At 71.9% G+C, this 57,320-nt stretch carries 48 protein-coding genes, 1 pseudogene and 1 riboswitch (2 of these 50 running past the window's edge); of the genes and pseudogenes, 12 read left to right on the forward strand and 37 right to left on the reverse strand.

Features of this window, described 5'->3' with window-relative positions; all coding sequences use genetic code 11:
* Together AC0682_RS04150 and AC0682_RS04155 are read right to left on the reverse strand one after the other, a co-directional pair.
* Positions 1-2,174, reverse strand: the 5' portion of a protein-coding gene (locus AC0682_RS04150) for a putative bifunctional diguanylate cyclase/phosphodiesterase (protein WP_478530831.1). Its footprint begins 643 nt before the window's first position; 2,174 of the gene's 2,817 nt are visible here — the first part of the coding sequence; its start codon is at positions 2,172-2,174; its stop codon lies beyond the left edge, outside the window.
* Between the two features lie 520 nt (positions 2,175-2,694).
* Complete coding sequence (locus AC0682_RS04155; RefSeq protein WP_478530832.1) at positions 2,695-3,657, reverse strand: 2-hydroxyacid dehydrogenase; 963 nt, start codon at positions 3,655-3,657, stop codon at positions 2,695-2,697.
* 163 nt (positions 3,658-3,820) lie between these two features.
* Here AC0682_RS04155 and AC0682_RS04160 point away from each other — a divergent pair, with 163 nt between their 5' ends.
* The 3 genes from AC0682_RS04160 (at position 3,821) to AC0682_RS04170 (ending at position 6,601) form a co-directional block, all read left to right on the forward strand.
* Positions 3,821-4,777: an aldo/keto reductase gene (locus tag AC0682_RS04160; RefSeq protein ID WP_478531095.1), complete on the forward strand. Its 957-nt coding sequence runs from the start codon at positions 3,821-3,823 to the stop codon at positions 4,775-4,777.
* Positions 4,778-4,979: 202 nt separating this feature from the next.
* A complete protein-coding gene (locus AC0682_RS04165) occupies positions 4,980-6,227 on the forward strand; it encodes a PQQ-dependent sugar dehydrogenase (protein WP_478530833.1) in 1,248 nt (415 codons plus the stop codon).
* A gap of 62 nt (positions 6,228-6,289) precedes the next feature.
* Positions 6,290-6,601 (forward strand): DUF6191 domain-containing protein, encoded by a 312-nt coding sequence (locus AC0682_RS04170; RefSeq protein ID WP_478530834.1) that lies wholly within the window; start codon positions 6,290-6,292, stop codon positions 6,599-6,601.
* Between the two features lie 50 nt (positions 6,602-6,651).
* On the opposite strand, the gene AC0682_RS04175 is transcribed toward AC0682_RS04170, so the two are convergent.
* The 14 genes and pseudogenes from AC0682_RS04175 to AC0682_RS04240 all read right to left on the reverse strand — a co-directional run bounded on the left by AC0682_RS04175 (position 6,652) and on the right by AC0682_RS04240 (position 25,481).
* Positions 6,652-7,215 (reverse strand): GNAT family N-acetyltransferase, encoded by a 564-nt coding sequence (locus tag AC0682_RS04175; RefSeq protein WP_478530835.1) that lies wholly within the window; start codon positions 7,213-7,215, stop codon positions 6,652-6,654.
* Positions 7,193-9,445 carry an MMPL family transporter gene (locus tag AC0682_RS04180; RefSeq protein WP_478530836.1) on the reverse strand — a complete coding sequence of 751 codons (2,253 nt, stop codon included), beginning with the start codon at positions 9,443-9,445 and terminating at the stop codon, positions 7,193-7,195. Before AC0682_RS04180 ends, AC0682_RS04175 begins: the two co-directional genes overlap by 23 nt.
* Before the next feature lie 184 nt (positions 9,446-9,629).
* Complete coding sequence (locus AC0682_RS04185) at positions 9,630-11,741, reverse strand: phosphocholine-specific phospholipase C (RefSeq protein WP_478530837.1); 2,112 nt, start codon at positions 11,739-11,741, stop codon at positions 9,630-9,632.
* Positions 11,742-11,884: 143 nt separating this feature from the next.
* Entirely contained in the window at positions 11,885-13,123 is a 1,239-nt protein-coding gene (locus AC0682_RS04190) for an SLC13 family permease (protein ID WP_478531096.1), read from the reverse strand.
* 167 nt (positions 13,124-13,290) lie between these two features.
* Entirely contained in the window at positions 13,291-14,799 is a 1,509-nt protein-coding gene (gene gatB, locus AC0682_RS04195; RefSeq protein WP_254811625.1) for an Asp-tRNA(Asn)/Glu-tRNA(Gln) amidotransferase subunit GatB, read from the reverse strand.
* A 16-nt stretch (positions 14,800-14,815) separates the two neighbouring features.
* On the reverse strand, positions 14,816-15,049 hold the full coding sequence (locus AC0682_RS04200) for a hypothetical protein (RefSeq protein ID WP_019762981.1): 234 nt from the start codon (positions 15,047-15,049) through the stop codon (positions 14,816-14,818).
* A gap of 5 nt (positions 15,050-15,054) precedes the next feature.
* Entirely contained in the window at positions 15,055-16,557 is a 1,503-nt protein-coding gene (gene gatA / locus AC0682_RS04205) for an Asp-tRNA(Asn)/Glu-tRNA(Gln) amidotransferase subunit GatA (protein ID WP_254811626.1), read from the reverse strand.
* Between the two features lie 6 nt (positions 16,558-16,563).
* Positions 16,564-16,860, reverse strand: coding sequence for an Asp-tRNA(Asn)/Glu-tRNA(Gln) amidotransferase subunit GatC (gatC, locus tag AC0682_RS04210; protein ID WP_003966094.1), 297 nt, complete (start codon positions 16,858-16,860; stop codon positions 16,564-16,566).
* Between the two features lie 180 nt (positions 16,861-17,040).
* The gene (locus AC0682_RS04215; RefSeq protein ID WP_254811627.1) at positions 17,041-19,212 is read right to left on the reverse strand and encodes a putative bifunctional diguanylate cyclase/phosphodiesterase; all 2,172 of its coding nucleotides are present in this window, start codon (positions 19,210-19,212) and stop codon (positions 17,041-17,043) included.
* 391 nt (positions 19,213-19,603) lie between these two features.
* Entirely contained in the window at positions 19,604-21,871 is a 2,268-nt protein-coding gene (gene ligA / locus AC0682_RS04220) for an NAD-dependent DNA ligase LigA (RefSeq protein ID WP_478530838.1), read from the reverse strand.
* Between the two features lie 32 nt (positions 21,872-21,903).
* A complete protein-coding gene (locus AC0682_RS04225; RefSeq protein WP_478530839.1) occupies positions 21,904-22,932 on the reverse strand; it encodes a methionine synthase in 1,029 nt (342 codons plus the stop codon).
* A 124-nt stretch (positions 22,933-23,056) separates the two neighbouring features.
* Positions 23,057-23,746 (reverse strand): SDR family oxidoreductase, encoded by a 690-nt coding sequence (locus AC0682_RS04230; RefSeq protein ID WP_478530840.1) that lies wholly within the window; start codon positions 23,744-23,746, stop codon positions 23,057-23,059.
* Positions 23,747-23,786: 40 nt separating this feature from the next.
* Positions 23,787-24,079, reverse strand: a pseudogene (locus AC0682_RS04235) (LOG family protein); the annotation flags it as partial.
* A gap of 31 nt (positions 24,080-24,110) precedes the next feature.
* Positions 24,111-25,481 (reverse strand): RNA-guided endonuclease InsQ/TnpB family protein, encoded by a 1,371-nt coding sequence (locus AC0682_RS04240; RefSeq protein ID WP_478531097.1) that lies wholly within the window; start codon positions 25,479-25,481, stop codon positions 24,111-24,113.
* Positions 25,482-25,585: 104 nt separating this feature from the next.
* Here AC0682_RS04240 and AC0682_RS04245 point away from each other — a divergent pair, with 104 nt between their 5' ends.
* A complete protein-coding gene (locus AC0682_RS04245) occupies positions 25,586-25,921 on the forward strand; it encodes a DUF427 domain-containing protein (RefSeq protein ID WP_478530841.1) in 336 nt (111 codons plus the stop codon).
* Between the two features lie 123 nt (positions 25,922-26,044).
* On the opposite strand, the gene AC0682_RS04250 is transcribed toward AC0682_RS04245, so the two are convergent.
* Positions 26,045-26,359: a hypothetical protein gene (locus AC0682_RS04250; RefSeq protein ID WP_478530842.1), complete on the reverse strand. Its 315-nt coding sequence runs from the start codon at positions 26,357-26,359 to the stop codon at positions 26,045-26,047.
* Positions 26,360-26,544: 185 nt separating this feature from the next.
* On the opposite strand from AC0682_RS04250, the gene AC0682_RS04255 reads away from it, so the two are divergent.
* Both AC0682_RS04255 and AC0682_RS04260 read left to right on the forward strand, forming a co-directional pair.
* Positions 26,545-27,414, forward strand: a complete 870-nt coding sequence (locus AC0682_RS04255) for a helix-turn-helix domain-containing protein (RefSeq protein WP_478530843.1) — start codon at positions 26,545-26,547, stop codon at positions 27,412-27,414.
* Complete coding sequence (locus AC0682_RS04260) at positions 27,411-27,653, forward strand: DUF397 domain-containing protein (protein WP_478530844.1); 243 nt, start codon at positions 27,411-27,413, stop codon at positions 27,651-27,653. Before AC0682_RS04255 ends, AC0682_RS04260 begins: the two co-directional genes overlap by 4 nt.
* A 114-nt stretch (positions 27,654-27,767) precedes the next feature.
* Here AC0682_RS04260 and mnmA read toward each other — a convergent pair whose 3' ends face one another.
* The gene (gene mnmA / locus AC0682_RS04265; RefSeq protein ID WP_478530845.1) at positions 27,768-28,904 is read right to left on the reverse strand and encodes a tRNA 2-thiouridine(34) synthase MnmA; all 1,137 of its coding nucleotides are present in this window, start codon (positions 28,902-28,904) and stop codon (positions 27,768-27,770) included.
* A gap of 61 nt (positions 28,905-28,965) precedes the next feature.
* Here mnmA and AC0682_RS04270 point away from each other — a divergent pair, with 61 nt between their 5' ends.
* The gene (locus tag AC0682_RS04270; RefSeq protein ID WP_478530846.1) at positions 28,966-29,712 is read left to right on the forward strand and encodes an N-acetylmuramoyl-L-alanine amidase; all 747 of its coding nucleotides are present in this window, start codon (positions 28,966-28,968) and stop codon (positions 29,710-29,712) included.
* Between the two features lie 6 nt (positions 29,713-29,718).
* Here the strand turns inward: AC0682_RS04270 and AC0682_RS04275 are convergent, their stop codons facing one another.
* The 3 genes from AC0682_RS04275 to AC0682_RS04285 all read right to left on the reverse strand — a co-directional run bounded on the left by AC0682_RS04275 (position 29,719) and on the right by AC0682_RS04285 (position 31,649).
* Positions 29,719-30,888 (reverse strand): cysteine desulfurase family protein, encoded by a 1,170-nt coding sequence (locus AC0682_RS04275; RefSeq protein WP_478530847.1) that lies wholly within the window; start codon positions 30,886-30,888, stop codon positions 29,719-29,721.
* Between the two features lie 152 nt (positions 30,889-31,040).
* On the reverse strand, positions 31,041-31,394 hold the full coding sequence (locus AC0682_RS04280) for a hypothetical protein (protein ID WP_478530848.1): 354 nt from the start codon (positions 31,392-31,394) through the stop codon (positions 31,041-31,043).
* A 108-nt stretch (positions 31,395-31,502) separates the two neighbouring features.
* Positions 31,503-31,649: a hypothetical protein gene (locus AC0682_RS04285; protein WP_478530849.1), complete on the reverse strand. Its 147-nt coding sequence runs from the start codon at positions 31,647-31,649 to the stop codon at positions 31,503-31,505.
* A 116-nt stretch (positions 31,650-31,765) separates the two neighbouring features.
* Between AC0682_RS04285 and AC0682_RS04290 the strand changes: the two genes are divergently transcribed.
* Entirely contained in the window at positions 31,766-32,401 is a 636-nt protein-coding gene (locus tag AC0682_RS04290; RefSeq protein ID WP_478530850.1) for a TetR family transcriptional regulator, read from the forward strand.
* 170 nt (positions 32,402-32,571) lie between these two features.
* Here the strand turns inward: AC0682_RS04290 and AC0682_RS04295 are convergent, their stop codons facing one another.
* From AC0682_RS04295 to AC0682_RS04340, 10 genes are all read right to left on the reverse strand, one after another.
* Positions 32,572-33,441 carry a thioesterase family protein gene (locus AC0682_RS04295; RefSeq protein ID WP_478530851.1) on the reverse strand — a complete coding sequence of 290 codons (870 nt, stop codon included), beginning with the start codon at positions 33,439-33,441 and terminating at the stop codon, positions 32,572-32,574.
* Positions 33,442-33,541: 100 nt separating this feature from the next.
* Positions 33,542-34,201: a trimeric intracellular cation channel family protein gene (locus AC0682_RS04300; RefSeq protein WP_478530852.1), complete on the reverse strand. Its 660-nt coding sequence runs from the start codon at positions 34,199-34,201 to the stop codon at positions 33,542-33,544.
* A gap of 18 nt (positions 34,202-34,219) precedes the next feature.
* A complete protein-coding gene (locus AC0682_RS04305) occupies positions 34,220-35,434 on the reverse strand; it encodes an ABC transporter ATP-binding protein (protein WP_478530853.1) in 1,215 nt (404 codons plus the stop codon).
* Positions 35,431-36,423, reverse strand: coding sequence for an ABC transporter ATP-binding protein (locus AC0682_RS04310; protein ID WP_478530854.1), 993 nt, complete (start codon positions 36,421-36,423; stop codon positions 35,431-35,433). Before AC0682_RS04310 ends, AC0682_RS04305 begins: the two co-directional genes overlap by 4 nt.
* A gap of 6 nt (positions 36,424-36,429) precedes the next feature.
* Positions 36,430-37,392: an ABC transporter permease gene (locus tag AC0682_RS04315; RefSeq protein WP_478530855.1), complete on the reverse strand. Its 963-nt coding sequence runs from the start codon at positions 37,390-37,392 to the stop codon at positions 36,430-36,432.
* Between the two features lies 1 nt (position 37,393).
* Positions 37,394-38,398, reverse strand: a complete 1,005-nt coding sequence (locus AC0682_RS04320) for an ABC transporter permease (RefSeq protein ID WP_478530856.1) — start codon at positions 38,396-38,398, stop codon at positions 37,394-37,396.
* Between the two features lie 85 nt (positions 38,399-38,483).
* A complete protein-coding gene (locus tag AC0682_RS04325; protein WP_478530857.1) occupies positions 38,484-40,154 on the reverse strand; it encodes an ABC transporter substrate-binding protein in 1,671 nt (556 codons plus the stop codon).
* 265 nt (positions 40,155-40,419) lie between these two features.
* A complete protein-coding gene (locus tag AC0682_RS04330; protein WP_478530858.1) occupies positions 40,420-41,211 on the reverse strand; it encodes an enhanced serine sensitivity protein SseB C-terminal domain-containing protein in 792 nt (263 codons plus the stop codon).
* 182 nt (positions 41,212-41,393) lie between these two features.
* Positions 41,394-42,161 carry an enhanced serine sensitivity protein SseB gene (locus tag AC0682_RS04335; protein ID WP_478530859.1) on the reverse strand — a complete coding sequence of 256 codons (768 nt, stop codon included), beginning with the start codon at positions 42,159-42,161 and terminating at the stop codon, positions 41,394-41,396.
* Between the two features lie 58 nt (positions 42,162-42,219).
* On the reverse strand, positions 42,220-43,020 hold the full coding sequence (locus tag AC0682_RS04340) for an AAA family ATPase (RefSeq protein ID WP_478530860.1): 801 nt from the start codon (positions 43,018-43,020) through the stop codon (positions 42,220-42,222).
* A 164-nt stretch (positions 43,021-43,184) separates the two neighbouring features.
* Positions 43,185-43,282, forward strand: a riboswitch (glycine riboswitch).
* Between the two features lie 166 nt (positions 43,283-43,448).
* Here AC0682_RS04340 and gcvT point away from each other — a divergent pair.
* The 4 genes from gcvT to AC0682_RS04360 all read left to right on the forward strand — a co-directional run bounded on the left by gcvT (position 43,449) and on the right by AC0682_RS04360 (position 47,913).
* Positions 43,449-44,564, forward strand: a complete 1,116-nt coding sequence (gene gcvT, locus AC0682_RS04345; RefSeq protein ID WP_478530861.1) for a glycine cleavage system aminomethyltransferase GcvT — start codon at positions 43,449-43,451, stop codon at positions 44,562-44,564.
* A 132-nt stretch (positions 44,565-44,696) separates the two neighbouring features.
* Positions 44,697-45,074: a glycine cleavage system protein GcvH gene (gcvH, locus tag AC0682_RS04350; RefSeq protein ID WP_018492303.1), complete on the forward strand. Its 378-nt coding sequence runs from the start codon at positions 44,697-44,699 to the stop codon at positions 45,072-45,074.
* 19 nt (positions 45,075-45,093) lie between these two features.
* Positions 45,094-46,353, forward strand: coding sequence for a serine hydroxymethyltransferase (gene glyA / locus AC0682_RS04355; RefSeq protein ID WP_478530862.1), 1,260 nt, complete (start codon positions 45,094-45,096; stop codon positions 46,351-46,353).
* 174 nt (positions 46,354-46,527) lie between these two features.
* Positions 46,528-47,913 (forward strand): L-serine ammonia-lyase, encoded by a 1,386-nt coding sequence (locus AC0682_RS04360; protein ID WP_478530863.1) that lies wholly within the window; start codon positions 46,528-46,530, stop codon positions 47,911-47,913.
* 186 nt (positions 47,914-48,099) lie between these two features.
* Here the strand turns inward: AC0682_RS04360 and AC0682_RS04365 are convergent, their stop codons facing one another.
* From AC0682_RS04365 to AC0682_RS04390, 6 genes are all read right to left on the reverse strand, one after another.
* Positions 48,100-49,593 (reverse strand): vanadium-dependent haloperoxidase, encoded by a 1,494-nt coding sequence (locus tag AC0682_RS04365; protein WP_478530864.1) that lies wholly within the window; start codon positions 49,591-49,593, stop codon positions 48,100-48,102.
* 93 nt (positions 49,594-49,686) lie between these two features.
* The gene (locus AC0682_RS04370) at positions 49,687-50,325 is read right to left on the reverse strand and encodes an HD domain-containing protein (RefSeq protein ID WP_478530865.1); all 639 of its coding nucleotides are present in this window, start codon (positions 50,323-50,325) and stop codon (positions 49,687-49,689) included.
* 400 nt (positions 50,326-50,725) lie between these two features.
* Positions 50,726-52,627, reverse strand: a complete 1,902-nt coding sequence (locus AC0682_RS04375; protein WP_478530866.1) for a helix-turn-helix domain-containing protein — start codon at positions 52,625-52,627, stop codon at positions 50,726-50,728.
* 80 nt (positions 52,628-52,707) lie between these two features.
* Positions 52,708-54,111 (reverse strand): MFS transporter, encoded by a 1,404-nt coding sequence (locus AC0682_RS04380; RefSeq protein WP_478530867.1) that lies wholly within the window; start codon positions 54,109-54,111, stop codon positions 52,708-52,710.
* 129 nt (positions 54,112-54,240) lie between these two features.
* Positions 54,241-55,038: a 3-hydroxybutyrate dehydrogenase gene (locus AC0682_RS04385; protein WP_478530868.1), complete on the reverse strand. Its 798-nt coding sequence runs from the start codon at positions 55,036-55,038 to the stop codon at positions 54,241-54,243.
* Positions 55,039-55,297: 259 nt separating this feature from the next.
* Positions 55,298-57,320, reverse strand: the 3' portion of a protein-coding gene (locus AC0682_RS04390; RefSeq protein WP_478530869.1) for an ATP-binding protein. It continues 125 nt past the right edge of the window; the window shows 2,023 of its 2,148 coding nt (coding positions 126-2,148); its start codon lies off the right edge, out of view — the gene reads right to left on this strand; its stop codon occupies positions 55,298-55,300.

Consider the following 57,320-nt stretch of genomic DNA (forward strand, 5'->3'; position numbering starts at 1 on the left):
GCCTCCTCCAGGAGCCAGCGGCCCAGCTCGGCGGTGCGGTCGTCGTCGCCGGTGACCCGGAGGAACTCGGCGGGGGTGAACAGGATGCCCTGGGTGGAGCGCCAGCGGGCCTGGGCGGCGACGGCGGCGACGGAACCGCTGGCGAGGTGGACGACCGGCTGGTGCAGCAGGGCGAACTCGCCCTCGCGCAGGGCGGTGCGCAGCCGGGTGGCCAGCTCGGAGCGGCGTACGACGTCGGCCTGCATCTGGGGGGCGTACAGCTCGACCCGGTCCTTGCCGCCGGCCTTGGCGCGGTACATCGCGAGGTCCGCGTTGCGCATGAGGTCGGTGGGGGTGATCGCGGGCTCGGCGAAGGCGACACCGATGGAGGCGGCCACCCGGACCTCGCTGGAGCCGATCCGGTAGGGCTGGGAGAGGGTGAGGCGGAGCCGGTCGGCGATCTCGTGGACCTGGTACTCCCGGGCGCCCTGGTCGCGGGTGCCGTCGCCCATGATGAGGGCGGCGAACTCGTCGCCGCCGAGCCTCGCCGCGGTGTCCCCGGCCCGGACGGACTCCTGGAGGCGGCCGGCGGCCTGGATGAGCAGTTCGTCGCCGGCCTGGTGGCCGATGGTGTCGTTGACCGCCTTGAAGCCGTCGAGGTCGATGAAGAGCACGGCGGTGCCGGAGTCGCCCGCGCGGCGGCCGGCGAGGGCCTTGCGGACCCGGGCGGTGAACAGGGCCCGGTTGGGCAGGCCGGTGAGCGGGTCGTGCTCGGCGTTGTGCTGCAACTGGGCCTGGAGCCTGACCCGTTCGGTGACGTCGCGGCTGTTGAGGAGCAGGCCGCCCTGGTGGCGGTTGACGGTGGACTCGACGTGGAGCCAGTCGCCGGTGCCGGAGCGGAAGCGGCACTCGATGCGGGTGGTGGGCTCCTCGTGGGGTGGGGCGGCGAGGAAGCGGCGCACTTCGTGCACGACCCGGCCGAGGTCGTCGGGGTGGATGATCGAGGACAGCTCGGCGCCGACGAGGTCCTCGGCGTCGCGCCCGTAGACCCCCGCGGCGGCGGGGCTGACGTAGCGGAGGGTGCCGCTGGGGGCGGCGATCATGATGACGTCGCTGGAGCCCTGGACCAGGGAGCGGAAGTGGTTCTCCTTCTGGGCCAGTTCCTGGGTGAGGGAGATGTTGTCCAGCAGCATGATGCCCTGGCGGACGACGAGGGCGAGGACGACCGTGCAGCCGGTGAAGATGACGACGCGGTCGACCCGGCGGCCGTCGACCACGTTGTACAGGATGCCCAGCGTGCAGACGGCGGCGGCGAGATACGGGGTCAGCGCGGCCAGCGACCCGGCGATGGGGCGGCTGGCGGTGCGCGGGGGTCCCGGGTGGTCGCTGCCGGGCCGGCGGCGCACGCCCCAGGGCGCGTAGGCCAGGAGCAGCGAGCCGGCGAACCACCCGGCGTCCAGCAGTTGGCCCGAGTGGTAGGTGGAGCGCAGCAGCGGCGAGGTGAAGACGGCGTCGCACAGGACGGTCAGCGCCAGGGCGGCGATCGCGGTGTTGACGGCGGAGCGGTTGGCGCCGGAGCGGCGGAAGTGCAGCGCGAGCACCATGGAGACGAGGACGATGTCCAGCAGCGGATAGGCCAGCGAGAGGGCCGCCGGGCCCACGCTGGCCTCCGTGACGCCCGCCATGTGCGCGGCGTGGGCGAGGGCGAGGCTCCAGGCGAGGGTGAGCAGCGAGCCGCCGATCAGCCAGGCGTCCAGGGCGAGGCAGACCCAGCCGGCCCGGGTGACCGGGCGCTTGGCGAGGACGAGCAGGCCGACGATGGCGGGCGGCGCGAAGCAGAGGAAGAAGGCGTCGGCGGCCGACGGGGTGGGGACGGGGACGCCGAGCACCACCTCGTACCATCCCCAGACCGCGTTCCCGCACGCCGCCATGAGGGAGGAGAGCGAGAAGAGCAGCCAGGCGGGGCGGTAGCGGCCGGCGCTCACCCGGGCGTAGAGGAAGCAGGAGACGGCGGCGACCAGTGCGGCGGCGGCGAGGCCGAAGTCGCCCATGAAGCGGGCCAGCTGCGGCGATCCCCAGCCGACGGCGGCGCCGACGGAGTATCCGGCGCAGACGAGGCCGAGCAGGATCCGGGCCCGGAGTCCGGTGGATCGGGCGGCGGTCCGCGGCGAGAGCCAGGTCTCCAGGGCGCTCACCGGATCGCCCCCCGTCCCGGACCGGGCAGCCCGGGGCGCGCCGGGGTCCGCCGGGCGGGGACGCCCGGACGCGCCGGGACCCCCCGCACGGGCGGCCCCGGACGCACGGCCGTCGGCTTCGGTGCCCGCACCACCTTCGGGGCCCGTACAACCGGCCTCCGCGGCGCTGCGGTTCGCACCGTCGGCGGCGCGGCCGACGGTGCGGGCTCGCCCCCCGGCCGCCTCCTCCTCAGGTGCGATTCCGGCCACCCGCGGGCGCCGCCGTCGGGCAGCGTCGATGCCCGTCGCACTGCGTTCGGCAGCCTCGGATCGTCTCTCCATGGCCCGCACATCGCCCGTCGCCCCCTCGCGTTCCGCTGCTCCCCCCGCGCCGCCCCTGCCTCGGCGCAGCCCTCCGGTGCGGACGATACACCAGGTTCGTCACTCAGGGCCATAGCTTCTCTACTCTCTGTGACGAAATGCGAGGTGGGCGGCCCCCTCCGCCTGCGAATCCCCCCTCGGCACGATCACCCGGGGCGTCTCAGCCGGTGGTGCTGACGACGTTCACCACCGGCTCGCCGGCCGCGAAGCGGGTGAGCTGGGCGGCCAGCAGTCGCTTGGCGCGCGGTTCGAACGCCGAGGTGCTGCCGCCCACATGAGGCGTGATCAAGACATTCGGAGCATGCCAGAGAGGATGGCCGGAGGGCAGCGGTTCCGGGTCGGTGACATCGAGCGCGGCCCGGAGCCGTCCGGACTCCAGTTCGGCCAACAGGGCTTCGGTGTCCACGACTCCACCCCGGGCGACGTTGACGAGGAGGGCACCGTCCCGCATCGAGGCGAGGAACTCCGCGTCCACCAGCCCCTGTGTGGAGGGGTTCAGCGGGGTGGAGAGGACGACGACGTCGGCCTCGGGCAGCAGGGCCGGGAGGTCGTCGAGCGTGCGTACGGGACCGCGCTCGGTGGTCCGGGCGGAGCGTGCGACGCGTGCGACCCGCGCGCACTCGAAGGGCGCGAGCCGGTCTTCGATGGCCGAGCCGATGGAGCCGTACCCCACGATGAGGACGGACTTGTCGGCGAGCGCCGGATAGAAGCCGGACCGCCACTCCTCGTGGTCCTGGCCGTGGACGAAGCCGGGGATGCCGCGTAGGGATGCCAGGATCAGGGCGAGCGTCAGCTCGGCGGTGGAGGCCTCGTGGACGCCCTTGGCGTTGCAGAGGCGTACGCCGGGGCGCAGCAGCCCGAGGCCGGGCTCCACGTGGTCGATGCCCGCCGAGAGCGTCTGCACGACCTGGACGGCGCTCATCGCGCCCATGGGCCGTACGGCGATCTCGGAACCCTTCATGTACGGGACGACGTAGTACACGCAGTGCGCGGGATCGCCCGGGTACTGCGGACCGCCGTCCCAGAAGAGGTAGTCGAACCCGTCGGGCAGTCCGTCGATCTCGTCGGCCGGAAAGGGCAGCCACACAGCGGCGCGCGTCGCGCCGGAAGTCGTCGCAGTCATGGTCAGGAGGCTATGCGACGGGTGTGCGAGTGCTCCAGGACGGCGGATGGCGGACGCGGTCCGGCCAGAGGTTAGTTTGGGTGCGGTACGGCCCCGTGACTGCGGGAACGAGGAAAGGCCAGGGGAGTTGGAGCGCAGGACTATCGGGGCGGCGGGGCTCGCCGTGGGCGCGGTCGGTCTGGGCTGTATGCCGATGAGCTGGGGGTACAGCGCCTCTCAGCGGGACGGCGACCGTTCGGTGCGCACGGTGCACGCGGCGCTCGACGCGGGTGTCCGGCTGCTCGACACCGCCGACATGTACGGGCCGTTCACCAATGAGCTGCTGGTGGGCCGCGCCCTCAAGGGGCGGCGGTCCGAGGCGTTCCTCTCCACCAAGTGCGGGCTCCTGGTGGGTGACCAGCACATCGTCGCCAACGGCCGCCCCGGTTACGTGCGACGGGCCTGCGACGCCTCGCTGCGGCGGCTCCAGACCGATGTGATCGACCTCTACCAGCTCCACCGGGCCGACCCCGAGGTGCCCGTGGAGGAGACCTGGGGGGCGATGGCGGAGCTGGTGACGGCGGGCAAGGTCCGTTCGCTGGGGCTCTGCGCCGTGGGGGCGCACGCCCCGCGCGGGTCGGGGGCCGGGCCGTTTGCGGGAACGATCCGGCAGTTGGAGCGGATCCAGCAGGTCTTCCCGGTCAGCGCCGTGCAGGCGGAGCTGTCGGTGTGGTCGCCCCAGGCGCTGGAGGAACTGCTGCCGTGGTGTGCGGCGCGTGGGGTCGGGGTACTCGCCGCGATGCCGCTGGGCAGCGGTTATCTGACCGGGACGCTGAAGCCGGGGCAGGGGTTCGAGCGCGAGGACCCGCGGGCCCGGCACCCCCGGTTCACGGCCGAGATGATGGCGGCGAACCAGCCGGTGGTGGCCGGTCTGCGGCGGATCGCGGAGCGGCGCGGGGCGAGTGTGGCCCAGGTGGCGCTGGCGTGGGTGCTGCGGCAGGGTCCGCACGTGGTGCCGGTGCCGGGGGCGAAGCGGGAGCGGTGGGCGGTGGAGAACGCGGGGGCGGCCGATGTGGTCCTGGACGACCGGGACCTGGCGGAGATCGGCGGGCTGCCTCCGGCGCGGGGATCCTGGGACTGAGGCGGGCTGCCTCCGGCGCGGGGATCCTGGGACTGAGGCGGGCTGCCTCCGGCACGGGGATCCTGGGACTGAGGGCGCGCGCCCGGCGGGAGCCGACGGGAAGACGGGAGCCGGACCGGGAACTCCGGGCCCCGCCGCGAGGTAGGAACGGGTAGCAGGTAGTACGGGCAGAGTTCAGGCAGCCGTCGAAAGGATCGGTCCAGTGCGCGGTGCTGTGTTCGGAGCTGTTCAGTCCCCCGGGGTGCGCGGGGGGCGCGGAGCCGTTCGGTCCCACGCGGTGCGCAAGGGGGTGGTGGCCGCGCTGGCGACGGCCTCGCTGCTCCTGTCCGCCGCGTGCTCCTCGGACGGGACGGAGGGCGCCTCCTCCGGTACGGGCACCGCCTCACCGACCGCCCCACTGGGCTCCGGCTCCCCCTCACCTGGCGCGTCGGCCGAGCTGCCGCCCGCCCGGGGCTCGGCGAAGGTGGTCTCGACGGTGGCCGAGGGGCTGAAGTCGCCCTGGGGGCTGGCCGCGCTGCCCGGCGGTGACCTGCTGGTGGCCTCCCGCGACGAGGGGACGATCCACCGCATCGGCGGCGAGAGCGGGAAGCAGACGCTGCTGGGTTCGGTGCCCGGGGTCTCCCCCGCGGGCGAGGGCGGTCTGCTGGGGCTCGCGGTCCCCTCGACGTTCGCGGCGGACGGGCGGGTGTACGCCTACCTCACCACCACATCCGACAACCGGATCGTCCGGATGAACTACGACGAGAAGCGCCCGGAGGGCCAGCAGCTGGGCGCCCCGGACACCATCCTGCGCGGCATCCCCAAGGGGAACGTCCACAACGGCGGCCGGATCGCGTTCGGCCCGGACAAGATGCTGTACGCGGGCACCGGCGAGGCCGGGCAGACCGAGCTGTCCCAGGACAAGGAGTCGCTGGCGGGCAAGATCCTGCGGATGACCCCGGACGGGGAGCCGGTGCACGGCAACCCGGAGGCGGACTCGGTGGTGTATTCGTACGGGCACCGCAATGTGCAGGGCCTCGCCTGGGACGCGCGAAAGCGGCTGTGGGCGGCCGAGTTCGGCCAGAACACCTGGGACGAGCTGAACCTGATCGAGCCCGGCGGCAACTACGGCTGGCCCGAGGCCGAGGGCAAGGAGGGCAAGGAGGGGTACATCGACCCGGTGGCCCAGTGGAAGACCTCCGAGGCCTCGCCCAGCGGCATCGCGTACGCCGAGGGCTCGATCTGGATGGCGGGGCTGCGCGGCGAGCGGCTCTGGCGGATCCCGCTCTCCGGTGACCGGGCGAAGGAACCTTTGGCGGACCCCCAGGCGTTCCTGGAGGAGAAGCACGGCCGACTGCGCACCGTGGTGAGCGCGGGCGGCGACCGGCTCTGGCTGGTCACCAGCAACACGGACGGCCGGGGAGAGCCGAAGCCGGGAGACGACCGGATCCTGCTGGTCGAAGTGGGGTAGGCGGAACCCCTGGCCCCGTCCGCCGGGCACCACTCGCGCACCATGCCGGAGGGAGCACGACCGTGTTCAACTTCTTCGAGGAACTCTTCGCCCCTGGACGCAAGCATGTGGCCGAGGAGCAGAAGCGGCTGGAGCTGAGCCGGGTGGACGTGGCGGCCGGGGACCCGGCCCGCGGCCCGATAGACCTCACCTCCGGCAAGGTGACGGTCCGCGCACCGGAGTGCGGGGACGGCCCGGCGCCGGGGCAGATGCGCCAGGCGCCCCTGGAGCAGGACGCCGTGCTCACCCCGCGCCCCCGCCTCACCACGGAGTCGGCGGACGGCCGTGTGGCGGGAGGCGAGGGCGGGGACGGGGACGGGCCGCCCGGCTCCTGACCGCGCCCGGCCGACGGGTCGGGTCCGCACCCGTACGTTCCGCCCCGGGCTCAGCGGCCCCGCCGCGCCCGCCACTCCGGGGCCAGGACCGACCAGATCTCCGAGTCGTGGCGCACGCCCCGGTAGAGGTAGTTCTGCCGGATCACACCGTCCCGGGTCATCCCGAGCCGCTTGGCCACCGCGATCGAGCGGGTGTTGGCGGCGGAGGCGTCCCACTCCACGCGGTGCATCCCGCGTTCGTACACCGCCCAGTCGATCAGGCGCTCGGCGGCCCGGGTGATCAGGCCCCGGCCCTGCGCGGCGGGCTCCAGCCAGACGCCTATCTCGCAGTTGCCGGACGCCGTGTCGAAGATCCGGAAGAGGACCCCGCCGACGAGGGTGTCCTCCAGCCAGATCCCGTACAGCCTGCCGGTGTCCGCCGCCTGCTTCTCCGCGTACTTCCGGAGCAGGTCGCGCGCCGAGTCCAGGTCGGTGGCGAAGGAGGCGAAGGGGATCCAGGGGTCGACCAGCTCCCGGGCCCGGTCCATGTGGGCGAGGAACTCCTCCGCCTGCCAGATCTCCAGCGGGCGCAGCTCGGCCCGGCCCAGCTCGTCACCCAGGGATACCGCGAACATCGTGCTCCTTCTCCGTCGGCTTCTCCGTGGACGCGACGCCGTCCTCCGTGGTGCGCGCCCCCGGGATCCTCGCATGCTCCACCGCGCAGTCCGGCGGCTCGATGCTGATCCGGGGCAGCCGACGGTCCAGCCAGCCGGGCAGCCACCAGTTGGCGCCGCCGAGCATGTGCATCAGGGCGGGCACCAGAAGGGTGCGCAGGACGAAGGCGTCCAGGGCGACGGCGGTGGCGAGCGCGATGCCGAACATGGCGATCACCCGGTCCCCGCTGAGCACGAAGGCGAGGAAGACGGAGATCATGATCACGGCGGCGGAGTTGATCACCCGGCTGGTCTCGGCGAGGCCGACCCGGACCGCCCGCCGGTTGTCACCCGTCTCCAGCCACTCCTCGTACATCCGGCCGACCAGGAAGACCTGGTAGTCCATGGAGAGGCCGAAGAGGACCGAGACCATGATCACGGGTAGGAAGGGCTCGATGGGCCCGGCGCTGCCGAGGCCGAGCAGCTCGCTCCCCCAGCCCCACTGGAAGACGGCGACGACGACGCCGAAGGAGGAGGCGACGGCGGCCACGTTCATCAGCGCGGCCTTGACCGGGATGCCGATGGAGCGGAAGGCGAGGAGCAGCAGCAGGCAGCCCAGGCCGATGACGACCCCGACGAAGAGGGGCAGCTTGCCGACGATGATCTCCGCGAAGTCGTCGTAGCCGGCCGTCACCCCGCCGACGTACGCCTCCAGCGAGGTCGTCTCCCGCACCTGCGGCAGGACCTCCGCCCGGATGCGGTCGACCAGCTCGCTGGTCTCCTGCGACTGGGGCGCAGAGTCGGGGACGACGGTGAGGAAGGCGGTGTCGCCGCCGCCGTTGTACGTGACGGGGCTGACCGAGGCGACGCCCTCGGTGGTACGGAGCTTCTCGGGCAGCGAGTCCAGGGCGAGCCGGTCGTCGGCGCCGTCGAGCTGGGCGGCGATGGTCAGGGGGCCGTTCACGCCGGGGCCGAAGCCGTCCGCGATCAGGTCGTACGCCTGCCGGGTGGTGGCGGTGGCCGGGTTGTTGCCCTGGTCGGAGGTGCCGAGGTGGAGGCCGAGGGCGGGCAGGGCGAGGACGACCATGACGGCGGTGGCGATCCCGCCCAGCAGCTTGGGGTGGCGCTCGACGAAGGCGGACCAGCGGGCGGCGAAGCCGGTGGGCAGGTCGGGGCGGGGCCCGTGTTCCACGAGTCGGCGGCGTTCGCGGCGGCTGAGGGCCCGCATCCCGATGAGGGAGAGCAGGGCGGGCAGCAGGGTGACGGAGGCGGCCACGGTCAGCACGACGGTGAGCGAGGCGGCGATGGCGACGCCGTTGAGGAAGCTGAGCCGCAGGATCAGCATGCCGAGCAGGGCGATGCAGACGGTGGCCCCGGCGAAGACCACCGCGCGCCCGGTGGTGGTGACGGCGTTGCGGGCCGCGTCGGCGACCGACATGCCCTGCCGGAGCCCTCTGCGGTGCCGGGTGACGATGAACAGGGCGTAGTCGATGCCGACGCCGAGCCCGATGAGCATGCCGAGCATGGGGGCGAAGTCGGCCACCGTCATCACATGGCCGAGCAGCACGATGCCCGCGTAGGCGGTGCCGACGGAGACCAGGGCGGTGGCGATGGGGAGCAGGCTGGCGGCGAGCGAGCCGAAGGCGAGGAAGAGGACCACGGCCGCGACGGTGACGCCGACGGCTTCGGCGATATGGGCGGAGGGGGCTTCGGTGAGGGCGATGGCGGTGCCGCCCAGCTCGACCTGGAGCCCGTCGCTCTGGGCCGCCTTCGCGGTGTCCACGAGGGCCTGGGCCTGGGGGACGGGGATCTCGTCGGCCGGGCGGTCGAAGGTGACCGTGGCGTAGGCGGTGCGTCCGTCCTCGCTGATCTGCGCGGCCCCTTCGGCGCCGTACGGGCCGGTGACCGCGCCGACCCCGGGGAGGTCACCGATCGCGTGGAGGGTGCGGGTCATCGTCTGTTCGACGTCGGCGGCCCGGACCGTGGAGCCGGTGGTGTGCCAGACCACGGTGTCGGTGTCGCCGCCGAGGTCGGAGAAGCCGCGCGAGAGCAGTTCGGTGGCCCGGCCGGACTCGGTGCCGGGCACCTCGTAGTCGTTGGAGTACGCGGAGCCCGCGAACCCCGCCGCGGCGGCTGTGCCGCCGAGGGCGGCGAGCCAGATGAGGATGGCGAGAAGGCGGTGCTTGATGCACCAGCGGGCGATGGCAGCCAACGGGTGAGCTCCCTGCGGGTTCGTGGACCTTTACCCGCAGATAGCCTGATCTGCTCGCAAACGTCGCATGACCTGAGACCGCCACTCTCTCAGCAGAAAGTGATCCTTTGTCCGTTTCGTGGCCATGCTCACAGGGCCTGATCTACTCCCTACATCGTGCAGATCAGGCCATCCTCGACAGGGGTCAGCCCGAGACGCTCGGCCGGCCGTTCTCGATGTGCCCCATGAGCCGCCGCCGGAAGCCGTCCTCCCCGTCGGCCGTGACGGCGAGGTCGTACCAGCCGTGGGCGTCGGCCGCGGAGTGCACGACGGTACGGTGGCGGCCCGGCTTGACGGTGACGCGGCGGACCCAGTCGTGCAGGTCGTCCTCGTCGACGTAGCCGAGGGGGCGGACCAGGAAGGTGAGGTTCTGCCGGCCGGTGTTGCGCAGGGTGAGATGGAGGTCGCGCTCGCGGGTGTCGATCCGGGTGGTGACCTCGGCGCCGCCGCCCTCGGCCGGCCCGGCGAACTCCCGCCGGAAGCCGTTCGGCCCGGTGACCGTGAAGCGGTACGTGGACCCGGTCAGCGGTACGGTCCAGTGCGCGGTGCCCCGGACGTCCCGGTGGAGCGGAGCCGGGAACTCACCGGCGTACGGGTAGAGCGTGAAGTGCGCCGAGGCCCGCCCGCTGTTGCCCAGCTCCACCCGCAGCGCACCACCACTCCCCCGCCTGACCTGCGCGTCCGGCTGGTACGGCAGCGGGCGCGCCGGGCGTACGCCGGGTTCCTGCGCGGGGAGGCGCTGGTCGGCGGGCGGCTTGGGCTGCCAGCGCCCGCTGAGCGGTGGAATCGGGCCGGGCGCCTGGACTGCGGGCTGCCGCCGGGCCCGGGTGAAGTCGAAGGCGGAGGTCAGGTCACCCGTGACGCGGCGCCGCCAGTCGCTGATGTTGGGCTCCTTCACCCCCGTCCACCGCTCCAGGAAGCGGATCACCGAGGTGTGGTCGAAGACCTCGGAGCAGACGTACCCGCCGACGGTCCACGGCGAGACGACGAGCAGCGGCACCCGGATGCCGAGGCCGGTCGGACGGCCCTCCCACTGCTCGTCGGCCACCTCGGGCGGGGCGACGGGCGGGGGGACATGGTCGAAGAATCCGTCGTTCTCGTCGTAGTTGATCAGTACGGCGGTATGGCGCCAGACGTCCGGATGCCTGCCCAGCGCGTCGAGGATCTTGTAGACGATGGTGGCGCTGTGCACGGGCGAGGAGGTGCTCGGGTGCTCGGAGTCGACGGCCGAGGGCACCAGGTAGGAGACCTCCGGCAGCGTCCCGGCCGCCACGTCCTTGGCGAACTCCTCCGCCAGCGCCCCCGTCGGCACCCGGCGCAGCCCCCGCTCGAACAGGCTGCGCTCCTGCGCGGTGAGGGTGGCGACGCCCTCCTCCAGCAGCCCGAGCAGCCGCTCCCGCTCGGCCCCGGAGGCACCGCGCACCTTGGCGTAGAAGGCCTCCATGTAGGTGTGGCCGCCGGTGCGGGCCAGCGCCTTGCGGGCGATGGCCTTGAAGGTGGCGTAGAACTCGACCTGGTTGTCGGTGAAGTTCTCCCACTCCGTGTACGTACGCCAGCTGCGGCCCGCCTTCTCCAGCCGCTCGGCGTACGTCGACCAGTCGTAGCCGGGGTGGCTGCCCTCGTTGTACGCGTCGTTGCCGACCGCCCGTTTCCCGTTCGCCTCGAAGCCGGTCTTCCCGCTCCAGAGGTGGTTGCGGTTGGGGCTGGTGGAGGTGTGGATGGAGGAGTGGTACGCGTCGCAGACCGTGAAGGTGTCGGCCAGCTCGTAGTGGAGGGGGATGTCACGGCGGTCGTAGTACGCCATCGTGGCCGCGGTCTTGGCGCTGATCCAGCCGTTCATCCAGCCGCCGCCCCAGGCCTTGGCACCGCCGTTCCAGGAGTGGTCGAGGGCACCGATGTACTGGAGGTCCTTCTTCTGCTCCTCGGCCGCGCCGCGCACCGGGAAGGGCAGCACGGCGGCGCCGGACCCGTCGGGCTGCTCGAAGACCGTGCTCCCGGTGGGGAGCTCGACGGCGTTGCGGTCGCCGAAACCGCGTACGCCGCGCAGGGTGCCGAAGTAGTGGTCGAAGGATCGGTTCTCCTGCATGAGGATCACCACGTGCTTGATGGCCCCGAGCCCGCCGGACCCCGCCGCGTGGGCGGGCTGCGCGGCGATGGCTGCCTGGAGCGACGGCGGCAGGAACGATCCGGCCGCAGCGGCGCCGAGCGCGCCCCCGCCGAGGGCGAAGAGCCGCCGCCGTGACATGTCCGTGGTCAAAAGAGCCTCCCGTATCGCGGTGGTCGCGGTGGTTACAGCGGGGAAGCTAGTGAGGCGAGGTGGCGTCGGGAAGGACTGCGTACGGCCCGGTGGTGAATGTCCAAGAGGCCCGACAGGAAGTCCCACCGGCCGTGTCCGGGCACCTACACCCCGATGAGGTGCAGCGAGGCCCACAGCGCGAGGGTGGAGGCGAGGAGCGTCGCCGGTACGGTCGCGAGTCCGAGCCGGGTGAAGCGGCCCAGCTCCGGCGCGTCGCCGTGGGCGTGCAGGATGCGGCGCCAGAGCAGGGTGGCGAGCGATCCGACGTACGTGAGGTTGGGGCCGATGTTCACCCCGATCAGCGCGGCCAGCAACGGTCCGGGCCCGGCCGACGCGACGATCGGGAGCAGGGCGAGGATCGCGGGCAGGTTGTTGATCAGGTTGGCCAGCAGCGCCGCGGCCACGGCGACGCCGAGCAGCGCGGGGAGTGTGCCGCCGTCGGGCAGGAGGGCGGCGATCCCGTCACCGAGGCCGTTGTCGACGACCGCCTTCACGACGACGCCGAGCGCGAGGACGAAGAGGCAGAACAGCGGGTTGGCCGAGCGGACGACGGCGGCGGGCGTGGTCTCCCGCCTGACCAGCGCCCGTACGGCGAGGACCGCCGCCCCCGCCAGCGCGGCCCACAGCGGCTCGGCCCCCGCGAACGAGGTCGCGACGAACCCGGCCAGGGTCAGCGCCAGCACGACGAGCGTGAAGACGGGTAGGGGGGTGCGCTCCGCCTCGGGATCCGGCGCGTGCGCCCCGGCGGCCAGGTCGTCTTGGAACGCCCGCCGGAACACCACGTACTCCACGGCGATCGCGGCCAGCCACGGCAGCGCCATCAGCGCGGCGAACCGGGTGAAGGAGAGGCCGCTCGCGGTGAACGCCAGGAGGTTGGTGAGGTTGGAGACGGGGAGCAGGAGGGAGGCGGAGTTGGCGAGGTGCGCGCAGGCGTAGACGTACGGGCGCGGTCGCGCCCCGACCCGGGCCGCCGTGGCGAGGACGACCGGGGTGAGCAGGACGACGGTGGCGTCCAGGCTGAGCACGGCGGTGACCAGCGCGGCCACCCCGAAGACCCCGCCGAGCAGCGGCCGGGTCTGCCCCCGGCAGGCGCGCGCCACCCAGTCCCCGGCGGCCCGGAACAGCCCCTCGTCCGCGCAGAGCCGGGCCAGCACCAGGATCGCGGCGAGGAACCCCACCACGGGCAGCAGCTCCCCCACCTGCTCCCGCGCCTCGGGCCAGGACACCGCGCCCAGCCCCACCACGAGCCCGGCGGCGGGCAGCGCGACGGTCGCCTCCGGCAGGCCCCGTGGGCGGACGACGGCGAAGGCGAGCACGCCCAGGAGGAGGGCGAGGGAGACGATCTCGGCGGTGACGGTGTTCAGGGAGGTCTCGTGGGTTCTGGGGTGGGCTCGGTCGGCACACGGCTGAGGGGGTGTGCGCCCCGCATATACGTACGTGAGCACGGTCGAAGGGGCGGTGCGCCCCCGTGTACGGGTGGTGCACCGCCCCTTCGGGGACGATCAGGGGGTCAGCCCTCGACCCCCAGCTTCTCCAGGATCAGCTCGCGGACGCGCGCCGCGTCCGCCTGGCCCCGGGTCGCCTTCATGACCGCGCCGACGAGCGCACCGGCCGCCGCGACCTTGCCGCCGCGGATCTTGTCCGCGATGGCCGCGTTGCCCGCGATGGCCTCGTCCACGGCCGCGGAGAGCGCGCCCTCGTCCGAGACGACCTTCAGGCCTCGCTTCTCGACGACGGTGTCCGGGTCGCCCTCGCCCGCGAGGACGCCCTCGATGACCTGGCGGGCCAGCTTGTCGTTGAGGTCGCCCTGGGCGACGAGCGCGGCCACCCGGGCGACCTGCGCCGGGGTGATCGGCAGCTCGTCCAGACCGCGGCCGGTCTCGTTGGCGTTACGGGCCAGCTCGCCCATCCACCACTTGCGGGCCTGGTCCGAGGGGGCGCCCGCCTCGATCGTGGCGACGATCAGGTCGACCGCGCCCGCGTTGAGGATGGACTGCATGTCGTGCTCGGAGACGCCCCACTCCTCCTTGAGCCGCGCCCGGCGCAGCCGGGGCAGCTCGGGGAGGCCCTTGCGGAGCTCCTCGACCCATGCGCGCGCGGGCGCGACGGGGACCAGGTCCGGCTCGGGGAAGTAGCGGTAGTCCTCGGCGTTGTCCTTGATGCGGCCGGCCGTGGTGGAGCCGTCCTCCTCGTGGAAGTGCCGGGTCTCCTGCACGATCGTGCCGCCGGAGGAGAGCACCGCCGCGTGGCGCTGGATCTCGAAGCGCGCGGCCCGCTCGACGGAGCGCAGCGAGTTCACGTTCTTCGTCTCGGAGCGCGTACCGAACGTCTCGGTGCCGTTGGGGCGCAGCGACAGGTTCACGTCGCAGCGCATCTGGCCCATCTCCATGCGCGCCTCGGAGACTCCGAGGGCCTTGATCAGCTCACGCAGCTCGGCGACGTACGCCTTGGCGACCTCGGGAGCACGGGCGCCGGCTCCCTCGATCGGCTTGGTGACGATCTCGATGAGCGGGATGCCGGCCCGGTTGTAGTCGAGCAGGGAGTGGGACGCGCCGTGGATACGGCCGGTGGCGCCGCCGACGTGGGTCGACTTGCCGGTGTCCTCCTCCATGTGGGCGCGCTCGATCTCCACGCGGAAGATCTCGCCGTCCTCCAGCTGGACGTCCAGATAGCCGTCGAAGGCGATCGGCTCGTCGTACTGGGAGGTCTGGAAGTTCTTCGGCATGTCCGGATAGAAGTAGTTCTTCCGGGCGAAGCGGCACCACTCGGCGATCTCGCAGTGGAGCGCGAGGCCGATCTTGATGGCCGACTCGACGCCGATCTCGTTGACGACCGGCAGCGCGCCGGGCAGTCCGAGACAGACCGGGCAGGTCTGGGAGTTGGCGTCCTGCTTCAGCTCGGTGGAGCAGCCGCAGAACATCTTCGTCTTGGTGCCGAGCTCGACATGGACCTCCAGGCCCATGACGGGGTCGTAGGACGCGAGGGCGTCCTCGTACGACACCAGGTCAGTGACAGTCACGGTGAAACTTTCCCTCTCAGCCCAGCAGGACGTCGTCGTCGCCGAGACGCTTCAGTTCGCGATAGAGGATCGCGAGTCCGGTGACGATGGCGGCCGCGGAGACCGCCGCGTCGACCAGGCGCAGCATGTCGTTGTCCTGGCGGGCGAGCTTCGCCTGCTTGGCGATGCTGATCGCGCCGAACGCGGTGCTGCCGAGCGAGACGTACAGCCCGGTCTTGGACTTCTTGAAGTTACTGGCCTTCTTTGCCATGGCATTCACAGCGACGGAGCCTCCTCGAGCAGCGGGTGCCCCCACTTTTCCACGAAGGCGGCCTCGACGGCCGCGCCGACCTTGTAGAGCCGGTCGTCCTTCATGGCGGGGGCGATGATCTGCAGCCCGACCGGCAGACCGTCCTCCGGGGCCAGGCCGCAGGGGAGCGACATGGCGGAGTTGCCGGCCAGGTTCGTCGGGATGGTGCACAGGTCCGCGAGGTACATCGCCATCGGGTCGTCGGCGCGCTCACCGATCGGGAAGGCGGTGGTCGGGGTCGTCGGGGAGACGATCACGTCGACCTGCTCGAAGGCCTTCTCGAAGTCCTGGGTGATGAGGGTGCGGACCTTCTGGGCCGATCCGTAGTACGCGTCGTAGTAGCCGGAGCTGAGCGCGTACGTCCCCAGGATGACGCGGCGCTTGACCTCGTCGCCGAAGCCCGCCTCACGGGTGAGGGCGGTGACCTCCTCGGCCGACTTCGTGCCGTCGTCGCCGACCCGCAGGCCGTAGCGCATGGCGTCGAAGCGGGCCAGGTTGGAGGAGCACTCCGAGGGCGCGATCAGGTAGTACGCGGAGAGCGCCAGGTCGAAGGAGGGGCAGTCCAGCTCGACGATGTCGGCGCCGAGCGACTTCAGCAGCTCGACCGACTCGTCGAAGCGCTGGAGGACGCCCGCCTGGTAGCCCTCGCCGCGGAACTGCTTGACGACGCCGACGCGCATGCCCTGGACGGAGCCGTTGCGGGCGGCCTCGACGACCGGCGGGACCGGGGCGTCGATGGAGGTGGAGTCCAGCGGGTCGTGCCCGGCGATGGCCTCGTGGAGCAGCGCCGCGTCCAGGACCGTACGGGCGCAGGGCCCGCCCTGGTCGAGGGAGGACGAGAAGGCGACCATGCCGTAGCGGGAGACGCCGCCGTAGGTGGGCTTGACGCCGACCGTGCCGGTGACGGCGGCGGGCTGGCGGATGGAGCCGCCGGTGTCCGTGCCGATGGCGAGCGGGGCCTCGTAGGAGGCGAGGGCGGCGGAGGACCCGCCGCCGGAGCCGCCGGGGATGCGGGTGAGGTCCCAGGGGTTGCCGGTGGGGCCGTAGGCGCTGTTCTCGGTGGAGGACCCCATGGCGAACTCGTCCATGTTGGTCTTGCCGAGGATGACGACGTCGGCGGCGCGCAGCTTCTGCGTCAGCGTGGCGTCGTACGGCGGGACCCAGCCCTCAAGGATCTTGGAACCGACGGTGGTCGGCATGTCCTTGGTGGTGAAGATGTCCTTCAGCGCGAGCGGGACGCCGGCCAGCGGGCCGAGCTTCTCGCCCGCCTCGCGCTTGGCGTCCACGGCACGGGCCTGGGCGAGCGCGCCCTCGCGGTCGACGTGCAGGAAGGCGTGGACCTTCTCGTCGACGGCGTCGATCCGGGCGAGGTGCGCCTCGGTGACCTCGACGGCGGTCAGCTCGCCGGAGGCGATCTTCGCGGCGATCTCGGCCGCGGTGAGCTTGATGATGGTGCTGTTGTCCGTCATGGCTGTTTAGTCCTCCCCCAGGATCTGCGGCACCTTGAAACGCTGCTGCTCCTGGGCCGGGGCGCCGGAGAGCGCCTGCGCGGGGGTGAGCGACGGACGGACCTCGTCCGCGCGCATGACGTTGGTCAGCGGCAGCGGGTGGGAGGTCGGCGGTACGTCTTGGTCGGCGACCTCGGAGACGCGGGCGACCGCGCCGATGATGTCGTCGAGCTGACCGGCGAAGTGATCGAGCTCTTCGCCCTTCAGCTCCAGACGCGCCAGCCGGGCGAGGTGGGCGACCTCCTCGCGCGTGATGCCAGGCATGCAGCGATCCTCAGGGGTTGGTGTGTGGTTTTGGCCCCAATCCTATGGGGTCCCCCGGCGCCGGGTACCCCACCCCGATCGGCCCAGCCGTTTCGGTGGTCACGGAGGCGTTTCGTACGGGGGCGGGGTGCCGTTTCCGTACGGAGCCCGGGACTGCTCGCGTAGGGGGACGGCCCCGGCTCAGGTCGTCGCCGGGCCCGGGATCGCGCGGCCCTGGGTCGGGTGCGGGTGCGGGTGCGGGTGCTGCTCGGGGTCCGCCTTGCCGTTCGCCGCGGCGGCCGCCGCCTGGGCCTCCAGCTCGGCGGGGCGCCGCCAGCCGTGCTCGCTGCGCGCCCGCAGCCAGGCCGTCGTCTCCTGGGGCGGCATCGCGGCCGCCACCAGCCACCCCTGCACCGCGTCGCACCGCAGGTCCCGCAGCCGCTCCCAGGTCTCGTCGTCCTCGACGCCCTCCGCGACGACGACCAGGCCGAGGGAGTGGGCCAGGTCGATCGTGCAGCGGACGATCTCGCCGTCCTCGTGGTCCAGGGCGAGGCGGGCCACGAAGGAGCGGTCGATCTTCAGCTCGCTCACGGGGAGCCTGCGCAGATGGACGAGGGAGGAGTACCCCGTACCGAAGTCGTCCAGGGACATCTTCACGCCGTGCGCGGTCAGCCCGGCCAGGGTGTCGGCGGCCCGCTGCGGGTCCTCCAGCAGGACGTGTTCGGTGATCTCCAGCTGGAGCGCGGAGGCCGGGACGCCGTGCCGGGCGAGCCGGGCGGCGACCCCGCCCGCGAAGCCGGGAGTGTGGACGTCGCGCGGGGAGACGTTGACCGCGACCGGCACGAACAGGCCCTGCGCCCGCCACCGGGCGACCTGCGCGAGTGCCGTCTCCAGCACGTACTCCGTGAGGTGCGGCATCAGGCCGGACGACTCGGCGATGGCGATGAACTCGTCCGGAGGGACCCTCCCGCGCTCCGGGTGCACCCAGCGCACCAGCGCCTCCAGCCCCGCGACCTGCCCGTCGAAGCGGACCTTGGGCTGGTAGTGCAGCTCCACGTCGCCCGCGTCCAGCGCCCGGCGCAGATCGCCGAGCAGCCCCAGCCGGTCGGGGGTGTTGCTGTCCCGCTTGGACTCGTAGACCTCCACTCCCGTGCGGTCGCGCTTGGCCTGGTACATCGCGACGTCCGCGCGGCGCAGCAGCCCCTCGGCGTCCAGGGCGTGGTCGGGGTAGACGGCCACCCCGGCGCTGGCCTCCAGCACCAGGACCAGCCCGTCCAGGTCGAGCGGCGAGGAGAGCTCGGCCACCAGATGGCGGGCGACCCGCTGGGCGCTGGTGGTCGAGTCGGCCTGCGGCAGCAGGACGGCGAACTCGTCGCCCCCGAGCCGGGCCGCCTCCGCGCCGTACGGCAGGGCGAGGCGGAGCCGTTCCGCTATCTGGAGCAGCAGCCGGTCCCCGGCCAGGTGGCCGAGGGTGTCGTTGACAGCCCGGAAGCGGTCCAGGTCGATCAACACCAGCGCCGACCGGGTGCCCACGCTCTCGGCGTCCTCCAGCGCCGACCATGTCCGCTCCAGCAGCCACTGGCGGTTGGGCAGGCCGGTCAGCGGGTCGCGCAGCTGCTCCTCGGCGCGGGCGCGGGCGATCCAGAGCGTGGAGTCCAGGGCGATCAGCGGGACCGCGAAGAGCGGCAGCACGACCGGCATGGACATCGCGACGACGCAGATCAGCGGGGCGAGGCCGAGCAGGGCGACGGCGACGAGCCCCTGGCGCAGCAGGGCGGTGCGGGCGATGGTGGGCAGCCCGCCGTTGTGCGGGGCGCCCGCGTACCACAGCAGGACCCGGGTGACGAGCAGATACGTGGACGCGGCCAGGAGCAGTTCCGGCACGGCGGCGATGCCCCAGTCGAGTGGCAGCCAGGGCCGCTCCACGGTCGGTACCACTCCGAACGCGGCCAGCACGAGTGCCGCCGCGGCGATGCCGAGGATGTCCACCGCGCCGTGCAGGAGCCCCTGCCACCAGCGGTGCCTGCGGGCGCTCCCGACGAGCACCACGACGACCAGGCTGACCAGACCGGCGGGCAGCCAGCCGTAGAGCAGCAGCACGGCGAGGGTGAGGGCGGCCCCGGAGCCGGTCCCGCCCCACCAGCGGTCCCGGCCGAGCGCGACGAGGTGGCCGACGATGATCCCGGTGAGCACGGCGAGCGACCAGCCCACGGCCCCGTCCGGGAAGAGGGCGTGACCGTCCCGCACCGCGTGGTAGAAGCCGGCCGCCAGCAGTAACGCCGCGACACCGATGGCGACGGCACCCACGGGGGACGTGAGGCCGACGAAACCATGCAGCCGCGACACCGGGGCGGCGCTCTCGGTCGGTTTCATTCCGTCCCTCTCACAGCCGGCGGTGCCGTACTCCCTCGGTGGCCCCTGCTCTCCGGTGGGCACAGCCCCGGGCGGGTGACCGTGCACGGCAGGCGCTACCCCTCAACAGTAGGCCGCGAAAGGCTTCCAGGGGCAGCGCTCTACAGCTCTTACCGAAGGCGAACCGACGACCCGTCACCATCTGCTATGCGCCGAACGGGTGACGCGGGCGGGCGGTACGAGACCGGGCCGACCCTTCTTCGCCCCTCTGCCCCGTTTCTTCCCCACCGGTGGCGCGCCACGCCGGGGCCGCGTATCGAAGTCGTCTCGATACGGCGAACAGCGGATGCCCGGGAGTGGCGCGCGGTCCGGGAGAGGCGGATCGGGCTGCTCCGCGGCGGCGGGCGGGCGGCTACTCCGGGGCCGCCGCCGGATCGGACGCCGCTTCCGCCCCGGCCGCCGCCCCCTGCCCCGCTGCCACCACCGGCTCCGGGACCGGCAGGGCCGCCTCGCGGGCCGCGTCCGGGCCGTGTTCCAGCAGGACGGCGAACCCGTCCTCGTCGAGCACGGGGACCTTCAGCTGCATGGCCTTGTCGTACTTGGAGCCGGGGTTGTCCCCGACGACCACGAACGCGGTCTTCTTCGACACCGAGCCGGTGACCTTCGCCCCCACGCTCTGGAGCGCCTCCTTCGCGCCGTCCCGGGTGTGGCCGGTGAGGGTGCCGGTGACGACGACGGTGAGCCCGGCGAGGGGGCGGGGGCCCTGCTCCTCGCCGGGGCCCTCGTCGGCCATCCGGACCCCGGCCTCGCGCCACTTGCGTACGATCTCGCGGTGCCAGTCCTCGGCGAACCACTGTTTGACGGAGGCGGCGATGGTGGGGCCGACGCCGTCGGCGTCGGCCAGCTCCTCCTCGGTGGCCTCGTCGATCCGGTCGATGGAGCGGAACTGGCGGGCCAGCTCCTGGGCGGCGACGGGCCCGACGTGGCGGATGGAGAGGCCGGTGAGGATCCGGGCCAGCGGGGCGTCCTTCGCCGCCGCGATGCCCTCCAGCATGGCGACCGCGTTCTTCTTCGGCTCGCCCTGCTGGTTGGCGAAGACCGTCGCGATCTTCTCCTCGCCGGTCTTCGGGTCGCGCTTGGGCAGCCCGCTGTCCTGGTCCAGGACGTACGCCCGGATCGGCAGCAGCTGCTCGACGGTGAGGTCGAACAGGTCGCTCTCGTCCTTCAGGACCGGCTCGGCGGGCTCCAGGGGCCGGGTGAGGGCGGCGGCGGCCACATAGCCGAAGTGGTCGATGTCCAGGCACTTGCGCCCGGCGAGGTAGAAAACCCGCTCGCGCAACTGGGCGGGGCACGTACGGGCGTTGGGGCAGCGGAGGTCGATGTCGGCCTCCTTCATCGGGCGCAGCTCCGTGCCGCACTCGGGGCAGTGCGTCGGCATCTCGAACGGCTTCTCGGTGCCGTCGCGCAGGTCGACCACGGGGCCGAGGATCTCCGGGATGACGTCGCCCGCCTTGCGCAGGACCACGGTGTCGCCGATCAGGACGCCCTTGGCCCTGACCACGTTCTGGTTGTGGAGGGTGGCGAACTCGACCTCGGAACCGGCCACTTCGACCGGCTCGACCTGCGCGTAGGGGGTGACACGGCCGGTGCGGCCGACACCGACGCGGATGTTGACCAGCTTGGTGTTGACCTCTTCGGGGGCGTACTTCCAGGCGATGGCCCAGCGGGGGGCGCGCGAAGTGGAGCCCAGCCGGCCCTGGAGCGGGATCTCGTCGAGCTTGACGACGACCCCGTCGATCTCGTGCTCCACGGAGTGCCGGTGGTCGCCGTAGTACGCGATGAACTCCCGTACGCCTTCGAGGGAGTCGACGACCTTGTTGTGCCGGGCGGTGGGCAGGCCCCAGGAGTGCAGGAGGTCGTACGCCCGGGAGAGGCGGTCGAGAGTGAGGCCCTCGTGGGCGCCGATGCCGTGGACCACCATGTGGAGGGGGCGGGTGGCGGTGACCTTCGGGTCCTTCTGGCGCAGCGAACCGGCCGCCGCGTTGCGCGGGTTGGCGAAGGGCTTGTCGTCGGCGGCCACCAGCCGGGCGTTCAGCTCCTCGAAGGCCTCCATGGGGAAGAAGACCTCGCCCCGGACCTCGACCAGCGCGGGGATGTCCTCGCCCTTCAGGCGGTGCGGGATCTCGGCGATCGTACGGACGTTGGGCGTGATGTCCTCGCCGGTGCGGCCGTCGCCCCGGGTCGCCGCCCGGGTCAGCCGGCCGTGCTCGTAGGTGAGGTTGACGGCGAGCCCGTCCACCTTCAGCTCGCACAGGAAGTGGTGGTCGGGCGTGCCGACGTCCTTGGCGACGCGCTCGGCCCAGGCGGCCAGGTCGTCGGCGTCGAAGGCGTTGTCCAGGGAGAGCATGCGCTCGCGGTGCTCGACGGAGGTGAACTCCGTGACATAGGGTCCCGCGACCTTCTGGGTCGGGGAGTCCGGGGTGCGGAGCTGGGGGTAGTCCTCCTCCAGTGCCTCCAGGGACCGCATCAGCCGGTCGAACTCGGCGTCGCTGACGACCGGCCGGTCCTTCACGTAGTACCGGAAGCGGTGCTCCTCGATCTGCTCGGCCAGCAGCGCGTGGGTCTCCCGCACGCCCGCCGGAACCGTGCTCTCCTGCTCCACCCGCTCTTCGCCCGCCATCGTCCTGTCCTCCTGTGTACCCGTCGTCCCCGTCACTCAGGGTTGTCCGCGAGCGACCTCGCCGCCCGGGCGGTGTGGGCGAGCGCGGTGCGGGCGTAGGCGGGCGACGCACCCGCGAGACCGCACGACGGGGTGACCGTGACGGACTCGGCGAGAGTCCCCGGATTCAGCCCCAGCCTGCTCCACAGCTTCCTGACCCCCATGACGCTACCGCCCGGGTCTGACAATGCCGTCGTTGCCGCGTCGGTGGAGGGCACCACGCCCAGGAACAGCTGGGTACCGCCTTCGACGGCTTCCCCGATCGCCTCCTCCTCACGCTCCGTGAGCAAGGAGAAGTCGAACGAGATTCCGTCCGCCCCGGCCCGGCGCAGCAGCGCGAACGGCACCTCGGGCGCGCAGGAGTGGACGATCGCCGTCCCTTCCTCGCCCACGGCGGCGAGGACGTCGCGCAGGGTCGACTCGACGACCTGGCGGTCGACGGCGCGGTAGGTGCGGTAGCCGCTGGCGGAGCGGATCCGGCCGCGCAGGACCGCGGTCAGGGAGGGCTCGTCGAGCTGGAGGACCACCTCCGCCCCGGGCATCCGGCGGCGCACCTCGGCGAGGTGGGCACGGAGCCCCTCGGCCAGCGAGCCGGCCAGGTCGCGGCAGGCCCCGGCGTCGGCCAGCATGGCTTCTCCGCCGCGCAGTTCGAAGGCGGCGGCCAGGGCCCACGGCCCGGCGGCCTGGACCTTGAGCAGCCCCTCGTACCCCTGGGTGAACTCCTCCAGGGCGTCCAGGTCCTCCCCCAGCCAGGAGCGGGCGCGGCGGGTGTCGCGGCCGGGCCGGTCGCTGACCCGCCAGCCGCTCGGCTCGACGTGTCCGTACAGTTCGACGAGCATGCCGATCGTCCGGCCGATCATGTCCGCGCCCGGGCCGCGCGCCGGCAGCTCCGCCAGGTGCGGCATGCCCTGGCCGTCGGCGAAGGAGCCGGTGACGGTCTTCGCCGCCTCCCTCGCGTCTCCCCCCGGCATGGACCCGATGCCGGTCGCCGGACACCCGCTGAACTTGTTCTTCTCGCTCACGCGGGAAGCCTACGGTCCTCCGGGCGCGCCCGGTGTACGCGGGGCACGCGGTCGGCGGACCGGGCGGGGCCCAGGGGGGCCGGACGGTCTCAGCGGCCGGGCTTCAGCGAGGGGGCCGACGGCCTCAGCGGCCCGGGCGGACCGTGAGGTCGTTGACCTCGGCGTCGCGCGGCAGGTCGATCGCCATGAGGATCGTGGTGGCCACCGACTCGGGGTCGATCCAGCGCTCGGCGTCGTACTCCTTGCCCTCCTGCTGGTGCACCTTGGCCTGCATGGGGCTGGCGGTGCGCCCGGGGTAGACGGAGGTGACCCGCACGCCGTTGCCGTGCTCCTCGTGGCGCAGCGAGTCCGCGAGCGCCTTGAGGCCGTGCTTGCTCGCGGCGTACGCGCTCCAGCCGGCGTGGGCGGCGAGCCCCGCACCGGAGTTCACGAAGAGGACGTGGCCCCGGGCGGCGCGGAGCTGCGGGATGAGGAGGCGGGTGATCTCGGCGGGGGCGATCAGGTTGGCGTTGAGCTGGAAGTGCCAGGCCTTCGGGGTCAGCTCACCTACCGTGCCCAGCTCGACGACGCCCGCGATGTGCAGCAGGGTGTCGATCCGCTCGGGCACGGCCTGCTGTCCGAACGCCCAGGAGAGCCGGTCGGGGTTCTGGAGGTCACCGACGAGCGTCCGCGCGCCCGGGTAGCGGTCGGCGAGCTCCTTGGCCCGGCCTGCGTCGCGGGCGAGCAGGACGAGCTCGTCGCCGCGCTCCAGAAGACGGCGGGTGACGGCGGCCCCGATGCCGGAACCGGCGCCGGTGATGAGATGAGTAGGCATGGGCCGATCCTAGGCGGAGCGGTGATCACTGGAGGCCGACGGACTCCTCCAGGAGCAGGGCCTTGCGCTCGGCGAGGTCGCGGGCGATCACCATCTCGTCGGCGTTCGTACGGGCCTTCGCGGCCAGGAAGTCCACCGAGACCCCGACAAGCCGCCCGCCTGCCGCCTGCCCCCGTCCGCGACGACCTTTATCAGGCCGCTCTCGGAACCGCCCCAGACCAGGGTGTGCCCGCCTCTGCCGAGCAGCTCGGCGAACTCCCGGGCGGGCACGGTGTAGCGGTCGTCGAGGTCGGCGGCGGAGAGGAAGACGCAGATGTTCGTGACTCCACCCACGCGTGAACGCGCGGGATTCCTGCGTCGGTGGCTAAGCCGCCGCACAGAGGACCAGCCCGGCCCTGTTGAGGACGTTCGTCGCGCCGACGTGGTCCGCATTCGCCGCGAACCCGCACGCCGTGCACTGGAATCTTTCCTGGGTGACGCGGTTCTCCTTCGCGGTGTGCCCGCAGTCGGGGCACGTGCGGGAGGTGTTGCGCGCGTCCACCGGGATCGTGAGGCGACCGGCACTCTCAGCCTTGTTCGCCAGAATTCCGAGGAACTGCGCCCAACCCGCGTCGAGGATGCTGCGGTTGAGGCCGGCCTTCGCGGCAGCACCGTTCGGCAGGAAGCCGCCGGGCTGCTCGGGGTCGGCCTTGGGTGCAGGTGCTCTGGTCATGCCCGCTGTGTTCAGTCGCTCGTGCGCGATCACGTCGTGGTGGGTGATCAGCGTTCGTGCGGTCTTGTGGTGGAAGTCCGCGCGTTGCCGCCGAATCCTGCCATGCAGTTCGGCGACCTTCCGGGCCGCCGCTCGGTGGCGCTTGGTGCGCTGCCGAGTCCGCTTCGGGAACGTCGCGAGGTGCCGCTGCGCTTCGGCAAGTTCGGCTGCCATCGCCCGGAGGAAGCGCGGGTTGGCGACATGTTCGCCGTCCGAGGTGGTGAAGAAGTGGGCGACGCCCATGTCGATACCGACCATCGCCCCGGTGGGCGGCAATTCCTCGGCGGGCACGTTGTCGCAGGCAAGGACGACGTACCAGCGGTTACCTTCGCGCTTCACACTGATCGTCTTGACGCGGCCCCGTGTAGGCCGGTGCTGGTGCACACGCACGTGCCCGACACCCTGGAGGCGTACACGGGTCTGACGGTCGTGCGGGGTGGAGTTCCAGCGGCAGCCGTCGCCATCCTTGGGGAAGGTGACGGTGTCGAAGTGCCCTGCGCCCTTGAAGCGGGGGTAGCCCGGGCTCTGCCCGGCCTTGACCCGGCGGAAGAACGCCTGGAATGCCTTGTCGAGACGGCGCAGGGTGGCCTGTTGGGAGGAGAACGACCAGCGGCCCTGCCGATCCGGGTCATATGCGCGGATGTCTTTGAGCTGGGCGGACTGGTCGCCGTACGTGATGCCTGTCTTCGAGCTGTGCCGGTAGGCGTCCCGGCGCTCCTGCAACGCGCTGTTGTACAGGGAGCAGTGGTCCCGCAGCATCCCGCCCAGCACGACCGCCTGACGGGCCGTGGGGCGCAGGAGGAACTTGTACGCGCGGATCACGAGCCGTCCCCCCTTCTTCCACGGGCGTTCCCGTTGGATGTTGATGTACTTCTCGACCGTCGGCGCGGATACCGCACCGACCGAGGCGGCGAAGTACGACGATGACCACAGGGTAGGCATCCGTGACTTCAGGTGCGGGAACTCCTCCGGCCAAGCACTGATGGAGCCACCGTACGACCCGCCTCGGACACTCCCCCGTTCCGGTGAGGATTCCGGTCAACGGGGGACTGGGGAAGATTCCGGGCCCGTACGCCGCTGAAAGAGGCATGACTTCCACCCGAGGACACCACATCATCGTCGAACCGGGCACCGAGCACGTCAGGGCGGTGCACGAAGGACAGGTGCTGGCCGAGAGCCGCCGCCCGCTCGTGCTGCGGGAGACGGGCTGCCCGGACCGCTACTACCTGCCGCCCGAGGACGTCCGTACGGAACTGCTCACCCCGTCACAGACCACCACCCACTGTCCGTTCAAGGGGGACGCCTCCTACTGGTCGCTGCCCGGCGCCGCCGATCTGGTCTGGGCCTACCCGGAGCCGAAGCCCGGAGTCGCCGCGATCAAGGACCACTTCTGCTTCTACGGGACGGAGGCCGTGACCGACTGACCCAGGGCCCGTGCCCCGCACCTCGGGAGGTCTTCTCAGCCGGGGCGACGAGTTCGCGACCCCGCCCCGGTCTCCCCTCCCATGGACAGGATTCTCTCCGCCGACGGGACGCCGATCACCGATTCAGGAACCGATCCAGTGCAGGCTTGCCCTGACGCCTCCGCCCCGCCCGAAGTACCGGAGGGCATTCTCGGCCGACGGCAGACTCATACGAACACCTCCCCCGTACGGAACCACCTCGGCCCGGTCTTCGAACGCCAGGCCCCAGGCCGCGACCCACCCGTCCTCCCGGTCGCCCACCTCCTGAACGACGGCGAAAAGCCGTGGCATGGACTCGGCCACCACCTCCGCCAGCAGGGCCGCATACTCGTCATGCCCCGGCAGGGACAACAACCCTGGTTCCGAACGGGCTTCCGTCGTCGTCGGCACCTCGGTCATGGGCCTCTCCTTACCTGTCGCCACACTTTTGTTAAGTATAAATTTTCACTCAACACGATGCCATAGCACGTTCGGGTGACATCCGGTCGGCCTCTGTCGGGCAAGTTCCGGCGTGATCACACACCGGGAGGACGCAGGCGCTACCGTCGATTCCGATTCATGAGCAGAGCCCAGGAGGCAGAGCAGTGACCGATACGTCCAGCCCCACCGTCTGGCGGCGCTGGCTCGCCTTCGAACTCACCCGGCTACGCCGGGAAGCCAGCCTTGAACAGAAGGACGTTGCCAAGGCGCTGCGATGCACGGTCGCCAAGGTCTCGTACTACGAGACCGCCGACCGGCCTGTCGTGGTCAAAGATCTCGATGAAGTGCTGCTCCCTCTCTACAACGTCCCGGAGGATCGCTGGCCGGCCTACCTTCGCGCAGCCAAGGACGCGCGGAAGAAGGGCTGGTGGGAGACGTACGGCGGGCCATCCATTCCCAGTTGGTTCTCGCTCTTCGTCGGGCTGGAGCAGGGCGCTTCACAGATCCGCGCGTACGAGAGCGAGGCAGTCCCCGGCCTTCTCCAGACCCGCGCCTACACCGACGCCATCACCCGCCGCGGAACAGCCGAACGCGCAGAAGACGAGATCGAGCGTCAGATCAAGCTGCGTCTGACGCGGCAGGACGCCCTCAACCGCGTCTCCAACCCGCTTCGCCTGTGGGTCGTGCTCAATGAAGCAGTACTCCGCCGGGTCGTCGGCAGCCCAGCCATCATGAGGGACCAGCTCCTGCGCATGGCCGAGATGGCACGCCATCCGAAAATCACCGTCCAGGTCCTCCCCTTCTCCCACGGCGCACACCCCGGCATGGCCGCAGGACCGTTCCAGATCCTCGGCTTCCCGTGGCCCACGGATCCTGGCGTGGCCTACGTTGAACACCGCGCGGGAGCCGTCTACCTCGAAGCTCCCCACGAGATCGAGGCGTATACGGTGGCCTTCGAGCATCTGGTGGCACTCGCCCTGAGTCCGGACGAGTCAGTCAAGATGGTGCGCGACATCGCCGAGGAGTACACATGACCACCCCTGAGCCCGCCCCCCACCAAGCCGAACTCGACTCCGCCCACTGGCGCAAGTCCAGTTTCAGCGGTGACCAGGGTGCCTGCGTAGAGGCCGCCCCCTTGCGAGATGGCCGCATTGCCGTACGCAATAGCAACCACCCAGGAGCGGGAACCGTAATCTTCACCCGCACCGAGGTGGATGCCTGGCTCAAGGGCGTCAAAGCAGGCGAGTTCGACGACCTCGGATCTCACGGGTAGCAGGACGCCGTTGCCCGCTGACCTGAGTCCGGCTCCCCTTCACGTGAGTCATCCGGCCAGGGGCGCGCATCGGCCCTATGGACCGGGGCCTTTCACAAGGCCCCGGTCGCGGGCTCAGGCCCCCGCCGCCACCCGCTCGCGGCGGACCGTCGTCGCGATGGTGGCCGAGCCGACCACGCGGGTGCCGTCGTAGAGGACGACGGCCTGGCCGGGGGCCACGCCCCGGACCGGCTCGGTGAAGGCGACGTGCAGCTCGGAGCCGTCCACCAGTTCGGCCGTCACCTCGCACTCGCCGCCGTGGGCGCGGAGCTGGGCGGTGTACGTTCCCGGACCGGACGGGGGCGTTCCGCACCAGCGCGGCTTGATCGCGGTCAGGGACGTCACGTCCAGGGCCTCGACGGGGCCGACGGTGACGGTGTTGTTCACCGGGGAGATGTCGAGCACGTAGCGCGGCTTGCCGTCGGGGGCGGGGTGGCCGATCCTCAGGCCCTTGCGCTGGCCGATGGTGAAGCCGAACGCGCCGTCGTGGGTGCCCAGCTTCGTACCGGACTCGTCCAGGATGTCGCCCTCGGCCGGTCCGCCGAGGCGCTCGGCCAGGAAGCCCTGGGTGTCGCCGTCCGCGATGAAGCAGATGTCGTGGCTGTCGGGCTTCTTGGCGACGGCGAGGCCCCGGCGCTCGGCCTCGGCGCGGATCTCGTCCTTGGTGGTGAGGGTGTCACCGAGCGGGAACATCGCGTGGGCGAGCTGCTTCTCGTCCAGGACGCCGAGCACGTAGCTCTGGTCCTTGGCCATGTCGGAGGCGCGGTGCAGCTCGCGGCTGCCGTCCTGCGCGAGCACGACCGTGGCGTAGTGGCCGGTGCAGACGGCGTCGAAGCCGAGGGCGAGCGCCTTGTCGAGCAGCGCGGCGAACTTGATCTTCTCGTTGCAGCGCAGGCAGGGGTTGGGCGTGCGCCCGGCCTCGTACTCCGCGACGAAGTCCTCCACCACGTCCTCACGGAAGCGTTCCGCCAGGTCCCAGACGTAGAACGGGATGCCGATCACGTCGGCCGCGCGGCGGGCGTCCCGGGAGTCCTCGATGGTGCAGCAGCCACGCGCCCCGGTCCGGAAGGACTGGGGGTTGGCGGAGAGGGCGAGGTGGACACCGGTCACGTCGTGGCCCGCCTCGACGGCTCGGGCGGCGGCGACGGCGGAGTCCACGCCGCCCGACATCGCGGCGAGGACACGCAGGGGGCGCTGGGGAGTCTGAGTCATAGCCCCTCCAGGGTACGGGTCGCCGGGAACCGAACGCTCGCGGATATGCGTTGACGACCACATGGGGAACAACGGGAGCACCCGGGCGTCGCGGAAGCCGTCGGGCAGATCGTCGCGGAAGAAGTCCGGCGGCGGCGTCAGCCGGCGTGCGCTGCTGATCGGCGGCGGTGCGGTGGTGGCGGCGGGCACCGCCGCCGTCCTCACGCGCGAGGAGATGAAGCGGGCGTGGTGGCGGATACCGGGCGTGGAGAAGCCCCGCAGGCCCGGTGAGCTGGATTACGCGGGCGCCACCTGGGTCGCCGCCTCCGAGGCGAACTGGCGGCGGGCGAACCGGCCGGACGACTTCCGGGTCGACCGCGTGATCATCCATGTCACCCAGGGCAGCTTCGACAGCGCGGTGCGGGTCTTCCAGGACCCCTCCCACCGGGCCGCGACGCACTACATCGTGGGCCAGGACGGCCGGGTGGTGCAGATGATCCGTGAGCTGGACGTGGCGTACCAGGCGGGCAACCGGTCGTTCAACGAGCGGGCGGTCGGCATCGAGCACGAGGGGTTCGTGGACCGGCCCGGGGACCTCACGAAGGAGATGTACGAGTCGTCGGCGCGGCTCACGGCGTCGATCTGCGCGCGGTACGGCATCCCCATCGACCGCGAGCACATCATCGGGCACGTGGAGGTGCCCGGCACCGATCACACGGACCCCGGGCCGCACTGGGACTGGGACCGCTATCTGAAGCTGGTGCGGCGGGCGGCGACGGCACCACCGACGCCGACACCTTCGGCTTCCGCGTCGGCGCAGGCCCAGTAGCGGCCGTCAGCTCAGCCCGGCCGTCCGCGCCCGCTCCACCGCCGGGCCGATCGCCTGGGCCAGCGCCTTCACCTCGTCCTCGGTGGAGGTGTGGCCGAGCGAGAAGCGCAGGGTGCCCCGGGCCAGTTCCGGGTCGGTGCCGGTGGCCAGGAGGACGTGGCTGGGCTGCGCGATCCCGGCGGTGCAGGCGGATCCGGTGGAGCACTCGATGCCCTGGGCGTCCAGCAGGAGCAGGAGCGAGTCGCCCTCGCAGCCGGGGAAGCTGAAGTGCGCGTTGGCCGGGAGCCGCCCGGCCGGGTCCGGGTCGCCGCCGAGGACGGCGTCCGGGACCGCGTGGCGCACGGCGGCCACGAGGTCGTCGCGGAGTGCGCCGACGCGCCGGGCGAAGTGCTCGCGCCCCTCGGCGGCCAGCCGCCCGGCCACCGCGAAAGAGGCGATGGCGGGCACATCGAGGGTGCCGGAGCGGACGTGCCGCTCCTGGCCGCCGCCGTGCAGCACGGGTACGGGGGTGTGGTCGCGGCCCAGCAGCAGCGCGCCGATGCCGAACGGGCCGCCGATCTTGTGGCCGCTCACCGTCATCGCGGCCAGCCCGGAGGCGGCGAAGTCGACCTCCAGCTGGCCGAAGGCCTGCACGGCGTCGGCGTGCATCGGGATCCCGAACTCGGCGGCAACCGAAGCCAGTTCCCGTACCGGCATGATCGTGCCGATCTCGTTGTTGGCCCACATCACGGTGATCATCGCGATGTCGTCGGGGTCGCGGAGGATCGCCTCGCGCAGGTCTTCGGGGTGCACCCGGCCGTAGCGGTCGACGGGGAGATAGTCGACGGTCGCGCCCTCGTGCTCGGCGAGCCAGTCGACGGCGTCCAGAACGGCGTGGTGTTCGACGGGGCCGGCGAGGACCCGGGTGCGGCGGGGGTCGGCGTCGCGGCGGGACCAGTAGAGGCCCTTGACCGCGAGGTTGTCGGCCTCCGTGCCGCCGGAGGTGAACACCACCTCGCTGGGACGTGCGCCGAGGGCGTCGGCGAGGGTTTCTCTGGACTCCTCGACGGTACGGCGGGCCCTGCGGCCGACCGCGTGCAGCGAGGACGCGTTGCCGGTGAGGGAGAGCTGGGCGGTCATCGCCTCGATCGCTTCGGGAAGCATCGGCGTGGTCGCGGCGTGGTCGAGGTAGGCCATGGTGGGGCCGATTCTACGAGCCCGGGGCGGGGCGCATGGCGGGGCGTCTCGCGGAGCGGCGGCCGCGCACGGGCGCACGGGGGTGCGGCGGACCCGCCCGGCGTCCGGTCCGGAGCCCGATCCGGACCGGGGTGGCGGCTCGGAGCGCCGCGTCAGCCGGCCAGGTCCCAGGCGACCGTGCCGTTGACGGTGACCAGGACGGCCAGGACGACCAGGTCCGCGACGCCCAGGGCGAGGCCGAGCCGGGCGCGGCCGGGGCGGCGGGTGCGGCGGGCCAGGGCCAGCAGCGCCATCACGATCGCGGTGGGGCCGAGCAGCAGGTTGAAGACCAGCAGCCCGACGAGGCCGAGGACGAAGGAGGCGACGGCGAGCCCGTCCGCCTCCCGGCCGGTGGTCCGGCGCGGAGCGGAACCGGGGGTCTTCCCCGGTGCCGCGCCGGGGTCGTCGGTGTTCTTGTCGATGACGTCGTCCGTACGGCGGGCGCGGTCGATGAGGGTGGGGGTCACGGTGCGAGCTCCTTCGGGTCGGTCCGGACGGGGTGGGCTCGGCTGGGGCTGCGGGTGCGGGTGCGGATCAGCAGGTACGGATGGCGCGTACGGGCACGGGTACGCGGGTCAGCGGGCACGGCGTTCGCGTACGGCGAAGATCAGCAGCCAGCAGCCGATCACGCTCGCGGCGGCCAGGGAGACCGGAACCGGAAGCTGGGCGACCGCCCCGAGGGCGATGCCCAGGAGCAACAGCGCGGCGACGAGGACGAGCACGGCGGAACCTCTCTGTGCGACGACGAATGCCGTTCGGAGTACGAGTGTTCACTGACTTGCCAGCCTAAACCTGTGACCCCTTCCTCGACTCGGAGAACGGTTGTTTACTGAATGGCATGAGTCACACCGCCGGAATTCGCCAGACCCGGAAGCTGAGGACCCGCCAGGCCCTGCTGGACGCCGCGCTCGGGCTGCTGGAGCACCAGAGCCTGAGCAGCCTGGGGCTCCGGGAGGTCACCCGGGCCGCCGGGGTCACCCCCACCGCCTTCTACCGGCACTTCGAGGGCACCGCCGCTCTCGGGGTGGCCCTGGTGGAGGAGACGCTGGGCAGCCTGCACGGGCTGATCGCCGCGGTGCTCATGGAGACGGGCGACAGCGAGGAGCGGGTGGAGCGCAGCGTGGAGGCGATAGCGCGCCATGTCGCGGCGCAGCCCGCCCACTTCCGCTTCATCGCCCGGGAGCAGCACGGCGGGGTGGGCCCGGTCCGCGAGGCCATCGCGGCGCAGTTGTTCCGGTTCGCGGAGGAGGTGGCGGCGGCGCTCGGCGAGGAGCCGGGGGCGGCGGGGTGGAGCGAGGAGGATCTGCTGATGCTGGGCGGGTTCTACGTGGACCACATGGTCATGACCGCCTCGGCCCTGCTGGAGGCCGGCCCGGAGCGCGAGCGGGAGGTGGTCCGGCGGACCAGGCGGCGGCTGCGGCTGGTGTCGATCGGCCGCGCCCACTGGCTCGACGAGGCGCCCGCGCCGGACTGAGAGCGGCGCACCCGCCCGGAACCGCCCGCGGCGGGCGGACGCCCGGGACCGACAGCGCAACCCGCCCGGCACCCGGCAGCGGCACGCATGGGCGCCCGGCGCCCGGCGGCAGCGGCCCGCCCGGGAGGCCCCGGACGGGTGTGGAGGCCGCTCCCGTACGTCCGTACGGTCTACTTCGTGCGCGGAGCCTTCGCCAGCTGGCGGGACTGGGCCACGAGGCGGTCGGCGCTGTCCCAGACCTCGGCGTCCTCCTCCAGGAACCCGCCCGCGAGGTTGCGGGTGGTGATGGCGACGCGCAGCGGGCCCGGGGCGGGGCGGCAGCGGATGTGCGTGGTCAGCTCGACGGTCGGCGTCCAGCCGGTCAGGCCCAGCTCGAACGAGGTCGGCGGCAGCGCGTCCACGGTGAGCAGCAGGGAGAGCGGGTCGGGGTCGCGGCCGTCCGCGAGGCCGAACCAGCCGCGCATCTCGCCCTTGCCGGACGGGGCGCCGACCGCCCAGCCGACCGTGGCCGGGTCCAGCCGGATGTCCAGGCGCCCGGTGATGGCGGAGCTGCCGGGGATGGGGGCGTCGCCGTCGGCCGGGCCGAGGCAGTGCTCGCGGGCGGGCATGACGGGCGGCAGGGCCGTGGTGCGGACGTCGTCGGGGAGCGCGTCCAGGTCGCCGTAGGTGGCCAGGACCCGGATGCGCTCGACCTCACTGCCGTCCTCGGCGTACTGGAAGAGGGAGGCCTGGCCGGTGGAGAGGGTCCGGCCGGTACGGACGGCCTGGGTCCGGATCACGGCGGGGCCGGGGACCGAGGCGGTGAGGTAGTGGGCCGAGACCGAGAACGGGTCGGGGTGCGGCAGGGCCTCACCCAGCGCGCGGCCGATGAGGGCCAGCAGATAGCCGCCGTTGACGGCCTGGATGATGGTCCAGCCCGCGGAGAGGGTCGCGTCGTAGACGCCTTCCTCGCGCAGGGTGACCGCGGTGTCCCGGTCGAACTCGCTGTCGCCGATGGTTGCCGGGGCGGTCTGCGCCGCCTCTGTCGCTGCCTGTGCCATGGCATGCACCGTACACGGAACACATTACTAAGCGGTAGCTTTTTGCGGGACCCGTTCCCACCGCACCTCTTCACGGCACCCGCTCACCGGCCCGCGCCTCCTACGCCTCCTCCGCCCGCGCCGAGGACCGGTTGTACGCGCGCGGCGCCCGCCAGTGGAAGCGCAGGGCCAGCAGTCGCAGCGTGAAGGCGGCGATCACCGCCAGGCCGCTGGTCAGGGCGTTGAGCGCGTCGAAGCGGATGCACAGGACGACCATGGTCGCGCCGACGATCGCGGGCACCGCGTACAGGTCGCGGTCCCAGCGCAGCAGCGAGGGCACCTCGTTGGCCAGGACATCGCGCAGCACGCCGCCGCCGACCGCCGTGGCCAGGCCCAGCGCCGCCGACGCGGTGAGCCCGAGGCCGTACTCGTACGCCTTGACCGTGCCGGCCACACAGAACAGGCCGAGGCCCGCCGCGTCGAAGACGTTGACCCCGGCCTGGATGCGCTCCACGTGCGGGTGGAGGAAGAAGACCAGACCGGCGGCGAAGAGCGGGGTGATGAAGTAGCCGAGGTCGGTGAAGGCGGCGGGCGGGACGGCGCCGATCATCACGTCACGGAACAGCCCTCCGCCCAGCGCTGTCACCTCGGCGAGAACGGCGATGCCGAAGACATCGAAGTTCTTGCGTACGGCGAGCAGGGCGCCCGAGATCGCGAAGACGAAGATCCCGGCGAGGTCGAGCGCATGCTGGACGGAGGGCGTGAACAGTTCGGTGAGCACCGGACAATTGTGCCGGTCCTACTCGGCGGCTCCGTCCTTCCCGGCTACGGCGCCCTTCGCCGGTGCGGCCTCCTTGGCCGGTGCGGCCTCCTTGGCCGGTACGGCGACGGGCGCGTCGGCCTGGCCCGGCACCTGGGCGGGCCCCTCCGGAGCGTCACCCTCCGAGACCTCCACCGCCTCGGCCGCGACCGCCTCCGTGGCGACGACCGCCTCGATCCCGGTGGCCAGGGTCTGCTTGACCGTCCCGGCCTCGATCTCGGCCGTGAAGTGGCAGGCGACCCGGTGGCCGTCTCCGGTGTCGAGCAGCGGCGGGCGCTCGGTGGCGCACTTGGTCTCCTGCACCCACGGGCAGCGGGTGTGGAAGCGGCAGCCGGCCGGCGGGTTGGCCGGGGAGGGCAGGTCGCCGTGGAGCAGGATGCGCTCGCGGCGGTCCTCCACCTCCGGGTCGGGCACCGGGACGGCCGACATCAGCGCCTTGGTGTACGGGTGCCGGGGCCCCGCGTACAGCGCGTCGCTCGGCGCCTCCTCGACCAGCCCGCCCAGGTACATCACCCCGATGACGTCCGAGATGTGCCGGACGACGGCGAGGTCGTGGGCGATCACCAGATAGGTGAGGCCCAGCGACTCCTGGAGCTCCTCCAGCAGGTTGATCACCTGCGCCTGGACCGAGACGTCGAGCGCGGAGACGGGCTCGTCGCAGATGATGACGTCCGGTTCCAGGACCAGTGCGCGGGCGATGCCGATGCGCTGGCGCTGGCCGCCGGAGAACTCGTGCGGGTAGCGGGAGAGCGCGTTGGCCGGAAGACCGACCCTGGCGAGGATCTCCTTGATCTTCTCCCGGCGCTCGGCCTGGTCCTTGCCGATGTTGTGGGCGGCCATGCCCTCGGAGAGGATCGACTCGATGTTCTGCCGGGGGTTGAGGCTGCCCAGCGGGTCCTGGAAGACCATCTGGAGGCGGCGGCGGAAGTTCCGCATCTCCTCGGCGGGCAGCTTCGCGAGGTCGGTGCCGTCGAAGACGACGGCGCCCTCGGTGATGTCGTTCAACCGCAGCACCGCACGGCCGAGCGTCGTCTTGCCGCACCCCGACTCACCGACCAGGCCGTAGGTCTGGCCCGCCTCCACGCTGAGCGAGACACCGTCGACGGCGTAGACGTGGCCCACCGTACGGTCGAAGAAGAGGCCCTTCTTCACCGGGAAGTGGACTTTGACGCCGTCCAGTTCGAGCAGACTCATGCCGGGACCTCCGCGGTGGGCAGGACCGGGTTGACGCAGCGGACCCGGTGTCCGGCCGCGCGTGGTTCGGTCAGTTCGGGGGTGCCGGTCAGGCACTCCATCGTGTAGTGGTCGCAACGGGGTGCGAAGGCGCAGCCGTCGGCCCAGGCGATTTTGTCGTTGATGGAGCCGCGGATCGGGTTGAGCGGCTCACCACGGGGCGCGTCGAGCCGCGGGATGGAGCCGAGCAGCCCGTGCGCGTACGGGTGGGTGGGGTGGGCGAACAGCTCGCGGCGGCCCGCCGACTCCACGGCCCGGCCCGCGTAGAGGACGTTGACCTCGTCGCAGAGGCCGGCCACCACGCCCAGGTCGTGGGTGATCATCAGCAGGGCGGTGCCCTCCTGGTCGACCAGTTCCTTGAGCAGCTCCAGGATCTGCGCCTGGATGGTGACGTCCAGCGCCGTGGTCGGCTCGTCCGCGATCAGCAGGCGGGGCGCGCAGGCCACCGCCATGGCGATCAGCGCGCGCTGGCGCATGCCGCCGGAGAGCTGGTGCGGGTACTCCTTGAGCCGCCGGTCCGGGTCGGGGATGCCGACCCGGTCGAGCAGGGACACCGCTTCCCTGCGGGCCTTCTCGCCCCTGAGGCCGCGGTGGCGCCGGAGGATCTCGGTGACCTGGATGCCGATGGGGACGACCGGGTTCAGCGAGGAGAGCGGGTCCTGGAAGATCATCGCGAGCTGGCTGCCGCGCATGTCGCGGAGCTTCCGCTCGCCGAGGGTCAGCAGGTCCTGTCCGTCGAACGCGGCCCGCCCCCCGATCCGTACGCCCTTGCGCGGCAGCAGCCCCATCAGGGCCAGCGAGGTGACGGACTTGCCGCACCCCGACTCGCCCACCAGGCCCACGACCTGGCCCTGGTCGACGTCGAAGGAGACGCCGTCCACGGCCGTGGCGTCCTTGCGGCCGCGCGCGGTGAAGGTGACGCTGAGTTCTTCAACTGAGAGCAGTGGCATGGGACTTCAGCCTCGCAGCTTCGGGTCGAGGGCTTCGCGCATGGCCTCGCCGAGCAGGGTGAAGCCGAGTGCCGTGATGATGATGCCGATGGCCGGATAGGCGGCCATCATCGGCTCGTTGTCGAAGAAGCGCTGTGCCTGGGAGAGCATCACGCCCCATTCGGGAACGGCCGGGTCGGGGTTGCCGAGCCCCAGGTAGGAGAGGGCCGCCGCCTCGATGATCGCGGTGGCCAGGCTCAGCGTCGCCTGGACGATCACCGGGCTGAGCGAGTTCGGCAGGATCTGGGTCAGCACGATCCGCTTGCGCCGGATGCCGACCGCCTTCGCGGCGAGCACGTAGTCCGCGCCGCCCTGCACCAGCATCGAACCGCGCAGCAGGCGGGCGAAGATGGGGATCTGGACGACACCGACGGCGATCATCACGGTGGTCAGCGACTGTCCGAGCACGGCGGCGATGGAGACGGCCAGCAGCAGGGACGGCAGCGACAGCATGATGTCGGTGATGCGCATGATCACGGTGTCGACGCGCTTGCCGATCCTGCCGCCGAGGGTGGCGGCCGCGCCGGAGAGGATGCCGACCGTGGCACCGACGATCAGGCCGATGAGCATGGAGACCACACCGACCAGGAGCGTCTGCCGGGCCCCGACGAGCCAGCGGGAGAACATGTCGCGGCCCAGGTGGTCCAGGCCGAACCAGTTCTCGCCGCGCATGCCCACGAACTTGCCCTGGTTGGGGAAGACTTCGGCGCGCCAGTTCTGGGCGGTGGGGCCGTGCGGGGCCAGCATCGGCCCGACGACGGCCACGACCACGAACGCGGCGATGATGGCCGCGCCGATGATGGCCATCTTGCTGGACCGCATCCGGCGGAACGCCTCGCGCCACAGGCTGCTGCCCGAGACGGACTCGGAGCTCTGGGTCAGCTCGGCGAGACGGTCGATCTTGTCTGCTTTGTTGGTCAGAATCGTCACGTCAGTGCACCCGCACTCTCGGGTCGATGATGCTGTACGCGAGGTCGACCAGCAGGTTGATCAGCACGTACACCATCGCGATGAAGAGAATGAACCCGACGAGGACCGGGTAGTCGCGGCCGTCGATCGCGGTACGGATGAAGGAGCCGATGCCGCCGAAGTCGAAGACGGACTCGGTGAGCACCGCACCGGAGAGCAGGCTGCCGGTCAGCAGGCCGACCGCGGTGATCACCGGCAGCAGCGCGTTGCGCAGCACATGGCGGCCGCGGACGACGTGCTTGTCCAGGCCCTTGGACTCGGCCGTGCGGATGTAGTCCTCGCCGAGCACCTCCAGGACGCTGGCGCGGGTCATCCGGACGATGACGGCGAGCGGAATCGAGGCGAGCGCGAGGGCGGGCAGGACCAGATGCATGATCGCGTCCCAGCTCGCGTCGAACTCGCCGGTCAACAGCCCGTCCAGGACGGCGAATCCGGTGACGTCGGTGGCGTTGAGGCCGGTGGTGAGCCGCCCCTGGCTCGGGAACCAGCCCAGTTGGACGGAGAAGATCCCGCGCAGCAGCATGGCGAGGAAGAAGACCGGGATGCAGATGCCGAGCAGCGACCCGGAGACGGACGCGACGTCCAGCCAGCCGCCGCGCCGCTTCGCCGCCAGATACCCCATCGGGATGCCCACGGCGACGGCGATCAGGATCGCGGCCACGCTCAGCTCCACGGTGGCCGGGAAGCGGAGGGCGAATTCGTCCCACACCGGCTGCCCGGTCTGGGTGGAGGTTCCGAGGTCGAGCTCGAAGATGCGCTTCAGGAAGCGCCAGTACTGGACGTGCACCGGCTCGTCGAGCCCGAGTGCACGGTTGATCCTCGCCACTTCGGCTTCGGTGGCCCGCTCGCCCAGGATCGCCGATGCGGGTCCGCCGGGCAGTCGGTTCAGCCAGAGGAACAGCAGGACCGACAGGCCGAGCAGGGTGGGAATGAGCTGGAGAAGTCTTCTGACGACGAGTCGCAGCACCCCGCATGCCCCTTTCTCACGTGCGTCGATGCGGGTCCGCCCGGCCACCTGGTAACTGTGGCCGGGCGGACCCGCTGGTGTGCGATTACTTGAAGGAGACCTCGGCGAAGTTCTCCTGTGTCAGCGGGGAGACCTTCGGCGGGTTGACGTTCTTGGCGAACGCGATCGCCGGCGGGGACGACGAGATCGGCACGCCCGGGACGTACTCCATGATCGCCTCGTTGGCCTTCTTGTAGGCATCGGTGCGACCGGCGGTGTCGGCGATCTGGGAGGCCGCGTTCACGACCTCGAAGAGCTTCTTGTCCTTGAAGCCCCACTGGGCGTCGTGCTTGGAGAACCAGGTGCCGATGAAGTTGAAGCCGTCGTTGAAGTCACCGGTCCAACCCAGCAGGTGCAGGGAGCAGGAGCCGGACTGCACGGCGTCCAGGTAGTCCGGGGCCCACTTCATGGCCTTCGGCTTGACGGTGATGCCGGCCTTCTCCAGGTCGGCCTTCATCAGCTCGAAGAGGTCCTGCGGGGCGGGCATGTAGGGGCGGGTAACCTCGGTCGGGTAGCAGAAGTCGACGGTCAGCTTCTCCTCACCGGCCTGCTTGAGGAGGTCCTTCGACTTGGCGGTGTCGAACGGGTACGTCTTCACCTTGTCCGAGTACCCGGCGACCGTGTCGGGCATGAACTGGGTCGCCGCCTTGCCGCCCTCGGGCAGCTGGGTCTTGACGAGGTTCTCGCGGTCGATGGCGTGCGAGATGGCCTGCCGGACCTCCAGCTTCTCCAGCGCCGGGTTGGCCGACTGGGTCATGCCGACGTAGAAGATGTTGAAGACGTCACGGGTCGGGACCTCGAAGCCCTGCTTCTCCAGCGTGGTCACATCGGCGGGCGAGACCAGGTCGTACCCGTCGATGTCACCGGCCTGGAGGGCCTGGCGGCGGGTCTCCTCGGTGGAGATGGTGCGGAAGACCAGGTTCTTCACCTTGGCCTTGTCGCCCCAGTAGCCGTCGAAGCGCTCCAGGGAGACTTCCTTGTTCCCCTTGTTCCACTTGGTGATCCTGTACGGGCCGGTACCGGCGACCGTGCCGGCCTCCTGGCTGTACTTGGGGTACGTGATCGCGTCACCCTTGGCGGTCGCGTCCTGCTTCGCGTACTCCTGGATCGCCTTGGGCGAGTGGATCGCGAGCGCCTGGAGGGAGAAGCCGCCGGGCAGGTTCGCCGTGGTCTCGTTGACCTCGATGACGGCCGTGTTCTCGTCCTTGGCGGTGCAGGACTTGTAGTTCGCCTTGGGCGCCTCGGCGTCCTCGTTCGTCGCGAACCCGCCCATGATCTTCTGCCAGTAGTACGAGACCGCGCTGGACTGGTACGTACCCTTCCAGTTGAACCAGTGGTCGTAGTTCGCGCAGACCGCGGCGGCGTTGAGCGCCTCACCGTCGTGGAACTTCACGCCCTGGCGCAGGTTGAACGTCCAGACCTTGCCGGCCGCGTCGCTCTCCCACTTCTCGGCGAGGCCGCCGACCAGCTTGCTGCCACCGGGCTCGTGCTCCAGCAGCGCTTCGAACGCCTGACGGGTGACGCGGAACGTCTCGCCGTCGCTCGCGAGGGCCGGGTCGAGGGAGCCGGGGTCACCGGAGCCGGCGAAGACGAAGGTGTCCTTGTCGCCCCCCTTGGAGCCGCCCTCGTCCCGCTCGCTCGAACAGCCCGTGGCGATCAGACCGACAGCGACCGCTGTCGTGATCGCCCGGACAGCCCGGGACTTGAATATGCGCATGGGTCCACCCCTGGTTCGCCATGTGGTGAGGTTGATGGCCGCACACTACAGACGGGGTACACCGCAAGAGAACAGTCCGGATAGCGGTGAGACCTAGTCGAGACCCGGACAGTTAACAAACCGTCCAGTTCCGGGACATCCCTCCGTGGGGAGTTAACAGGCCGGACATCTGGGGGTGTTCGGCGGTGCGGGGATGCCGGGCGGACCGGCCGGAGCGGGAGGCCGCGCAGGTCAGCGGCGGCGTCCCCCGGGGTGGCGGGGACGGTCAGCGGTGGCGCTGGGGCGGGTAGCCGTACCCGGGGGCGGGGGCCGGCGGCGGGCCCGCCGGGGCGTGCGGCTCACGGTCGTAGAACGGCCGGGCGTTGGCACGCAGCCACATCGCGACCGGGTCGTACTCGTCCGACATGGCGACGGTGGAGACGGGCAACCCGTCGGGGACCGCGCCGATGGACTGCCGCATCATCGTGCGCACCGCGTCGACGGAGGCCCGCCCGGAGTCGTACAGGTCGAGCCCGATCGCGAGATACGGGACACCCACCGCGGGGTGCACCCAGGCGCGGCGCAGCGAGCGGACGGCGGGGGTGCGGTGGGCGTTCTGGGTGAGCTGGGCGTAGAACTGCGGCAGCTCCACAGCGGGTTCGGTCAGCCGGAGCGGTCCGGCGGGGAGCCGGTCCAGGCCGGTGGAGATCCGGCGCAGGTCGAGCCAGGGGATGCCGACGCCGCCGCCGGGAGCGTGCGGATTGAGCCAGAGGCCCCAGCGGTCGGGGAAGAGCGTGCGGGCGATGTCCCGGCCGGAGAGCACCTCGTGGGCGCGGGTCCAGCCGCTGGCGGACAGCTCCTGGGCGGAGGTGACGCAGGGGGCGTACCCCAGGCCGTCGACCTCCATGGAGCCGTACTGCGCGTCCGGGGAGCCGGCCGTGCCGTGCCAGAGCAGCACCCAGACCCGGCCGTCGGCGAGGGCCGCGAGCAACTCCTCGTAGGCGTCGTAACGCCCGGGACCGACCTGGCGCAGCATGTGCTCGACCTTGCCGGCCGCCGCGGTGCCTGACGCACTCACCCTGGTCCCGCCCCTCATCGTTGTGTCCGACTCGCGCCGACGCTCCCGGGCACACGGGAGCGGCCCCGCCATCAAACCAGCTTATGCGCCACTTATGACACCGGCTTGACGCCATGGTCGGCCGGTGCCCGCCGGGCCGCTTCTCCGCACGCGCCTGTCGGCGGCTTGCGGCGCCGGTCCGTTCAGGGGCCTTCGCGGCGGTAGAAGGGACGTACCTTCTCGCGCATCCAGTCGCCCACCAGGTCGTCGGTCACATCCAGCAGCACCAGGTTCACCGGCCAGGGAACCTCGATGCGGCCGAGCGCCCGCCCCAGGGCGTCCATCGGGGCGCTGCCCGTACCGTCCCAGGCCGCGCACTCGACGCCGACGAAGAGGACGGGGTCGCCGCCCTCGATGCTGGCGAGCGCCCGGCGGGCGGTGGAGACCACGCCGGTGGCCTCGAACTCGGCGGAGACGGCGGTGAGGAAGTCGACCGGGTCGTGCTGCCAGTCCGGCTCGAACAGCCGTACGCGGCCCCCGGTGGCGGGGCCGTCCAGGGCGGTGCGCCCGGCCCGGCAGAGGTCGGCGACGGCGGGCGGGGGGATCGGTATGCCGACCGCGCCGCCCGGGTTCACCGCGATGCCGACCTGCGGGGGCAGCCCCCGGGCGAAGTCGCGGGCGGGCGCCACGGCGAAGGACATATGGCTGCCGACGCAGCTGAGGAACTGGCCCTCGGAGCTGAAGACCGGGACGTAGGCGGCGCCCTCGATGTCCATCATCGGCAGGTCCAGGTCGGCGCTGGCGGGCGAGCCCCCGTCGGGCAGCGGCACCCAGACCGAGCTGCGGCCGAGCACCTCCACGAGGCGGGCACCCGCGTCGGGGACGCCGAGGGAGGCGGCCAGCACCTCTTCCAGCTCGTTGGCGGGCCATGGGTGCGGGGGATGCGCCGGGGCCGGTGCCGGAATGTCCACTTCCTCTGTGCCTCTCTCCGCTGTCGTCGCTCGGCGCTGTCGTCGCCCGGCCAGAACCTTAACCGGCGCAGGCGGCCGGGGCCTCGCGGTCGGTGAAGGAGATCCGGCTCAGCGCGCTCGCGGCCGCCCGGTCCAGCAGGACCGCCGAACCGCAGCCGACGGGGAGCGCGCCCTGTTCGGCGGCGCGGATCAGCCGGGCCACCGCGCGCCGGTGGCGGGCGAAGGCGTAGCCGGAGACGCCCCGGCCGCGCTGCCGCTGGCCCTGGCGGGCGGTGGCGGGGTCCACGTCGAGGAGGATCAGACGGAGGAGGCGGCCCCGGCGGGCGGCGTGCCGGGCGAGCCAGCTCCGGACCCAGGCCTGCGTACCGCAGTCGTGGACGACGAGGGACTCGCCGGAGCGCAGGGCGGCCCGCAGCCCGAGGTAGTGGGCGGCGCGGACCAGGGGGCGGTAGAGGGCGTAGGGGAGTAAGGGGGGCAGGGCGGCGGCCCAGCGGTCGCGGGCGTCCTGGGAGTCGATCGCACGGCCGGTCACGGCCTGCCGGATCAGGGTGGACTTGCCGCCGCCGGGGAGCCCGGAGACGACGACGATGTCCCCGGTGGCGAAGTCGAGGCTGTACGGGGCGTGGCCGGTGCGCCCGCGCAGATCCTGTACCACCGGCGCGGGCACAGGCGCGGTGATCAGCTCACCCGCGCCCGCACCGGGCTGAGCGCACGCCTGCGGTGCGGGTGCGCCGGGCGGTACGCGCACCCCCGGCGCCGGCACGCCGGGCGGTAGGCACACCTCCGGGGCTGGTGCGCCTGGCTGTGCGGGCATCGCGCCGTGCGCGACCCCGGCCGGTACCGACCGCTGCAACGCCATCGCCCATCCCCCTGCTGTCGGGCCGCCCACGCCTGCTCCTGAAGTGTAAAGAAACGGCAAGGCTCCACAACCGTTCTCGCCGTTCACCGACCCGTTGCGGATCGGCCTCCCCACTCCGGCGCAATGCGTGCGATGATGACCGCGCCAACTGCATACCGGCCGTTCGAATCCGCGCGGGAGAGTTCCGGCCACAGTGTGAGCCGGGCGCCGAAGGAGCAAGATCCTCCCTTGAATCTCTCAGGCCCCGTACCGCGTGGATGAGGCAGATCTGAAAAGCGGGCCGCCCCGGCGGCTCCACCCAAGGTGCAAGCCGACACCCCCGCGACCGGGGGCACACCCCCTGTGGGGCTATCGGCGAACCTCTCAGGTTCCGATGACAGATGGGGAGGATCTCCGTCCCGACGTCGTCATGCCCTGGAGCCATGCCCATGAGCACTGCCCCCCGTCTCACCGCCCTCGACACGCTGCACCGCTCGCTCGGCGCCACCATGACCGACTTCGCGGGCTGGGACATGCCCCTGCGGTACGCGAGCGAGCGCGACGAGCACAACGCCGTACGGACCCGGGCGGGCCTCTTCGACCTCTCGCACATGGGCGAGATCACCGTCACCGGCCCCGAGGCGGCGGCCTTCCTGAGCTACGCGCTGGTGGGCAACATCGCCACCGTCGGCAACGGCCGGGCCCGCTACACGATGATCGTCCAGGAGGACGGCGGGATCGTCGACGACCTGATCGTCTACCGGCTGGGCGAGACCGAGTACATGGTCGTCGCCAACGCGGGCAACGCCCAGATCGTGCTGGACGCGCTGACCGAGCGCGTCGGCGGCTTCGACGCCGAGGTGCGCGACGACCGGGACGCGTACGCGCTGCTCGCGGTCCAGGGCCCCGAGTCCCCCGCCATCATGAAGGCCGTCACCGACGCCGACCTGGACGGGCTGAAGTACTACGCGGGCCTGCCGGGCACGGTCGCCGGGGTCCCGGCGCTCATCGCCCGTACCGGCTACACGGGCGAGGACGGCTTCGAGCTGTTCGTCGCGCCCGAGCACGCCGAGGCCCTGTGGCAGGCGCTGACCGAGGCCGGCGCGCCGCACGGCCTCATCCCCTGCGGCCTCTCCTGCCGGGACACGCTGCGCCTGGAGGCGGGCATGCCGCTGTACGGGCACGAGCTGACGACGGCGCTCACCCCGTTCGACGCGGGTCTGGGCCGGGTCGTGAAGTTCGAGAAGGAGGGCGACTTCGTGGGGCGCGAGGCGCTGAGGGCCGCCGCCGAGCGCGCCGAGACCGCCCCGCCGCGCAAGCTGGTCGGCCTGGTCGCCGAGGGTCGCCGGGTCCCGCGCGCGGGCTTCTCGGTCGTGGCGGACGGCAAGGTGATCGGCGAGGTCACCTCCGGCGCCCCCTCCCCCACCCTGGGCAAGCCGATCGCCATGGCGTACGTGGACGCGGCCTTCGCCGCCCCGGGCACCGAGGGCGTGGGCGTGGACATCCGGGGCACGCACGAGCCGTACGAGGTCGTCGCGCTGCCGTTCTACAAGCGCCAGAAGTGATATCCCGGAGGGAACGGTGCATTCCGGTCCCTCCGCACCGGCACGCAGGCGTCACGGAAGTGACGTACCTCCGTCTCACACCGTAAGACCACCGTTCATCAGCACTCCCCCGCGTACAGGAGAATTCAGGTCATGAGCAACCCCCAGCAGCTGCGGTACAGCAAGGAGCACGAGTGGCTGTCGGCCGTCGAGGACGGCGTGGCCACGATCGGCATCACGGAGTACGCGGCGAACGCGCTCGGTGACGTCGTCTACGCCCAGCTCCCGGAGGTCGGTGACACGGTGACCGCGGGCGAGACCTGCGGTGAGCTGGAGTCGACCAAGTCCGTCAGCGACCTGTACTCGCCGGTGACCGGTGAGGTGACGGCGTTCAACCAGGACGTCGTGGACGACCCCTCGCTGGTGAACTCCGCTCCCTTCGAGGGCGGCTGGCTGTTCAAGGTGCGCGTCACGGAGGAGCCGGCCGACCTGCTCTCCGCCGACGAGTACACCGCGTTCTCCGGCAACTGAGACCTTAAGGGACCCCCTGATGTCGCTTCTGAACTCCTCCCTCCACGAGCTGGACCCGGACGTCGCCGCCGCCGTCGACGCCGAGCTCCACCGTCAGCAGTCCACCCTCGAGATGATCGCCTCGGAGAACTTCGCTCCGGTCGCGGTCATGGAGGCGCAGGGCTCCGTCCTCACCAACAAGTACGCCGAGGGCTACCCGGGCCGCCGCTACTACGGCGGCTGTGAGCACGTCGACGTGGTCGAGCAGATCGCGATCGACCGGATCAAGGCCCTGTTCGGCGCCGAGGCCGCCAACGTCCAGCCGCACTCCGGTGCGCAGGCGAACGCCGCCGCGATGTTCGCGCTGCTGAAGCCGGGCGACACGATCATGGGCCTGAACCTGGCCCACGGCGGTCACCTGACCCACGGCATGAAGATCAACTTCTCCGGCAAGCTCTACAACGTGGTCCCGTACCACGTCGACGAGAGCGGCCTGGTGGACATGGAGGAGGTCGAGCGCCTCGCCAAGGAGTCCCAGCCGAAGCTGATCGTGGCCGGCTGGTCCGCCTACCCGCGCCAGCTGGACTTCGCCGCCTTCCGCCGGATCGCGGACGAGGTCGGCGCGTACCTCATGGTCGACATGGCGCACTTCGCGGGCCTGGTCGCGGCCGGACTGCACCCCAACCCGGTGCCGCACGCCCACGTCGTCACCACCACCACGCACAAGACCCTCGGCGGTCCGCGCGGTGGCGTGATCCTCTCCACCCAGGAGCTGGCCAAGAAGATCAACTCCGCGGTCTTCCCGGGCCAGCAGGGCGGCCCGCTGGAGCACGTGATCGCGGCCAAGGCGGTCTCGTTCAAGATCGCGGCGGGCGAGGAGTTCAAGGAGCGCCAGCAGCGCACCCTGGACGGCGCCCGCATCCTGGCCGAGCGCCTGGTCCAGCCGGACGTCACCGAGGTGGGCGTCTCCGTCCTCTCCGGCGGCACCGACGTGCACCTGGTCCTGGTCGACCTGCGCAACTCCGAGCTGGACGGCCAGCAGGCCGAGGACCGGCTCCACGAGCTGGGCATCACGGTCAACCGGAACGCCATCCCGAACGACCCGCGCCCCCCGATGGTCACCTCGGGCCTGCGGATCGGCACCCCGGCGCTGGCCACCCGCGGCTTCGGCACCGAGGACTTCGCGGAGGTCGCGGAGATCATCGCCTCCGCCCTCAAGCCGTCGTACGACGCGGACGACCTCAAGGCCCGCGTCACCGCGCTGGCCGAGAAGTTCCCGCTGTACCCCGGCCTGAAGTAGCACTCGGCCTGCGGTTCCGCGCATCGAGACGGGGCACCGCGCACACTGGACGAAAGTGAGCGCGGTGCCCCGTTCCTTGCCCCCGGCGATCCGTATCGTCCCCTCTTCACCCCGCTTGTCCCCGCACCGCCCCGGCAGACAACGGCGTCTTCCAACCCCCCAAGGAGTCCTCCCGTGGCCATCTCGGTCTTCGACCTCTTCTCGGTCGGCATCGGCCCGTCCAGCTCCCACACGGTGGGCCCGATGCGGGCCGCCCGGATGTTCGCGCGCCGTCTGAAGAACGAAGGTCTGCTCGCGCACACCACCTCGATACGCGCCGAGCTGTACGGCTCACTCGGCGCGACCGGCCACGGCCACGGCACCCCGAAGGCGGTGCTGCTCGGCCTGGAGGGCGAGTCGCCGCAGACGGTCGACGTGGAGTCGGCCGACACCCGGGTGGAGGAGATCCGCTCCACCGGCCGGATCAACCTGCTCGGCATGCACGAGATCGCCTTCGCCTTCGACGAGGACCTGGTCCTGCACCGCCGCAAGGCGCTCCCGTACCACGCCAACGGCATGACGATCTTCGCGTACGACACCGAGGGCGCCCCGGTCCTGGAGAAGACCTACTACTCGGTCGGCGGCGGCTTCGTGGTGGACGAGGACGCGGTGGCGGGCGAGAACCCGATCGTCCCGGACGACACGGCCCTTCGCCACCCCTTCCGCACCGGCGACGAGCTGCTGCGCCTGGCCCGCGAGACCGGCCTCTCCATCTCCTCGATGATGCTGGAGAACGAGCTGGCCTGGCGTACCGAGGCGGAGATCCGCTCCGGGCTGCTGGACATCTGGCGCGTCATGCAGGCCTGCGTCTCGCGCGGCATGTCCCGCGAGGGCATCCTCCCCGGCGGCCTCAAGGTCCGCCGCCGCGCCGCCAACTCTGCCCGCCAGCTGCGCGCCGAGGGCGACCCGCAGGCCCACGCGATGGAGTGGATCACGCTCTACGCGATGGCGGTCAACGAGGAGAACGCGGCGGGCGGCCGTGTGGTCACCGCCCCCACCAACGGGGCGGCGGGCATCATCCCGGCCGTCCTGCACTACTACATGAACTTCGCGTCCCACGGCTGCACCGAGGCGGAGAAGGAGGACAGCGTCGTCCGCTTCCTCCTGGCCGCCGGCGCGATCGGCCTGCTCTTCAAGGAGAACGCCTCCATCTCCGGCGCCGAGGTCGGCTGCCAGGGCGAGGTCGGCTCGGCCTGCTCGATGGCGGCCGGCGCCCTCGCCGAGGTCCTGGGCGGCTCCCCCGAGCAGGTGGAGAACGCCGCCGAGATCGGCATGGAGCACAACCTGGGCCTGACCTGCGACCCGGTCGGCGGCCTCGTCCAGATTCCGTGCATCGAGCGCAACGGCATGGCGGCGGTGAAGGCCGTGACGGCGGCGAAGATGGCGCTGCGCGGCGACGGCAGCCACAAGGTCTCGCTGGACAAGGTCATCAAGACCATGAAGGAGACGGGCGCCGACATGTCCGTCAAGTACAAGGAGACGGCGCGGGGCGGGTTGGCTGTGAACATCATCGAGTGCTGAGGGCTGGCGCCCCGCGGACGGTGGGGCGTCGGGCTCCCGGATCGCCGGTCGTGGCTGCACGGTGGGGGACGTTCCGCAGGCCACGACCGGCGATGGCCCGGGCGGGTATCAGGTCTCGGTGAGGCCCCTGCCGCTCAGGGAAGCGGCAGGGGAGCACCGAGCAGCCATCGGTGCCGTGGAGGCGGCCTACTTGGCGCCCTTGTGCGTACCGTTGAAGTACCGTCGGCTCTCGGCCCAGACGTCGCGGGCGAGCCTGCGGCCCTGGGCGTCGGCCTCCGTGTGGTCGAACGTCCAGTGCACGCCCCCGTACAGGCGCGAGTGGCCGACCTGCTCGGCTGCGTCGCTGAAGGTGTTCCACTTCAGGTGGATGTCCTTCGAAGGCATGTTGGTCTCGATCGTGGAGCTTCCAGCCTTGATCTTCCCAGTCCCGCCGAACGCGTCGGATCCGGTGTACTGCTTGAGGATTTCGGCCCCGGCGGCGGTGAAGCCGGTGTGTCCGGACCCGTAGGCGGCGAAGGCCGGTGTCCTCAGGTAGGGCTGCCACGTGGCGCCGTCGATGGTCCGGGTCCCCTGGTTCGGCCCCGCGTAGCCGCGGATCTGCTGCCCCGCCGTGGCATAGCGGATCATGGTGATGGGGCGTCCGTAGTCGAAGTGGACCTTGGTCAGCCAGTCCACGACCCCCTCGTCGCCCTCCGCCATGTTCAGGGCGAAGAACAGCTTGACGTCGTCGTCGAGGGAGTGGCGGTCTCGCTTGGAGACGAACGCGGCCCATTCCTGGGGGATGGAGGAGGACGACGAGCCCTTGTACTGCCAGTGCTCGGCGAGGGCCTTCTGCCGCTCCGTCAGGTTCGCGTTGATCGCCATCTGCTCCTTGATGGCGGCCCGGACCTGCTCGCTGCCGTACTTCGGAGGCGCGGGCGGAAGGTACCTGCCGGGGTTGTCGATCAGGAAGGGCTTGACCACGGCGAATTGGGGGGTGAGGAAGTTGTGGGTGGTGCCGTTGACCGTCAGGGGCGCCCAGCGGTCCGGCTCGACCAGGGCGTCCTTGTCGAAGCGGTTGACGTCCTGGGGCGCGTTGACCGGCTTGTAGAAGCCTTCCGGGGCAACGTAGTCGCCTCGCTGGTTGGAGCCGTCGTCACTGCGGTCCTTGAGCACGGCATCCGTCGCACGCACCGCGACGTGGACCGGTGTCCCCTTCTTGGCGGTCCCGGCCTCGGCGGGGTTGTACCCCAGCTCGCGCAGCTTGGCGTCGAAGGTCGCCTTCTGCAGGGGGAGCAGGTCGGAGAGGGCACGGTGGGCGGCGAAGCTGACGGCCTTGCGCTTGTTCGCCTCGGTGCGCTCCTTCGCGGGCCTCCTCAGCGCGCCGCCTAACTGAGTCCCCACGGCCTTGCCGTCGTAGGCGGCCCAGGCGTCGTACATTGCGTTGTGCACGACGGCCAGGGTTCTCGCGCCCACCGGCGGGGGTGTGGGGTGAATGGACCCCTCGTTGGCGGCGTTCATCGCGGCGGATATCTGCTGGTTCCACTGCAGGACCGCGTTGTCGCCGCCGGCGCGCCCGGCGGAGTGCGATGCCGCACCGGCGTGCGCCGGGACGGTCATGGTGGCGGCGAGGCCGAGCGCGAGGGCCGTGGACACACCCCAGCGCAGGTTGCGGGTGGTGACTCTTCGGTGCTGATTCATCGTTGCGTACCTCAGGCGGTGGTGGGTGGGGAAGGCGGGGCGGGCGCGGAGTGTCCTCGGGCGGCTCCGCCCCGGACACTCCGCGGGCGGGGGCTACTCGGGCCAGGCGGAGTTCTCGATGACCTCGACGAAGTTCGGCCGTACGTAGCCGTCGGTGAAGCGCTCCAGCACATCGGCCTTCACGTTGCCGAAGGTGGTGGACGGCCGCCGGGTGATCCCCTCGTTGAACGCCTGCAGGATCCGCCGCTTGAAGTCCGGCCGGGGGTGCGCTGCCACGACCGCGTCCCGGGTCTCGTCCGGTACGTCCGCGTAGCCGATGCCGAGCACGTCGAGCTCGACTCCGGCGGTCACCAGAGCGATCTCCGGGGCCATGCGGGTGGGGATCTCCGGCGTGGTGTGGAGCGCGATCGCCTCCCACACGATCCGTGCCTTCTCGTCGTCGATCCCGTGGGAGACGAGGAACTTGCGCGCCTCGTCGGCACCGTCGATCTCGAACCGGGTGCCGTTGTCCCGGTAGGGCTCGGTCAGGCCCAGGTCGTGGAACATCGCTCCGACGTAGAGCAGTTCGGGATCGAAGGTCAGGCCGCGCTTGCGGCCCTGCATGGCGCCCCAGAGGTAGACGCGCCGCGAGTGGTGGTAGATCAGGTCGGATGTTGCCTCCCGGATCAGCTCGGTGGCCTCCTTGGCCAGCTGACTGTCCGGAACCTCGATGTCGGCGACACGGGTGGACATGCAGATCACCTCAACGCAGTTGATTCGTACAAGAGGGGGAACGGGGCAGCTCTGCCCGATGGACGGAGCGGCGCGTCATGCGGCGGGGGCGGCTCGGCAGGCCACCGATCAGCCGCGCGAACAAAGCAGGGATCGGCGCTGATCGCCGGTGGTTCCTTCGACTGGTCGCTGCTTTCGGTCATGACGGCAGAGATGCCCACTAACCATCAATATAGACTTTAAGGGTTAGCCTTGGACGAGGGCAACCCTTGATCGCGGGATGGCCGGATATCGCTGGTCCGGTGTTCCTTCGGGAAGAAATGACGGAAAGGCACCGCCCTTCGCCCCATCCGCCGGACGCTCAGGGCGAAGAGGACGCGGATCGTCCGGAATCACACCGGCTCTTCACGCGGGGAGTCCGTCACCGGCCCTGCGTCAGGCGGTGCAGTCTCAACGCCAGTTGGATCTCCAGCGTGCGCGGCGGCTCGTTCCAGTCCGGCCCGAGGAGCCGGCCGACGCGCTCCAGCCGCTGCACCACCGTGTTCACATGGACGTGGAGCAGCGCCTTGGTGCGGGTGAGGCTCGCGCCCTGGGCGAAGTACGTGTCCAGGGTGGTGACCAGGTCCGTGGAGCGCGCCGCGTCGTAGTCCAGGACGGGGCCGAGCGTCCTGCGTATGTACCCGCCCAGGTCGGCCTGGTCACCCAGGAGTACGCCGATGAAGCCCAGGTCAGCCGTCGCCCCGCCGCCCCCCGTGTGGCCCAGCGCGCGCAGGGCGGAGAGGCAGCGGGCCGCCTCGTCGTGGGCGCCGGGGAGTTCGGCCGGGCCGGTGGCGGGGCCCGCCGCGCCGACGGTGACCGGACAGCCGGCCGCGCGGCCCAGCTCGACCGCGAGCGCCTGGGCGTCGGGGCCCGGGGTGTCGGAGGGGGCCACCAGGACCACGTGGTCGTGGTGGAGACCGGCCAGGCCGTCGCGGCTCTGGGCGCTGCGGGCGGCGGCGGCCAGCAGGCGGTGGCGCGGGGCCACCTCGCCGTGCGCCACGAACACACTCTGCCGGCGGCCCAGGTCGACGCCGAGGCGGCGGGCCCGGGCGGTGAGGGTGCCCGGGTCGCCGGTGCGGGAGAGCAGGTCGCCCAGGAGCTCTCCCCGGACCCGGTCCTCCGCCTCGGCCACCGAGCGGCGCAGCAGCATCAGGAGCGCGGTGACCACGCCGGCCCGCTCGAAGAGCAGCCGGTCGGCGTCCGCGAGGTCCGCCCGGCCGGTGAGCGCGAGGGAGCCGAGGAGTTCCGGCCCGGCGAGGACCGCGCAGACCCAGGTGCCGTCGAGGGGGACGGCCCGGCCCCGGGACCGGGAGGCGGCGACGGCCGGGGCGGGCGGGGGCTGGGGGCCGGTGCGGGCGCGGGCGAGTTCGGCGCCGTCCGCGTCGTGGATGAGGATGCCGCCGTCCAGGAGGTCCGCGAGGGCGGCGGCCACGTCGTCGGCCCCGCCGCCGCGCAGGACGAGATCGGTGAGCTGGTCGTGGGCCTCCTCGGCCCGGCGCATGGCCTCGCTGTGGGTGCGGATGGTCTCGGAGGCGGCGTTGAGGTCGACGAGCGCGGCCCGGGTCTCCTCCAGCAGCCGGGCCCCGTCGATCGCGATCGCCGCGTGGTCGGCCAGCGAGGAGAGCAGCGCCACCTCCCCGGCGGTGAACTCGCGGGGCGCCCGGTCGGCGGCGTACAGGACACCGATGACGCGGCTGCCGAGGCGCAGCGGTACGCCGAGGATCGCGCGCAGCCCCTCGTCCAGGACCGCGCTGTCGATGGTGGGGGTGTGGTGGAAGCGGGTGTCGGCCGCGTAGTCGCCGGTGGCGTACGGGCGGGCGGTCTGGGCGACGAGTCCGCCGAGTCCTTCGCCCATGCCGAGCCGGACCCGCTGGAACGCCTCGGCCACCGATCCTTCGGTGACCCGCATATAGGTGTCGCCCGCCGCGTCGTCGTTGAGGGAGAGATAGGTGACGTCGGTGCCGAGCAGCAGTTTGGCCCGGTGGACGATGGCCCGCAGCACGGCGTCCAGGTCGCGGAGGGCGGCGAGGTCGCTGGCGGTGTCGAAGAGGGCGGTGAGCTGGGCCTCGCGGACCCGGTGCTGGCCGAGGGTGCGCCGGATGCGCAGCGCCACGGCGGTGGCCTCGGTGATCTCGGCCAGCTCGGCGGCGGGGGCGCCCGCCTCCCGGGCGGTGGCGGCGGGGCGCTCGAACTCCTCGGCCGCCGCGCCCTGGGCCAGCAGGTCGAGCAGCCCGCGCAGGGCGGCGGCGTGCCGGGGTCCGGGGGCTGTCACGCCGGTGAGCATACGGTGACCGCCTCCCGGGAGTCTGCGGATCGAACGCCCCCTCCCCCGTGCCACCGGGGCGGTACGGGGAGGGGGCGGGTTCAACGGCCGAGCGGGACCGAGTCCTTGGGGGCCGTAGCGGCCGGCGCGGCCGGGACGGAGCCGTCCAGGCCGTCCTTGGCCAGGTCGCGGCCCCGGGTCTCCTTCGCGATCCACACCGTCACCACCGTGACCACGGAGGCGAAGCAGAGGTAGAGGGAGATCGGGACGGAGGAGCGGTAGTCCTTGAGCAGTTCGACCGCGATGATCGGGGCCAGCGCGCCGCCGATGATCGAGGCGAGCTGGGAGCCCATGGAGGCGCCGGAGTAGCGGACCTTCGTGTCGAACATCTCGGAGATGAACGCCGCCTGCGGCCCGTACATCGCCCCGTGGAGCAGCAGCCCGACGGTGACGGCGAGGACGATCACCGGGAACGACCTGGTGTCCAGCAGGGCGAAGAAGCCGAACGCCCAGAGCGCCATGCCGATCGCGCCGATCTGGGTGACGGGCCGGCGGCCGAGCCGGTCGGAGAGAGCGCCCCAGAGCGGGATGGTGACGAAGTGGACGGCCGAGCCGATCAGTACGGCGTTGAGGGCGTCGCTCCTGGACAGCTCCAGGTGCACGGTCACGTAGACGAGGAGGAACGCGGTGAGGATGTAGTACGAGATGTTCTCCCCGAACCGGGTGCCGATGGCGAGCAGCACCTCTCGCCAGCTCCTGCGGAACACCTCGACGACCGGGGGCTTCTCCTTGATGCCCGCCGCGGCCTCCTCCTGGGTCCGCTTCTGCGCCTCCAGGAAGACCGGGGACTCCTCGACGGAGATCCGGATCCACAGGCCGAGCATCACCAGGACGCCGGAGAGCAGGAACGGGATGCGCCAGCCCCAGGCGAGGAACGCCTCGTCGGACTGGATCGCGGCGAGCAGCGCGAGGACACCGGTGGCGAGCAGGTTGCCGCCGGGGGCACCGGCCTGCGGCCAGGAGGCCCAGAAGCCGCGCCGCCGGTCGCCACCGTGCTCGGAGACGAGCAGGACGGCCCCGCCCCACTCGCCGCCGAGCGCGAAGCCCTGGACCAGGCGCAGGACGGTCAGCAGTATCGGCGCCCAGACGCCGATACTGGCGTGGGTGGGCAGCAGTCCCATGGCGAAGGTGGCCCCGCCCATGAGCAGCAGGCTGATCACCAGGAGCTTCTTGCGGCCGATCTTGTCGCCGTAGTGGCCGAAGACGACTCCGCCGAGCGGCCGGGCGGCGAAGCCGACCGCGTACGTCAGGAAGGCCAGGAGCGTGCCGACGAGCGGGTCGCTGTTGGGGAAGAACAGCGTGTTGAAGACGAGCGCGGCGGCCGAGCCGTAGAGGAAGAAGTCGTACCACTCGATGGTGGTGCCGACGAGGCTGGCCGCGACGATCCGGCCGATGCGGCTGGTGCCGGGCGGGGCGGAGGGCTGGGCGGAGGCTGGGGAACCCATGGTGAGTCACCGCGTTTCGTTGGCAGGTGGGTCAGGGACGGGGGTGCCGGGGGGGGGAGGTACGGGGAGGAGTACGGGGGGGGAGGTACGGGGGGTGTCGGCCGTGCTCGGTGTCCGCCCGGCTTCGGGTCAGCGGGCGCCCCAGCCTCCGTCGACCGGGAGGGAGGCGCCGGTGATGTACGAGGTGTGGGGGCCGCAGAGCCAGAGGCAGACGGCGGCGACCTCCTCGGGCTCGATCAGCCGCTTGATCGCGGGCCGGTCCAGCAGGACGTCGGCCACCACCTCCTCCGGTGCGATGCCGTGCGCGGCGGCCTGGGCGGCGATCTGGCCCTCCACCAGGGGGGTGCGTACGTAGCCGGGGTCGACGCAGTTGCTGGTCACCCCGTGCGGGGCGCCCTCCAGGGCGGCCACCTTGCTCAGCCCCTCCAGACCGTGCTTGGCGGCGACGTACGCGGACTTGAAGGGGCTGGCCCGCAGGCCGTGCATGCTGGAGACGTTGACCAGCCGGCCCCACCCCCCGGCGTACATGTGCGGGAGGCACTGCCGCATCAGGAGGAACGGGGCGGTCACCATCACCTTCTGGATCAGCTCGAACCGGTCCGGCGGAAAGTCCTCGATGGGCGCCACATGCTGGAGCCCCGCGTTGTTGACCAGGATGTCCACCGCCGTCGGCAGCGCCACGACCGCCCCGGCGTCCGCGAGGTCCACGACATGGGCCACCCCGCCGGTCGCGGCGGCGACGGCCTCGGCGGCGTCGGCGTCCCGGTCCGCGATGTGCACGAGGGCCCCGGCCCCGGCCAGCGCTTCGGCGGCGGCCCGTCCGATGCCGCCGCCGCCACCGGTGACCAGGGCGGTGCGCCCGCTGAGGTCCACGGCGCGGGCGGCGTGCGCCGTGGGACCGGGCGCTGCGTGAAGTCGGCTCGTCATGGCCGGAAACGCTAGAGACACCCGGCCGGACATCCCATGGCGCTGATCGCCATAGTGGCGGCGGCAGATGTGGGGCCCACCACCACTGCCTGTCCGGTCGGCGGGCAGTACGCGGGCAGCTTCGCGGCGTCCGCCCCGGTCGGCAGCTTCGGCGTGCGGCCCGACGGCGGCCGTACGCCGTGGTCCAGCCGGTGTTCCCGTGCGGCGGAGGCGAAGCGGTGGCACGGCACCAGGGGCGCACCCGGCCGGGGCGAAGGTCCTACCGCCCCCCGCGCGCCCGCTCCTTCGCCAGCCACGGCCCGAACTCGCTCTCCAGCACCAGCCGTCCCAGCTTCCGGTACTCCTGGAGCACCGCCGTGACGAGCTGGTCCATGGTCAGGGGGGACCGGGACTCGGCGGCGAGGTAGGCGGCGGTCACCGCGCAGGCCCGGATCGAGCCGCCCGCCAGCTCGAAGCGGCCCGCGCAGAACTCCAGGTCGAGCGCGGGATCGCGCGGGATCGCGGTGCCCAGGCAGCGGTCCCAGAGGGCCAGGCGCTGTTCGGCGTCGGGCATGGGGAACTCCGCGATCACGTCCAGGCGACGGGTGAACGCCTCGTCCAGGTTGGCCCGGAGGTTGGTGGTGAGCACGGCGATGCCGTCGAAGGACTCCATGCGCTGGAGGAGGTACGCGGACTCCATGTTGGCGTGCTTGTCATGGGCGTCCTTGACCTGCGACCGCTTCCCGAAGATCGCGTCGGCCTCGTCGAAGAGCAGGATGCCGTTGACGTCGGAGGCCTCGACGAAGATCCGCTCCAGGTTCTTCTCGGTCTCCCCGATGTACTTGTCCACCACCGTGGAGAGGTCGACGACATACAGCTCCATGCCCAGGTCCCGGGCGACGACCTCGGCCGACATGGTCTTGCCGGTGCCGGACTCGCCCGCGAACATCGCGATGACCCCGCGCCCCCGGCCCCCGCCCGGCCGCATCCCCCACTGCCCGAGCACCTGCTCGCGGTGGCGGGCGCGCAGGGCGAGTTCGGTGAGCTGGGTGCGGGTGGCCGGGGGCAGCACCAGGTCGTCCCAGCCGACGGCGGGTTCGATGCGGCGGGCGAGCCGCTCCAGACCGGCGCCGTTCTGGGCCCGGACCGCCGCGCGCAGGTCGTCCGGGTGGAGCGGGCGCTGTTCCAGGGCCGCCAGCCGGGAGGCCACCGTGGCGGCCTTGCGCAGTTGGTCGGAGTCGAGCCGGTAGGAGGCGGTGGCCTCGATCAGGTGGTCGTCGGCGGCGACCTGCGCGTCCGGCAGGCCCACGGTCCGGGCCGCCTCCGCGAGCGCCTGCCGCCACCGGTGGGCCGCGCCCGCCGGGCCAAAGGGCCGCACAGCGACGGGCACGGGGCTGTCCGGGGTCCACAGCGGGTCCCAGTTCTTCTTCCCGTACGCAATGAGGGGCGTGCCGCTCACCGCCGTACAGAGGGAGGCCAACAGGCGCGCTCCCTCCGGGCGTTCGGGGGCGAGCGCTTCGAGCGGGCCGAGCACGACACCGCCGTGGGCCAGGCGCGCCTCGGTGGCCAGCGCCCGTACCGGTTCGGCCGTCCGCCCCCCGGCCGCCGCGAGGGCCGCGACATCGACGACGAGGGGGCGGCGGCCGATGGCGGCGAGCGCCTCCACGGCCAGGCCCGAGGGGTCGCCGCCCCGGTCGAGCAGGTGCACCAGGCCGCTGCCGGTGGTGAGCGCGGCGGCGATGCGGTGGGCTTCGGGACGGTCGCCCCGGGCGGCGGCGGGGGCGGGCAGATGGATGAGGCCGCGCAGCCTTCCGTCCGGTTCGTCGTCGCCGAGAAGGTGGGCGGTGACCCGGTCGGCGACCCTCAACGTGCGGGAGAGCAGCGGACGTTCGGGGTCGGTCACCTCCAGCAGACCGCCCGCGACGAGCGGGGCGGAGGGCTGGAACCGGAAGCGGCCGGAGCCTGCGGCGGGCAGCCCGCAGAGTTCCAGCGCCAGGCCGATGGTGGGCCTGCGGCGGGTCAGGTCGTCGTTGAGGTAGCCGTAGAGGCGCTCGAAGCGGGGGTCGACGTCCGGCGCCATCGCGACCAGCAGGAGTTCGACGTCGAGCGGGACGAGCCCGAAGCTCCGGGCCAGCCCGTCGAGCCGCGAGCCGGGGCGCGGGCGGGGTGCCGACGGCCCTGTCGCGTCGGGCAGTTGCTCGCTGCCGTACGGAGGTACCCGCGCGAACGCGTCGCGCGACTCCAGGATGCGTTCCACCGCCTCGGGCGTGAGGTACTGCCCACGGTACGGGTCGTCCGGCTCC

This window comes from Streptomyces sp. NPDC043746 (assembly GCF_056436485.1).

What these genes read in the sequence shown, in the direction of transcription:
- gcvT (WP_478530861.1), top strand. Translation starts at nt 43,449, where the DNA reads ATGAGCACTGCCCCCCGTCTCACCGCCCTCGACACGCTGCACCGCTCG.
- AC0682_RS04245 (WP_478530841.1), top strand. Translation starts at nt 25,586, where the DNA reads ATGACTTCCACCCGAGGACACCACATCATCGTCGAACCGGGCACCGAG.
- AC0682_RS04340 (WP_478530860.1), bottom strand. Translation starts at nt 43,020, where the DNA reads ATGGCGTTGCAGCGGTCGGTACCGGCCGGGGTCGCGCACGGCGCGATG.
- AC0682_RS04260 (WP_478530844.1), top strand. Translation starts at nt 27,411, where the DNA reads ATGACCACCCCTGAGCCCGCCCCCCACCAAGCCGAACTCGACTCCGCC.
- AC0682_RS04305 (WP_478530853.1), bottom strand. Translation starts at nt 35,434, where the DNA reads ATGAGTCTGCTCGAACTGGACGGCGTCAAAGTCCACTTCCCGGTGAAG.
- AC0682_RS04375 (WP_478530866.1), bottom strand. Translation starts at nt 52,627, where the DNA reads ATGCTCACCGGCGTGACAGCCCCCGGACCCCGGCACGCCGCCGCCCTG.
- AC0682_RS04325 (WP_478530857.1), bottom strand. Translation starts at nt 40,154, where the DNA reads ATGCGCATATTCAAGTCCCGGGCTGTCCGGGCGATCACGACAGCGGTC.
- ligA (WP_478530838.1), bottom strand. Translation starts at nt 21,871, where the DNA reads ATGGCGGGCGAAGAGCGGGTGGAGCAGGAGAGCACGGTTCCGGCGGGC.
- glyA (WP_478530862.1), top strand. Translation starts at nt 45,094, where the DNA reads ATGTCGCTTCTGAACTCCTCCCTCCACGAGCTGGACCCGGACGTCGCC.
- AC0682_RS04155 (WP_478530832.1), bottom strand. Translation starts at nt 3,657, where the DNA reads ATGACTGCGACGACTTCCGGCGCGACGCGCGCCGCTGTGTGGCTGCCC.
- AC0682_RS04310 (WP_478530854.1), bottom strand. Translation starts at nt 36,423, where the DNA reads ATGCCACTGCTCTCAGTTGAAGAACTCAGCGTCACCTTCACCGCGCGC.
- gcvH (WP_018492303.1), top strand. Translation starts at nt 44,697, where the DNA reads ATGAGCAACCCCCAGCAGCTGCGGTACAGCAAGGAGCACGAGTGGCTG.
- AC0682_RS04380 (WP_478530867.1), bottom strand. Translation starts at nt 54,111, where the DNA reads ATGGGTTCCCCAGCCTCCGCCCAGCCCTCCGCCCCGCCCGGCACCAGC.
- AC0682_RS04230 (WP_478530840.1), bottom strand. Translation starts at nt 23,746, where the DNA reads ATGCCTACTCATCTCATCACCGGCGCCGGTTCCGGCATCGGGGCCGCC.
- AC0682_RS04200 (WP_019762981.1), bottom strand. Translation starts at nt 15,049, where the DNA reads ATGGCAAAGAAGGCCAGTAACTTCAAGAAGTCCAAGACCGGGCTGTAC.
- AC0682_RS04250 (WP_478530842.1), bottom strand. Translation starts at nt 26,359, where the DNA reads ATGACCGAGGTGCCGACGACGACGGAAGCCCGTTCGGAACCAGGGTTG.
- AC0682_RS04275 (WP_478530847.1), bottom strand. Translation starts at nt 30,888, where the DNA reads ATGGCCTACCTCGACCACGCCGCGACCACGCCGATGCTTCCCGAAGCG.
- AC0682_RS04385 (WP_478530868.1), bottom strand. Translation starts at nt 55,038, where the DNA reads ATGACGAGCCGACTTCACGCAGCGCCCGGTCCCACGGCGCACGCCGCC.
- AC0682_RS04215 (WP_254811627.1), bottom strand. Translation starts at nt 19,212, where the DNA reads ATGAAACCGACCGAGAGCGCCGCCCCGGTGTCGCGGCTGCATGGTTTC.
- mnmA (WP_478530845.1), bottom strand. Translation starts at nt 28,904, where the DNA reads ATGACTCAGACTCCCCAGCGCCCCCTGCGTGTCCTCGCCGCGATGTCG.
- AC0682_RS04370 (WP_478530865.1), bottom strand. Translation starts at nt 50,325, where the DNA reads ATGTCCACCCGTGTCGCCGACATCGAGGTTCCGGACAGTCAGCTGGCC.
- AC0682_RS04295 (WP_478530851.1), bottom strand. Translation starts at nt 33,441, where the DNA reads ATGGCACAGGCAGCGACAGAGGCGGCGCAGACCGCCCCGGCAACCATC.
- AC0682_RS04290 (WP_478530850.1), top strand. Translation starts at nt 31,766, where the DNA reads ATGAGTCACACCGCCGGAATTCGCCAGACCCGGAAGCTGAGGACCCGC.
- AC0682_RS04175 (WP_478530835.1), bottom strand. Translation starts at nt 7,215, where the DNA reads ATGTTCGCGGTATCCCTGGGTGACGAGCTGGGCCGGGCCGAGCTGCGC.
- gatC (WP_003966094.1), bottom strand. Translation starts at nt 16,860, where the DNA reads ATGCCTGGCATCACGCGCGAGGAGGTCGCCCACCTCGCCCGGCTGGCG.
- AC0682_RS04270 (WP_478530846.1), top strand. Translation starts at nt 28,966, where the DNA reads ATGGGGAACAACGGGAGCACCCGGGCGTCGCGGAAGCCGTCGGGCAGA.
- gatA (WP_254811626.1), bottom strand. Translation starts at nt 16,557, where the DNA reads ATGACGGACAACAGCACCATCATCAAGCTCACCGCGGCCGAGATCGCC.
- AC0682_RS04365 (WP_478530864.1), bottom strand. Translation starts at nt 49,593, where the DNA reads ATGAATCAGCACCGAAGAGTCACCACCCGCAACCTGCGCTGGGGTGTG.